The sequence below is a fragment of the Aurantimonas aggregata genome, from assembly GCF_010500835.1.
Lineage (GTDB): Bacteria > Pseudomonadota > Alphaproteobacteria > Rhizobiales > Rhizobiaceae > Aurantimonas > Aurantimonas aggregata.
In genome coordinates, this window is the sequence record NZ_JAAAMJ010000001.1 from 56,806 (window position 1) to 111,705 (window position 54,900).

General features: G+C 67.2%; 57 protein-coding genes (1 of these 57 only partly in view). 30 read left to right on the plus strand and 27 right to left on the minus strand.

Annotated features, from left to right (window positions below; genetic code table 11):
• The 6 genes from ilvD to GTW51_RS00295 form a co-directional block, all read right to left on the minus strand.
• Window positions 1-231 carry the start of a dihydroxy-acid dehydratase gene (ilvD, locus tag GTW51_RS00270; RefSeq protein WP_163041888.1) on the minus strand. It extends 1,494 nt beyond the left edge of the window, so 231 of the gene's 1,725 nt are visible here — the first part of the coding sequence; its start codon is at window positions 229-231; its stop codon lies beyond the left edge, outside the window.
• A gap of 245 nt (window positions 232-476) precedes the next feature.
• Window positions 477-1,892 carry a long-chain fatty acid transporter gene (locus GTW51_RS00275; protein WP_163041889.1) on the minus strand — a complete coding sequence of 472 codons (1,416 nt, stop codon included), beginning with the start codon at window positions 1,890-1,892 and terminating at the stop codon, window positions 477-479.
• A gap of 320 nt (window positions 1,893-2,212) precedes the next feature.
• Entirely contained in the window at window positions 2,213-5,053 is a 2,841-nt protein-coding gene (locus tag GTW51_RS00280; RefSeq protein ID WP_163041890.1) for a valine--tRNA ligase, read from the minus strand.
• Window positions 5,054-5,176: 123 nt separating this feature from the next.
• Entirely contained in the window at window positions 5,177-5,971 is a 795-nt protein-coding gene (locus tag GTW51_RS24265) for a PopZ family protein (protein ID WP_163041891.1), read from the minus strand.
• Between the two features lie 174 nt (window positions 5,972-6,145).
• Complete coding sequence (locus GTW51_RS00290) at window positions 6,146-7,651, minus strand: TolC family outer membrane protein (RefSeq protein ID WP_163041892.1); 1,506 nt, start codon at window positions 7,649-7,651, stop codon at window positions 6,146-6,148.
• Between the two features lie 105 nt (window positions 7,652-7,756).
• Window positions 7,757-8,410: a protein-L-isoaspartate O-methyltransferase family protein gene (locus GTW51_RS00295; RefSeq protein ID WP_163041893.1), complete on the minus strand. Its 654-nt coding sequence runs from the start codon at window positions 8,408-8,410 to the stop codon at window positions 7,757-7,759.
• A gap of 234 nt (window positions 8,411-8,644) precedes the next feature.
• Between GTW51_RS00295 and GTW51_RS00300 the strand changes: the two genes are divergently transcribed.
• The 8 genes from GTW51_RS00300 (at window position 8,645) to GTW51_RS00335 (ending at window position 15,870) form a co-directional block, all read left to right on the plus strand.
• Complete coding sequence (locus GTW51_RS00300) at window positions 8,645-9,820, plus strand: ABC transporter substrate-binding protein (RefSeq protein ID WP_163041894.1); 1,176 nt, start codon at window positions 8,645-8,647, stop codon at window positions 9,818-9,820.
• Between the two features lie 113 nt (window positions 9,821-9,933).
• A complete protein-coding gene (locus GTW51_RS00305; protein ID WP_163041895.1) occupies window positions 9,934-10,860 on the plus strand; it encodes a branched-chain amino acid ABC transporter permease in 927 nt (308 codons plus the stop codon).
• A complete protein-coding gene (locus tag GTW51_RS00310; RefSeq protein ID WP_163041896.1) occupies window positions 10,857-11,867 on the plus strand; it encodes a branched-chain amino acid ABC transporter permease in 1,011 nt (336 codons plus the stop codon). The genes GTW51_RS00305 and GTW51_RS00310 overlap by 4 nt, the downstream gene beginning before the upstream one ends.
• On the plus strand, window positions 11,864-12,616 hold the full coding sequence (locus GTW51_RS00315) for an ABC transporter ATP-binding protein (RefSeq protein ID WP_163041897.1): 753 nt from the start codon (window positions 11,864-11,866) through the stop codon (window positions 12,614-12,616). The genes GTW51_RS00310 and GTW51_RS00315 overlap by 4 nt, the downstream gene beginning before the upstream one ends.
• Entirely contained in the window at window positions 12,616-13,311 is a 696-nt protein-coding gene (locus tag GTW51_RS00320) for an ABC transporter ATP-binding protein (protein ID WP_163041898.1), read from the plus strand. The genes GTW51_RS00315 and GTW51_RS00320 overlap by 1 nt, the downstream gene beginning before the upstream one ends.
• A gap of 145 nt (window positions 13,312-13,456) precedes the next feature.
• On the plus strand, window positions 13,457-14,677 hold the full coding sequence (locus tag GTW51_RS00325; RefSeq protein ID WP_163041899.1) for an acyl-CoA dehydrogenase: 1,221 nt from the start codon (window positions 13,457-13,459) through the stop codon (window positions 14,675-14,677).
• 29 nt (window positions 14,678-14,706) lie between these two features.
• Entirely contained in the window at window positions 14,707-15,567 is an 861-nt protein-coding gene (locus tag GTW51_RS00330; protein WP_163041900.1) for an alpha/beta hydrolase, read from the plus strand.
• Between the two features lie 60 nt (window positions 15,568-15,627).
• On the plus strand, window positions 15,628-15,870 hold the full coding sequence (locus GTW51_RS00335) for an Lrp/AsnC family transcriptional regulator (protein ID WP_163041901.1): 243 nt from the start codon (window positions 15,628-15,630) through the stop codon (window positions 15,868-15,870).
• 42 nt (window positions 15,871-15,912) lie between these two features.
• Here the strand turns inward: GTW51_RS00335 and GTW51_RS00340 are convergent, their stop codons facing one another.
• Entirely contained in the window at window positions 15,913-16,179 is a 267-nt protein-coding gene (locus GTW51_RS00340) for a DUF2312 domain-containing protein (protein ID WP_163041902.1), read from the minus strand.
• A 184-nt stretch (window positions 16,180-16,363) separates the two neighbouring features.
• Between GTW51_RS00340 and GTW51_RS00345 the strand changes: the two genes are divergently transcribed.
• Entirely contained in the window at window positions 16,364-18,958 is a 2,595-nt protein-coding gene (locus GTW51_RS00345; RefSeq protein ID WP_163041903.1) for a cation:proton antiporter, read from the plus strand.
• On the opposite strand, the gene recJ is transcribed toward GTW51_RS00345, so the two are convergent.
• From recJ to GTW51_RS00370, 5 genes are all read right to left on the minus strand, one after another.
• The gene (recJ, locus tag GTW51_RS00350) at window positions 18,884-20,677 is read right to left on the minus strand and encodes a single-stranded-DNA-specific exonuclease RecJ (protein ID WP_163041904.1); all 1,794 of its coding nucleotides are present in this window, start codon (window positions 20,675-20,677) and stop codon (window positions 18,884-18,886) included. The genes GTW51_RS00345 and recJ overlap by 75 nt on opposite strands.
• A gap of 46 nt (window positions 20,678-20,723) precedes the next feature.
• Window positions 20,724-21,713 (minus strand): class II fructose-bisphosphatase, encoded by a 990-nt coding sequence (gene glpX / locus GTW51_RS00355; protein ID WP_163041905.1) that lies wholly within the window; start codon window positions 21,711-21,713, stop codon window positions 20,724-20,726.
• Between the two features lie 168 nt (window positions 21,714-21,881).
• Complete coding sequence (locus GTW51_RS00360; protein WP_163041906.1) at window positions 21,882-23,186, minus strand: homoserine dehydrogenase; 1,305 nt, start codon at window positions 23,184-23,186, stop codon at window positions 21,882-21,884.
• Between the two features lie 40 nt (window positions 23,187-23,226).
• Window positions 23,227-24,444: an LL-diaminopimelate aminotransferase gene (locus tag GTW51_RS00365; protein ID WP_163041907.1), complete on the minus strand. Its 1,218-nt coding sequence runs from the start codon at window positions 24,442-24,444 to the stop codon at window positions 23,227-23,229.
• Between the two features lie 52 nt (window positions 24,445-24,496).
• Window positions 24,497-24,940, minus strand: coding sequence for a hypothetical protein (locus tag GTW51_RS00370; RefSeq protein ID WP_163041908.1), 444 nt, complete (start codon window positions 24,938-24,940; stop codon window positions 24,497-24,499).
• Between the two features lie 179 nt (window positions 24,941-25,119).
• Here GTW51_RS00370 and phaC point away from each other — a divergent pair, with 179 nt between their 5' ends.
• From phaC to GTW51_RS00390, 4 genes are all read left to right on the plus strand, one after another.
• Window positions 25,120-26,949 (plus strand): class I poly(R)-hydroxyalkanoic acid synthase, encoded by a 1,830-nt coding sequence (gene phaC, locus GTW51_RS00375; RefSeq protein ID WP_163041909.1) that lies wholly within the window; start codon window positions 25,120-25,122, stop codon window positions 26,947-26,949.
• 113 nt (window positions 26,950-27,062) lie between these two features.
• Window positions 27,063-27,914, plus strand: a complete 852-nt coding sequence (gene map, locus GTW51_RS00380) for a type I methionyl aminopeptidase (protein ID WP_163041910.1) — start codon at window positions 27,063-27,065, stop codon at window positions 27,912-27,914.
• 5 nt (window positions 27,915-27,919) lie between these two features.
• Window positions 27,920-28,699 carry a RadC family protein gene (gene radC, locus GTW51_RS00385; protein ID WP_163041911.1) on the plus strand — a complete coding sequence of 260 codons (780 nt, stop codon included), beginning with the start codon at window positions 27,920-27,922 and terminating at the stop codon, window positions 28,697-28,699.
• Between the two features lie 110 nt (window positions 28,700-28,809).
• Window positions 28,810-29,856 carry an endonuclease/exonuclease/phosphatase family protein gene (locus GTW51_RS00390; RefSeq protein WP_163041912.1) on the plus strand — a complete coding sequence of 349 codons (1,047 nt, stop codon included), beginning with the start codon at window positions 28,810-28,812 and terminating at the stop codon, window positions 29,854-29,856.
• A 9-nt stretch (window positions 29,857-29,865) separates the two neighbouring features.
• On the opposite strand, the gene GTW51_RS00395 is transcribed toward GTW51_RS00390, so the two are convergent.
• The 8 genes from GTW51_RS00395 to GTW51_RS00430 form a co-directional block, all read right to left on the minus strand.
• Entirely contained in the window at window positions 29,866-30,144 is a 279-nt protein-coding gene (locus GTW51_RS00395) for an usg protein (RefSeq protein ID WP_163041913.1), read from the minus strand.
• A gap of 122 nt (window positions 30,145-30,266) precedes the next feature.
• Window positions 30,267-30,992 (minus strand): SDR family NAD(P)-dependent oxidoreductase, encoded by a 726-nt coding sequence (locus GTW51_RS00400; RefSeq protein ID WP_163041914.1) that lies wholly within the window; start codon window positions 30,990-30,992, stop codon window positions 30,267-30,269.
• A gap of 219 nt (window positions 30,993-31,211) precedes the next feature.
• The gene (locus tag GTW51_RS00405; RefSeq protein ID WP_163041915.1) at window positions 31,212-32,831 is read right to left on the minus strand and encodes an NTP transferase domain-containing protein; all 1,620 of its coding nucleotides are present in this window, start codon (window positions 32,829-32,831) and stop codon (window positions 31,212-31,214) included.
• Window positions 32,828-33,544, minus strand: coding sequence for an XdhC family protein (locus GTW51_RS00410; protein WP_163041916.1), 717 nt, complete (start codon window positions 33,542-33,544; stop codon window positions 32,828-32,830). Before GTW51_RS00410 ends, GTW51_RS00405 begins: the two co-directional genes overlap by 4 nt.
• Entirely contained in the window at window positions 33,544-33,870 is a 327-nt protein-coding gene (locus tag GTW51_RS00415) for an XdhC family protein (RefSeq protein ID WP_163041917.1), read from the minus strand. The genes GTW51_RS00410 and GTW51_RS00415 overlap by 1 nt, the downstream gene beginning before the upstream one ends.
• A gap of 41 nt (window positions 33,871-33,911) precedes the next feature.
• Window positions 33,912-35,159 (minus strand): vWA domain-containing protein, encoded by a 1,248-nt coding sequence (locus GTW51_RS00420; RefSeq protein ID WP_163041918.1) that lies wholly within the window; start codon window positions 35,157-35,159, stop codon window positions 33,912-33,914.
• Between the two features lie 4 nt (window positions 35,160-35,163).
• On the minus strand, window positions 35,164-36,078 hold the full coding sequence (locus GTW51_RS00425) for an AAA family ATPase (RefSeq protein ID WP_163041919.1): 915 nt from the start codon (window positions 36,076-36,078) through the stop codon (window positions 35,164-35,166).
• A 39-nt stretch (window positions 36,079-36,117) separates the two neighbouring features.
• Window positions 36,118-36,612: a flavin reductase gene (locus GTW51_RS00430; protein ID WP_343033848.1), complete on the minus strand. Its 495-nt coding sequence runs from the start codon at window positions 36,610-36,612 to the stop codon at window positions 36,118-36,120.
• A gap of 205 nt (window positions 36,613-36,817) precedes the next feature.
• Here GTW51_RS00430 and GTW51_RS00435 point away from each other — a divergent pair, with 205 nt between their 5' ends.
• The 6 genes from GTW51_RS00435 (at window position 36,818) to GTW51_RS00460 (ending at window position 41,684) form a co-directional block, all read left to right on the plus strand.
• Window positions 36,818-37,942, plus strand: a complete 1,125-nt coding sequence (locus tag GTW51_RS00435) for an ABC transporter substrate-binding protein (protein ID WP_163041921.1) — start codon at window positions 36,818-36,820, stop codon at window positions 37,940-37,942.
• Window positions 37,943-37,945: 3 nt separating this feature from the next.
• Window positions 37,946-38,950 carry a P1 family peptidase gene (locus tag GTW51_RS00440; RefSeq protein ID WP_163041922.1) on the plus strand — a complete coding sequence of 335 codons (1,005 nt, stop codon included), beginning with the start codon at window positions 37,946-37,948 and terminating at the stop codon, window positions 38,948-38,950.
• A 41-nt stretch (window positions 38,951-38,991) separates the two neighbouring features.
• Window positions 38,992-39,303 carry a hypothetical protein gene (locus GTW51_RS00445; protein ID WP_163041923.1) on the plus strand — a complete coding sequence of 104 codons (312 nt, stop codon included), beginning with the start codon at window positions 38,992-38,994 and terminating at the stop codon, window positions 39,301-39,303.
• A gap of 156 nt (window positions 39,304-39,459) precedes the next feature.
• A complete protein-coding gene (purB, locus tag GTW51_RS00450; RefSeq protein WP_163041924.1) occupies window positions 39,460-40,770 on the plus strand; it encodes an adenylosuccinate lyase in 1,311 nt (436 codons plus the stop codon).
• Between the two features lie 103 nt (window positions 40,771-40,873).
• Window positions 40,874-41,062: a hypothetical protein gene (locus GTW51_RS00455; protein ID WP_163041925.1), complete on the plus strand. Its 189-nt coding sequence runs from the start codon at window positions 40,874-40,876 to the stop codon at window positions 41,060-41,062.
• Window positions 41,063-41,123: 61 nt separating this feature from the next.
• Window positions 41,124-41,684, plus strand: coding sequence for an RBBP9/YdeN family alpha/beta hydrolase (locus tag GTW51_RS00460; protein ID WP_163041926.1), 561 nt, complete (start codon window positions 41,124-41,126; stop codon window positions 41,682-41,684).
• A 4-nt stretch (window positions 41,685-41,688) separates the two neighbouring features.
• On the opposite strand, the gene GTW51_RS00465 is transcribed toward GTW51_RS00460, so the two are convergent.
• Together GTW51_RS00465 and GTW51_RS00470 are read right to left on the minus strand one after the other, a co-directional pair.
• Window positions 41,689-42,459, minus strand: coding sequence for an HpcH/HpaI aldolase family protein (locus GTW51_RS00465; RefSeq protein ID WP_163041927.1), 771 nt, complete (start codon window positions 42,457-42,459; stop codon window positions 41,689-41,691).
• A 5-nt stretch (window positions 42,460-42,464) separates the two neighbouring features.
• Window positions 42,465-42,782 carry a DUF1476 domain-containing protein gene (locus GTW51_RS00470; RefSeq protein WP_163041928.1) on the minus strand — a complete coding sequence of 106 codons (318 nt, stop codon included), beginning with the start codon at window positions 42,780-42,782 and terminating at the stop codon, window positions 42,465-42,467.
• Window positions 42,783-43,051: 269 nt separating this feature from the next.
• Here GTW51_RS00470 and purC point away from each other — a divergent pair, with 269 nt between their 5' ends.
• From purC to GTW51_RS00500, 6 genes are all read left to right on the plus strand, one after another.
• Window positions 43,052-43,816: a phosphoribosylaminoimidazolesuccinocarboxamide synthase gene (gene purC / locus GTW51_RS00475; protein WP_163041929.1), complete on the plus strand. Its 765-nt coding sequence runs from the start codon at window positions 43,052-43,054 to the stop codon at window positions 43,814-43,816.
• A gap of 83 nt (window positions 43,817-43,899) precedes the next feature.
• The gene (gene purS / locus GTW51_RS00480) at window positions 43,900-44,142 is read left to right on the plus strand and encodes a phosphoribosylformylglycinamidine synthase subunit PurS (protein ID WP_163041930.1); all 243 of its coding nucleotides are present in this window, start codon (window positions 43,900-43,902) and stop codon (window positions 44,140-44,142) included.
• A gap of 14 nt (window positions 44,143-44,156) precedes the next feature.
• Window positions 44,157-44,414: a hypothetical protein gene (locus GTW51_RS00485; protein WP_163041931.1), complete on the plus strand. Its 258-nt coding sequence runs from the start codon at window positions 44,157-44,159 to the stop codon at window positions 44,412-44,414.
• 101 nt (window positions 44,415-44,515) lie between these two features.
• On the plus strand, window positions 44,516-45,199 hold the full coding sequence (gene purQ / locus GTW51_RS00490) for a phosphoribosylformylglycinamidine synthase subunit PurQ (RefSeq protein WP_163041932.1): 684 nt from the start codon (window positions 44,516-44,518) through the stop codon (window positions 45,197-45,199).
• Window positions 45,196-45,609, plus strand: a complete 414-nt coding sequence (locus tag GTW51_RS00495; protein ID WP_343033849.1) for a hypothetical protein — start codon at window positions 45,196-45,198, stop codon at window positions 45,607-45,609. Before purQ ends, GTW51_RS00495 begins: the two co-directional genes overlap by 4 nt.
• Before the next feature lie 115 nt (window positions 45,610-45,724).
• A complete protein-coding gene (locus GTW51_RS00500; protein ID WP_163041933.1) occupies window positions 45,725-46,075 on the plus strand; it encodes a hypothetical protein in 351 nt (116 codons plus the stop codon).
• Between the two features lie 22 nt (window positions 46,076-46,097).
• Here GTW51_RS00500 and GTW51_RS00505 read toward each other — a convergent pair whose 3' ends face one another.
• Window positions 46,098-46,661 (minus strand): tetratricopeptide repeat protein, encoded by a 564-nt coding sequence (locus tag GTW51_RS00505; RefSeq protein WP_163041934.1) that lies wholly within the window; start codon window positions 46,659-46,661, stop codon window positions 46,098-46,100.
• A 182-nt stretch (window positions 46,662-46,843) separates the two neighbouring features.
• Here GTW51_RS00505 and purL point away from each other — a divergent pair, with 182 nt between their 5' ends.
• The 4 genes from purL to GTW51_RS00525 all read left to right on the plus strand — a co-directional run bounded on the left by purL (window position 46,844) and on the right by GTW51_RS00525 (window position 51,397).
• Window positions 46,844-49,069 (plus strand): phosphoribosylformylglycinamidine synthase subunit PurL, encoded by a 2,226-nt coding sequence (gene purL, locus GTW51_RS00510; RefSeq protein WP_163041935.1) that lies wholly within the window; start codon window positions 46,844-46,846, stop codon window positions 49,067-49,069.
• 95 nt (window positions 49,070-49,164) lie between these two features.
• Window positions 49,165-49,398 carry a BolA/IbaG family iron-sulfur metabolism protein gene (locus tag GTW51_RS00515; RefSeq protein ID WP_163041936.1) on the plus strand — a complete coding sequence of 78 codons (234 nt, stop codon included), beginning with the start codon at window positions 49,165-49,167 and terminating at the stop codon, window positions 49,396-49,398.
• Between the two features lie 121 nt (window positions 49,399-49,519).
• Window positions 49,520-49,867 (plus strand): Grx4 family monothiol glutaredoxin, encoded by a 348-nt coding sequence (gene grxD, locus GTW51_RS00520; RefSeq protein ID WP_163041937.1) that lies wholly within the window; start codon window positions 49,520-49,522, stop codon window positions 49,865-49,867.
• A gap of 252 nt (window positions 49,868-50,119) precedes the next feature.
• A complete protein-coding gene (locus GTW51_RS00525) occupies window positions 50,120-51,397 on the plus strand; it encodes a multidrug effflux MFS transporter (RefSeq protein ID WP_163041938.1) in 1,278 nt (425 codons plus the stop codon).
• 10 nt (window positions 51,398-51,407) lie between these two features.
• Here GTW51_RS00525 and GTW51_RS00530 read toward each other — a convergent pair whose 3' ends face one another.
• From GTW51_RS00530 to GTW51_RS00545, 4 genes are all read right to left on the minus strand, one after another.
• Window positions 51,408-52,232: an inositol monophosphatase family protein gene (locus tag GTW51_RS00530; RefSeq protein ID WP_163041939.1), complete on the minus strand. Its 825-nt coding sequence runs from the start codon at window positions 52,230-52,232 to the stop codon at window positions 51,408-51,410.
• Entirely contained in the window at window positions 52,229-53,128 is a 900-nt protein-coding gene (gene ttcA, locus GTW51_RS00535) for a tRNA 2-thiocytidine(32) synthetase TtcA (RefSeq protein ID WP_163041940.1), read from the minus strand. Before ttcA ends, GTW51_RS00530 begins: the two co-directional genes overlap by 4 nt.
• A 103-nt stretch (window positions 53,129-53,231) precedes the next feature.
• Window positions 53,232-53,849 carry a 30S ribosomal protein S4 gene (gene rpsD / locus GTW51_RS00540; RefSeq protein ID WP_163041941.1) on the minus strand — a complete coding sequence of 206 codons (618 nt, stop codon included), beginning with the start codon at window positions 53,847-53,849 and terminating at the stop codon, window positions 53,232-53,234.
• A 217-nt stretch (window positions 53,850-54,066) separates the two neighbouring features.
• Window positions 54,067-54,225 (minus strand): YqaE/Pmp3 family membrane protein, encoded by a 159-nt coding sequence (locus tag GTW51_RS00545; RefSeq protein ID WP_163041942.1) that lies wholly within the window; start codon window positions 54,223-54,225, stop codon window positions 54,067-54,069.
• Window positions 54,226-54,382: 157 nt separating this feature from the next.
• On the opposite strand from GTW51_RS00545, the gene GTW51_RS00550 reads away from it, so the two are divergent.
• Window positions 54,383-54,892, plus strand: coding sequence for a hypothetical protein (locus GTW51_RS00550; protein WP_163041943.1), 510 nt, complete (start codon window positions 54,383-54,385; stop codon window positions 54,890-54,892).
• Window positions 54,893-54,900: the final 8 nt, after the last annotated feature.

Consider the following 54,900-nt stretch of genomic DNA (forward strand, 5'->3'; position numbering starts at 1 on the left):
CGTGCCGCGGGCGGCAGCGACGCCCTTCTTGACCACCTGGGCCTGGCGCATGAGCGAAATATTGCAGGGAGCGGCCTCGTTCCAGCAGGAAGCGACACCCACCAGCGGCTGGTGAATCTCTTCCTTGGTCAGACCCATTGCGTAAAGGTATGAGCGATGCGGCGCACGCGAAGGCCCTTCCGTCACGTGGCGGCTGGGCAGGTTCTTCTTGTCGAAAACGTGCGAGTCCATCGTCTCTCCCAACTCTTCACAAAGCACCGAGCCGCACCTCCGCGCTCCGTCCGGGGTGACGGCGTTTTGTGGCGGTAACGCGGCGGATTTTCCGTCACCGACTATAGGGGATGCAGCGTTGCAATAGTGTTGCGTCAATCACACATCCGGTCTTTCGTGGAACGAAGCCGGAACCTTCAACGCGAAAAGGGCGCGCCCATAGACGCGCCCTTCCACCAACGAGGCTTCGTGATTTCAGCGAATTTTCAGAAGGTGAACTTGAACGATGCGTTGCCGCCGATCACGAGGTCTTCGCCGACGCTGCCGTCGAAATATGCCCCGTCGCTGATCGACTGGTCGCCATCCGTCCAATAGCCGACGACACCGCCGAAGCGCAGTTCGCTCCACTTGTTCGCCTTGAACGAGACGCCACCCGCGACGGTGTAGAGATCCGTGTAGGTCGTTTCCGAACCGGTCGACACGCCGCGGTCGTAGCCGAGGGCGATCGCCCCCGAGATCTGTTCGTTGAAGGCCCGGCCGATGCCGATGGATGCGGTATAGCCGTCACGCCAGTTATAGGGCGAGTAGCTCGACGACTCGCCGGTCTGCGGGCTGTAGATCGTGCTGACGACAGACTTGTTGGTGCTCCAGTCGGTCCAGCGGAACGAACCGATGAGGAGCGTTCCCTCGGCGATGCCGGTCTGTGCGTTGATCGTCAGGCTCTGCGGGCTGATCGCGGTGTTGAGGCTCGACTCGACGTCGATGACACGGCCGGTGACGAGGCCAGCCTGGGCGCCGGCTGCGTTGATCCCCAGCTGCAGCGGGATCGGGACCGATATGGCCTGGCCATTCAGGGAGGCGTAGGCGGTATCGGTGATCGTCACCGTGCCGGTGCCGTTGACATTGTCGTGCTCGACTTCGGATCGGTAGAGGACCTGCGCGCGAAGGGCGATTTCAGGCTTTTCGTAGGCGAAACCGACGCGGTAGCCAGCCTTGTATCCGCCCTGTGAGTCGACCTCGACCAGCGACGGAACGGTGATCTGAGCGCCGGGTACGGCCCGGGTGAGCCCACCGACCAAGAGCTGACCCGACGGGCCGGTCTGCGCGACCTGACCATTGATGAACCGGTTGCCGTAGCTGGATCCCTCGAAGCTGAAATCCTCCGCGAACACGCCGCCCAGCAAGCTGAATCGGCCGATATCGGCCGTGTAGCTGACCCGGCACGTCAGGCCGAATTCATTGGAATCGAAGCCGATCGTCCGGGTGCGGGACGTCGAGGTCGCTCCCGCGAAGTTGAGCCGGTCGGCGTTCGAGGTGCTCTGCGTCGAGCTTACCTGCCGCGGCAGGGCGCCATCCAGCGTGTCCGTGTAGTCGGCTGTCGCCGCGAAGGATTCCGTGTAGGTGCCGGCGCAGCCGAACATGTCGCCGCCGAACCCGACGGAGTAGGAAGGGATGGTGTAGTTGCCGGTGAAATCGCCGAAATCGCCGCCAACCCCGTTGACCGATTCGTATCCACGCTGCGGCGAGATGTAGGTCACGCCGGTCCGCATGTTGAACGTTCCCGGCTCGTAGAGGATGTCGGTGTCGGCGGTACCGCGCTGGAAGCCCCCGGCCAGTGCCGTCGAGGACAGCGCGATCGTTGCGATCGTTGCGCCGGTCATGATCATGCGGAAATATGACATAGTTTCCCCCTCACACATTTTCTCTGCTGCGCGCCTCCGCCCATCAGCAGTTGACGCGAACGTAAACGAGAAAATGCCGGTCGGGAACACACTTCGTTACGTGAGGGCCACAATTGCGGCAATCCAGCAACAGCAGTCTGGACGAGTGGCCTGCGACCAAAAACACAGCATAACACGCTGTAATTTCTGGATAATGAATGCTCGAAAGCGGGCCGTTCGGCCCCCACCCGGGCGCCGAACGCATGAAGCCGGTTAGCGACTGAACCGATCCTGCCCCGACCGTGTCAGAACTGTGACACCTCCGAGGCAGGCGGGGCGCTTCAGCGAAGCCGTTCCAAAGCGGCCGAGAGCTTCTCTTCCTCGGCCCGGTAGGCCGCCTGCTTCTCGCGCTCCTGCGCGACCACTTCATCAGGCGCGTTGGCGACGAAGCGCTCGTTGGAGAGCTTGCCGTCGATGCGCTTGATCTCGGTGCTGGCCTTCACCCGCGCCTTCTCGAGACGCACGCGTTCCGCGGCAATGTCGATCATCCCCGCCAGCGGCAGCGCGAAGGTCAGGCCGCCGACGATGATCTGCGCCGCCTGCTCAGGCGCCTGCTCCGCCGCAGAAACCGACGTGACGCGCGCCAGCCGCTGCAGCGCCGCCCCGTGCCGTTCGAGCCGCTGCATCGCCAGCGCATCGGCGCCGATGGCGACCAGCGCCGCCTCGGCTGCCGCCGGCACGTTCATCTCGGAGCGGACCGAACGGATCTCGCTGACGAGGTCGACCAGCCAGTTGATGTCGTCGGCGGCCTCCGCATCGGCGAAGTCGAGTGCCGGCCATTCCGTATGGCACAGCAGCCGCGGGCGCTGTCCTTCGACCGTCGCCGCCCAGAGTTCCTCCGTGACGAACGGCATGAACGGATGGAGCAGCGCGAAGATACGGTCGAGCACCATGCCGGTAACCGCCCGGACCTCGTTGGCGGCGACATCGTCTCCCGCCAACGCGGGCTTGGCGAGCTCCACGTACCAATCGCAGAAGGTGTTCCAGACGAAGCGGTAGAGCGCCGCCGCGGCGTCGTTGAAGCGGTACGCCTCCAGCGCCGCCCGCGTCTCCTCGGCCGTCCGGGCGAGTTCCGTCACGATCCAGCGGTTGAGCGGCAGCGTCAGCGCTTCGGTATTAACCGCCGCGCCGTGAACCGCGCCGTTCATCTCGGCAAAGCGAGTGGCGTTCCACAGCTTGGTGCCGAAATTCCGATAACCGGCGATGCGCTGGGTATCGAGCTTCACGTCCCTGCCCTGCGCGGCCATGATCGCCAGCGTGAAGCGCAGCGCGTCGGCGCCGTATTCGTCGATCAGCTCCAGCGGGTCGACGACGTTGCCCTTCGACTTCGACATCTTGGCACCGGTCTTGTCGCGCACGAGAGCGTGGACATAGACGGTGTGGAACGGCTCCTCACCCATGAACTCGATTCCCATCATCATCATCCGCGCTACCCAGAAGAAGATGATGTCGAAGCCGGTGACGAGGACGCTGGTCGGATAATAGGTCGCCAGTTCCGGCGTCTTCTCCGGCCAGCCGAGCGTCGAGAACGGCCAGAGGCCCGACGAGAACCAGGTGTCGAGCACGTCCTCGTCGCGCCGCAGGAAACCGTCGCGGCGAGCGGGGTCGGCGGCCATGGCCCGGGCCTCGTCGTCGCTGATCGTCCCGTTGGTCACGTAATGCGACAAAGCAGAGGCGACGGCCTCTTCCTCGCTCTTCTCGACGAAGATCTCGCCGTCCGGCCCGTACCAGGCCGGGATTTGGTGCCCCCACCAGAGCTGGCGCGAGATGCACCAGGGCTGGATGTTCTCCATCCAGTCGAAATAGGTCTTCTCCCAGTTCTTCGGCACGAACTTGGTGCGGCCCTCGCGCACGCTGGAGATCGCCGGCTGCGCCAGCGTCTTGGCGTCGACATACCACTGGTCGGTCAGGTACGGCTCGATCGGCACGCCGCCGCGGTCGCCATGCGGCACCGTGTGCGGATGGTCCTCGACGCCGGCGAGGAGGCCAAGCGCGTCCATCATGACGACGATGCGTTCGCGGGCGACGAAGCGGTCCTGGCCTTCCAGCTCGACGATCGTCTCGGCCAGCGCCTCGCTGCGCTCCAGCCCGTCGAGGAAGTCCTCGTTCTCCTCGAGCGTGATGGCGGCGGCCACCGTGAAGACGTTGATCATCGCCAGGTCGTGGCGCTTGCCGACCTCGAAATCGTTGAAATCATGTGCCGGCGTCATCTTGACCGCACCTGTCCCGGCTTCCGGGTCCGGGTATTCGTCGCCAACGATCGGGATGCGGCGGCCGACCAGCGGCAGGATGACGTGCTTGCCGACGAGATCCCCGTAGCGCGGATCTTCGGGGTGAACCGCGACGCCGCTGTCGCCCAGCATGGTCTCCGGCCGCGTTGTCGCCACGACGAGATAGTCGCGCGTCTCGTAGCCCGCCGGTTCTCCGTCCGAAGGCTTCCAGGCGGTGCGGTTGCCCTCTTCGTCCAGATTGTACGGATGCTCGTAGGTAACGCCGTCGGCAAGCGGATAGCGGAAGTGCCAGAGATGGCCCTTCACTTCCCTCTGTTCGACCTCGAGGTCGGAGATCGCGGTCAGCAGCTTCGGGTCCCAGTTGACCAGCCGCTTGTCCTTGTAGATCAGCCCCTTGCGGTAGAGCTCGACAAAGACGTGCAGGACGGCCTTCGACAGGCCATCGTCCATGGTGAAGCGCTCGCGCGACCAGTCGCAGGACGCGCCGAGCCGGCGCAGCTGGCCGAGGATGGCCCCGCCGGACTCGCCCTTCCACTGCCAGACCCGCTCGACGAAGGCCTCGCGCCCCATGGCGCGGCGCCCTGGCTCCTGTCGCTCCGCCAGCTGGCGCTCGACGACCATCTGCGTCGCGATGCCAGCATGGTCGAGGCCGGGCTGCCACAGGACGTTCTTGCCGCGCATCCGCTCGAACCGCACCAGGATGTCCTGCAGCGTGTCGTTCAGCGCGTGGCCCATGTGCAGCGAGCCAGTGACGTTGGGCGGCGGGATGACGATCGAGAAGGGCTCTGCCCCCTCAGCCGCGCCGGCACCGGCGCGAAATGCCCCGGCGTCTTCCCAGCATTGGGCAATGCGCGGCTCGATGGCCGCGGCGTCGTAGGTTTTCTCGATCATGCTGTGTCCGGGGGAGCGTTGCGCGTCGCCACCGGTTACAGCCTCGCTTTCGGCACTGTCAACGCAGCGCCCGGTTGGCGGACGGTCCGGAGGCTTGATTCGCGCGTCCCGGAGCGTCTCTTCCTAGCGGCGACCGCCGGTCGCGACGCGCTCGATTTCCTCGCGCACCAGCCGCTCGACAAGGCGTGGCAGATTGTCGTCGAGCCATTCCTGCAGCATCGGACGCAGCATGTCCTGCACCGCATCCTCCACCGACCGCATCTGGTCCTCCCGCATCGCCCGAGCCAGATCCTCGAACGAGGCGGCGACGCGCGCGCCGGCTTCCTGGGAGATGATCCGGTGAGTCTCGGCGGGGTCGGCTAGCGCCCCCGCAGGCCCGAACGGGGGCTCGTCCTGATCCTCTTGGGGGGATCGACGACGGCCTGCCTCGTCGCTGTTGGCGGCCTCGAAGCGGGCCAGTCCGTCCCAGTCGTCCGCCTGATCTGCGTCAGCGAAACCTTCGTCGGCACCCTCGTCGCCGTCGCCGATCAGCTGGACCAGTTCGGATTCGAAGGCGTCGTCGTCGAACCGGTTGCTGCCGAATGCGGCCCGGCTGATCGCCGATTCCTCGTCCGGCGTCAGGAAAGCCTCGCTGGTATCGGGGAGACGCTGCGCGAAATCTTCATCGCGGTCCCGCAGTTCGGACCGGGCATGGGAATGGCCTGCGCCCTGATCATCGAGCGTCTCGTCGCGATGCTCGTCGGCCATGGGTCGCAGCGCCGCGGCATAGCTGGCGGGGAACGACGAAACAACAGCCCGGCTTCCGGCATCCGTCGGAGAACGCCTGGCGACCTTCTCGTCCCCGCTCTCAATGATGCGCTTTATCGACGCGAGGATTTCGTCCATCGACGGATCGGGGGCCGGAAGGGCATTGCTCATGGGAAGCTCCCGCAGGTTGCACGACAGGGCGGCACCCTATCGAGCGAATCGTGCGTGGAGCCTAAGCTTCGGTGGCCTCAAGGTGAATCCCGGAATGTCGTCCGACGGGACTATCACCAACTTACTGCAGGCCGTGTGGCCAGCCGGACTCATGCCCGGCGAAGACGCCCGATATCAGCGGCCGTCCGGCGTGCGCAGGCCGAACCATTTGTCCTCGACCTGGATGTAGTGATCCTGCGGATCATACTTGCGGCCGGCGAGCGACAGGCGTTCGGCCGAAAGCCAGCCGGTCGCCGACAGCAGGCCGTAGGCTGCAACCACCTCGTCGCGCTGCGAGCCGACCAGGAGGATCTGTGCCGAAATCACGTCGGCCTGGGCGTTCAGGACGTCGAGCGTCGTGCGCTGGCCGACATTGCGCTCTTCAATCACGCCGTTGAGCGCCAATCTTGCCGCCTGCACCTGCGCCTGAAAGCCCGTGATGTTGGCGCGGGCGGCCTGCAGTTCGGCCCAGGACGTCGCCACCGCGGCGCGAACCTGGTCGCGTGCGTTGTCAACCTCGATCCGGCGCTGGCCCAGCACTTCCTTGGACTGGCGGACGACCGAGCTGGCGCGGCCACCCTGATAGATCGGGATCGTCAGCTGCGCCCCGATGGTCGCGGAAACCTCGTTCTGCGTGTTGACGCTCGGCCGTCCCGCCGACGTGTCCACGCCCGGAAGATCGCCGCCCTCAGACTTGCTGAGAGAATAGGTGTCGTTGACCTGGCCTACCACGCTCAGCTGCGGCAGCAGTGCACCTTCAGCAGATTTCACCTGGAAGGCGGAGGCGTCCACCGCTGCCAGCGTGGCGAGGATCGCAGGATGTTCCTGCTGCGAGATCGCGAAGGCGGAATCGACGGACTTCGGCAGGACATCCATCGGCGCCCGGCCGGGCTCGAGATCGGTCGGCGGGTCACCGATCACATCGAAATAGGTCGCCTCGCTCGCCGCGACCTGCGAGAGGGCGCTGTTCAGCAAAGCTGTGGCCAGAGCCTGCTGCGATTCAGCCTGGGCGACGTCCGTCCGTGTGCCTTCGCCGACCTCGAAGCGGGCGCCCGCCGCGCGGACCTGCTCCTGGAGAAAGCCGAGATTCTGGCGCCGCAGCGTGGCAATCTGCCGATCGCGCAGCACGTCCATGTAGGCGGCGACGGCGTCGAACAGCGTGTTCTGCTCGGTATTGGCCAGGTTCTTCTGGGAGGCGCGCACCTGCGCCTGAGCCGCTGCGACGTTGTTGGGTGTCTGGAACCCGTCGAAAATAGTCTGGCTTATCTCGACGCCGAAGCCGATCGAACCGGTCCGCCCCCTGGCGGTGGAGATGTCGTCGCCGAACGTGGTTCTGTTCCGGCTGGCATTGGCCGTTCCGATACCACTGACAAAGGGCCGCATGCCGGCCCGAGCCTGTGGAACGTTCTCGTCGGTGGCACGCAACTGCGCGCGGGCAACATTCAGGCCTTGACTGTTGGCATAGGCTTTGGCCAGCGCACCGGTGAGCGTCTCGGCATCCACCGCATGGCCGGTCGACAACAGCGTCCCCGCCGAGAGAGCAAGAGCGATCCAGAGCTTCTTTTGCAAAACGTTTACCCCGAGCCCTCGATACACCGCGACCGCTTCAAGCCGTACGCAAGGTACGAATCCGTCAACCATGTCTGTGGCACATTGATCAGTTTCACCTGCTGAAGATCAAGCCGCTAGCCACGATGAGCAGCAGTTTCTCGGCATGGCGGGGCAAATGTGCAACGACTACATGGATTAGAACTGGAATGTTGCCGCCTTGCCAAAGCCAGGAAGCGGCCGGATGCTGCAATTGAACCCGAAACGGTGGGAAACGGTCCCCTCGTCGTCCTTGATGTAGAGCCGCGCCGCCGCCGCGTTGCCGAGCCCCTCGACGACGACCATCCGGCCCCCCTCGCGCAGCTGCTCGAAAAAGGTCTCCGGCAGCGTCTCGACCGATCCCTCGAAGAAGATCACGTCGTAGGGCGCCTCCGAGGCGTAACCCTCCGCCAGGGGCCCCTCCACCACGACGCAGGTGACATAATCGAGCCGGCCGAGATTGTCGGTCGCCTGGGCGGCGAGTTCTGGATCTTCCTCCAGCGATACCACCGAACCGGCAAGATGGGAGAGGATCGCCGAGCCGTAACCGGTGCCGCAACCGACATCGAGAACGACGTCGTCGGGCCGGACCGCGGCCAATTGGAGCAGCTTGGCGAAGGGCGACGGCTCCATGATGTAGCGCCCTCCGCCGAGCGGCACGTCCTCGTCGATATAGGCGAGCGGCTTGCGGGAGGCCGGAACGAATTCCTCGCGCGGCACCTGCAGGAAGGCCTTGAGGATCGCATGACTGGACACGTCCGTCGTGCGGATCTGGTTGTCCACCATCTTCGTGCGGGCGGATTCGAAATCCATCGACGACATCCCGTGTTGCATCGCATCTAGGCCGTTGGTCGTCCGGTTCCTTAGTCGCGGCTCCGGTGCGGCGCAAGCGCCCGATATTGCCTCGGACGGGCTGCCGCCCCGGAAAGCACCGGCCGTCTCCCCGGCCGCTATTGTTTTGGCGGCGACAATTCTGCACGATCCGCGCCGGCCGGTGGCGCACCGGAAATTCAGCAGGAAAATGCGCCGTTGTCGGGAGATACAGGCATGAAGTTCGTTCGATCCGCCACACTCGGCCTCCTCGCGACCACGGCGCTGATGGGCGCGGCCGTGGCGCAGCAAGCCGAGACGCTGACCGTCGGCGTGATGGTCAATCTCAGCGGTCCGGCAGCCGTACTCGGCGAGCAGGCGCGAGACGGCTTCCTGCTGGCGGTCGAGGAGATGGGCGGAACGCTTGGAGGGGTGGCGACGGACGTGAAGATCGTCGACGACGAACTCAAGCCCGACGTGGCGGTCAACAAGGCCAAGGAACTGGTCGAGCGCGACGGCGCCGATTTCGTCGTCGGCCCGATCTTCTCCAACATCGCCGGCGCGATCGCCAAGCCGGTCACCGACGCCGGCGCCTTCCTGATCAGCCCGAACGCCGGTCCCTCGAACCTTGCCGGCGCCGAGTGCAACCCGAACTTCTTCGCCGTCTCCTACCAGAACGACCAGAATCACGAGGTGCTCGGCAAATATGCCCAGGATCAGGGCTTCGGCCGGGTCTTCCTTCTCGCCCCGAACTACCAGGCCGGCAAGGACGCGTTGGCCGGCTTCAAGAATTCCTACGAAGGCGAAGTGGTCAACGAGATCTACACCCCGCTCGGCCAGCTCGATTTCTCGGCCGAACTGGCGCAGATCGCCGCCGAGCAGCCGGACGCGGTCTATGCCTTCATGCCGGGCGGCATGGGCGTCAACCTCGTCAAGCAGTACCGCCAGGCGGGGCTCGAGACGATCCCGTTTCTCTCCGCCTTCACCGTCGACGAGACGACCCTGCCGGCGACGCAGGATGCCGCGGTTGGCTTCTTCGGTGGCTCCAACTGGGCCCCGAACATGGACAATCCGCAGTCCAAGGCATTCGTCGCGGCCTACGAGGCGAAATACGGCACCGTTCCCGGCAGCTACGCCATGCACGGCTACGACGCGGCGCTGCTGATCGACAGCGCGGTGAAGGCCGTCGGCGGCGATCTCGCCGACAAGGATGCGCTGCGCGCCGCGCTCGCGGCCGCCGACTTCACTTCCCTCCGCGGCGACTTCGCCTTCGGCCCGAACCACTTCCCGATCCAGGATTTCTACCTGGTGACAGCGGCCAAGCGCGAGGACGGCAAGTTCGAGACGCAGATCGCCGAGACGATCTTCGAGGACTATGCCGACAATTATGCCGCTTCCTGCCAGATGAACTGACGACTGGCCGCTCCACGTCGGACTTGCAGACCCTGCGCGCCGACCGCTAAGCGTCGGCGCGCCGCCGGCGGTCTTGACCGGGGGCGACCCGTGATCGTCCCCGAAGGAGCCGGATGTTCAATCTCTTTCTGCTTCAGACCCTCAACGGTCTCCAGTTCGGGATCCTGCTGTTCCTGGTGGCGGCGGGCCTGACGCTGATCTTCGGCATCATGGATCTGATCAACCTCGCCCACGGCGTCCTCTACATGGTCGGCGCCTATCTCGCGGCGACCTTCACCGCCTATACCGGCGACTTCTTCCTCGGCCTGGCGCTGGCCCTGCCCGTCGCCCTCGCCTTCGGCATCCTGCTCGAACGTCTGATCTTCCAGCGGCTCTACGAGCGCGACCATCTCGACCAGGTGCTGGCGACCTTCGGCCTGATCCTGATCCTCAACGAGGGCGTGAAGATCCTCTGGGGCGCCGCGCCGCTGAGCGTGCCGATCCCCGATATCCTCTCCGGCTCGATCCCGCTGATCGGCAACATGCGCTACCCGCTCTTCCGGCTGGTCATCATCGGCGCGGGCCTTGCGACTGCGCTCGGGCTCTACCTTCTCGTCCACCACACGCGGATCGGCATGCTGCTGCGGGCCGGCGCCAGCAATGCACCGATCGTCTCGGCGCTCGGCGTCGACATCAAGCGGCTGTTCATGCTGGTCTTCGGCCTCGGCGCCATGCTGGCGGCGCTGGCCGGCGCACTGGTCGCGCCGATCCTCTCCGTCGAGCCCGGCATGGGCGACAGCATCCTGATCCTGACCTTCGTGGTCATCGTCATCGGCGGCGTCGGCTCGATCCGCGGCGCCTTCGTCGCGGCGATCATCGTCGGTCTCGTCGACACGCTGGGCCGGACCTTCGGGCCGATCCTGCTGCGCACGCTGATGGATCCGGCGGCCGCCTCCCAGACGGGCCGGACGCTGGCACCGATGCTGATCTACATCCTGATGGCGGCGGTGCTGTTCCTGCGCCCAACCGGCCTGTTCCCAGTCAAGGTCGCGGCGCGATGAGGGCCGACGCGCGGCCTCTCGCTTCCCCGCAGCACCAGCCAGCGCGGCGCCCCTATGTCGGGCGACCCGGCGCGGCGACGGCCGCGGGACTGCTGTTTTCGGGGCTCGCGCTGTTCCCGCTGCTCGCGCACATGCTGGACGACCCGTTCCTGCTGGTCATCGCGACGCGGGTGATGATCTTCGGCCTCGCCGCCATGTCGCTCGACCTCATCCTCGGCTACGGCGCGCTGGTGTCGTTCGGCCACGCCGCCTTTCTCGGGATCGGCGCCTATGCCGTGGCGATCCTCGCCGTCCATGGCATCGACGACGTCCTCATCCAGGCGGTCGTGGCGATTGCCGCATCAAGCCTCTTCGCCCTCGCCACCGGGGCGATCTCGCTGCGGACGCGCGGCGTCTACTTCATCATGATCACCCTGGCCTTCGGCCAGATGGCATATTTCTTCATGGTCTCGCTCTCGGCCTATGGCGGCGACGACGGCATCTCACTGCCGTCGCGTTCGACCCTCTTCGGCACCGACCTGCTGGAGAGCGACCTGATGCTCTTCTACGCTGTGTTCCTCTGCCTCGCCGTGGCGTTTCTCGCACTTCGCGCCATCGTCGCATCGCGCTTCGGCCGGGTGCTGCGCGGCACGCGCGACAACCGGACCCGCATGGAAGCCATCGGCTTCGCGCCCTTCGCCTATCAGCTCATTGCCTACGTCATCGCCGGGGCCCTTGCCGGGCTTGCCGGCGTCTTCCTCGCCAACCAGGCCGAGTTCGTCGCGCCCGCCTTCATGAGCTGGCAGCGCTCCGGCGAGCTGATCGTCATGGTCGTGCTGGGCGGCATGGGCACGCTGGTCGGTCCCATCGTCGGCGCCGTCGCCTTCCTGCTGCTCGAGGACTGGCTGGCGCGCTTCTCGGAGCACTGGCGGCTCGGTCTTGGCATCGTCCTTGTCCTGCTGGCGCTGTTCAGCCGCGGCGGCATTGCCGGATTCGCGGCGCGTGTCACCGGCGGAGCCCGGCGTTGAGCGGCCCACTCCTTTCCGTTCGCGGCCTCAGCAAGCGTTTCGGCGCGCTCCCCGTCAGCGACGACATCAGCTTCGAGGTCGCGTACGGCGAACTCCACGCGATCATCGGCCCGAACGGCGCCGGCAAGACGACGCTGATCAACCAGCTGTCGGGAAGCCTTTCGAGCGATGCCGGCAGCGTGCATTTCGCCGGCGAGGACATCACCCGACTCGGCGTGCCCGAGCGCGTCCATCAGGGCATGGCGCGCTCTTTCCAGATCACCTCGATCCTCGACGGGTTCAGCGTCCTCGAGAACGCCGCCGCTGCCGTCCAGGCGCGCTCCGGCTCGAGCTTTCGGTTCTTCACGCCGGCCGCCCGCGAGGCCGACCTCAACGAAGCTGCCATTGCGGCGCTCGCCCGCGTCGGGCTGGCCGATCGCGCCGATCGCCGCGCCGGCAGCCTATCGCATGGCGAAAAGCGCCAGCTGGAGATCGCCATCGCGCTCGCCACCGGCGCCCGGCTGCTGCTGCTCGACGAGCCGCTTGCCGGCACTGGCCACGAGGAATCGGCCGTGCTCGTCGCGCTGATGCGGGAGTTGAAGGCGACGCACACGATTGTTCTCGTCGAACACGACATGGAGGCGGTCTTCGCCCTCGCCGACCGGGTCAGCGTGCTGGTCTACGGAAGGCTGATCGCCACCGATGCGCCGTCGGCGATCCGCAGCAACCCCGAGGTGCGCGCCGCCTATCTCGGCGAGGAGGTCGGCTGATGCTGCGGATCGAGGGCCTCGAAGCCGCCTACGGCGAATCGCGCATCCTGTTCGGCATCGACTTCGACGTCGAAGCCGGCGAGGTCGTGACGCTGCTGGGGCGCAACGGCATGGGCAAGACGACGACGGTCCGGTCAATCTTCGGCCTGCTCAAGCCGACCGGAGGTCGGGTTATGGTCGACGGCGAGGACGTCACCGGCAAGGAACCGCATCTGATTGCCCGCGGTGGTCTCGGCCTCGTCCCGGAGGGACGACAGATCTTCCCGACCCTCACCGTTGAGGAAAATCTCGTGGCCACACACCGCGCCAGCGCCACTTCCCACTGGGACCTCCCGGCCGTTTACCGCCTGTTCCCCAGGCTCAAGGAGCGGCGGCGCAACCACGGCGACCAGATCTCCGGCGGCGAACAGCAGATGCTCGCCGTCGGCCGCGCACTGATGACCAATCCGCGACTGGTCGTGCTCGACGAGGCGACCGAGGGGCTTGCACCGCTGATCCGCGAGGAGATCTGGACCTGTCTCGCCGCGATCAAGAACGAGGGAGCGGCCATCCTCGTCATCGACAAGAATGTCGAGGCGCTATCGCGCTTCGCCGACCGCCATGTCGTCATCGAGAAGGGCCGGGTTGCCTGGACCGGTACCACCGAAGAACTGCGCGCCAGCCCGGACGTGAAGGACCGCTTCCTCCACGTCTGACGGCCATTGCGCCGTGCCTGCGGCAGTGTTTGCTATTTCGCCGCGGCGTGAGGGGGACTATGGCTGACGGGACCCGCGCGGGGCGGCCGGCTGCTCGCAGCCAGAGCCTTTGCCCCGCCACAAGGACAGCAGGAAGGAAAACGCCATGTCGACCGCCCCCGCCGCAGCGCCCGCCCCCAGCCATTCGATGGCCGCGTTCGACTGGTCCGACCCGTTCCGCCTCACCGACCAGCTGACTGAAGACGAGCGGCTGATCTACGAGACCGCTCAATCCTTCGCCGAGGAATCGCTGCGCCCGCGCGTCGTGGCGGCCTACCAGAACGAGACCACCGACCGGCCGATCTTCGAGGAGATGGGCGCGCTCGGCCTGCTCGGCCTGACGCTGCCGGAAGATTACGGCTGCGCCGGCGCATCCTACGTTTCCTACGGCCTCGTTGCCCGCGCCGTCGAGGCGGTCGATTCCGGCTACCGCTCGATGATGAGCGTCCAGTCCTCGCTGGTCATGTATCCGATCCACGCCTATGGCGACGAGAACCAGCGCCGCAAATACCTGCCGAAGCTCGCCAGCGGCGAATGGGTCGGCTGCTTCGGCCTGACCGAGCCGGATGCCGGCTCCGACCCTTCCGGCATGAAGACCCGGGCCGAGAAGATCGACGGCGGCTATCGCCTGTCCGGCGCCAAGATGTGGATTTCCAACTCGCCGATCGCCGATGTCTTCGTCGTCTGGGCGAAATCCGCGGCGCATGACGGCGCCATTCGCGGCTTCATCCTCGACAAGGGCATGAAGGGCCTCACCGCCCCGAAGATCGAGGGCAAGCTGTCACTGCGCACCTCCGTCACCGGCGAGATCGTCATGGACGGTGTCGAGGTGCCTGAGGAGGCGCTGCTGCCGAATGTCAGCGGCCTCAAGGGACCGTTCGGCTGCCTCAACCGGGCCCGCTACGGCATTTCGTGGGGCGTCATGGGTGCTGCCGAGGACAGCTGGAAGCGCGCCCTCTCCTATACGATGGAGCGCACCCAGTTCGGCCGCCCGCTGGCGGCGACGCAGCTCGTCCAGAAGAAGCTTGCCGACATGCAGACCGAGATCGCCCTCGGGCTCCAGGCGAGCTTGCGGGTCGGGCGGCTGTTCGACGAAGGGAAGATGGCTCCGGAGATGATCAGTCTCGTCAAGCGCAACAACTGCGGCAAGGCGCTCGACATCGCCCGGACGGCTCGCGACATGCACGGCGGCAACGGCATCATGGGCGAGTATCACGTCATGCGCCACGCCCAAAACCTCGAGACCGTCAACACCTACGAGGGCACCCACGACGTCCACGCGCTGATCCTCGGCAAGGCGCAGACGGGCCTCCAGGCGTTCTTCTGAACGAGCGGATACGCGTAGGCGAGCCAGCCATGCAGCACGACACGATCTGGACCGGCGGCGAGCCGATCGGCGATTTCGACGCCGCCTATGCCAACGGCGCCGCGATCCTCGACTCTGCCACTTACGGTCCACGCTGGCTCGCCGACGCCGCCACGTTCCGCGATCGCCTGACGCTGGCCGGCCGGGCCCGGCTGGCAGTCCCCTACGGCGCCCAGCCGCGCCAGCATTACGACCTGTTCCTGCCCGAAGGCGCGCCGGCGGGGCTCGTCGTCTTCGTCCATGGCGGTTACTGGAAGGGCCAGGCCATTGCCGCCTGGTCGCATTTCGCCGGCGGCGCGCTCGCCCGCGGTTTCGCGGTCGCCCTGCCGGAATACACGCTGTGCCCGGAGACGACGATTCCGGCCATCACGCGCGAGATCGGTGCCTTCCTCGACACGGTGGCCGGCGAGATCGATGGCCCGATCAGCCTCGCCGGTCATTCTGCCGGCGGCCACCTAGTATCGTGCATGCTCTGCACGGATGCGCCGATCAATTCAGCCACCGCGGAACGAATCGACCGCGTCGTCTCGATCAGCGGCGTCCATGATCTCCGCCCGCTGCTGCGCACCGCGATGAACGACGTGCTCCGCCTCGACCTCGCAACGGCCCGCGCGGAAAGCCCAGCGCTGCTGGAGCCGCGTGACGGTGTCCGGCTGCTGTGCCTCGCCGGCGGCGCCGAGCTGCCGGAGTTCCGCCGCCAGAACGCGCTGCTTGCCAACGTCTGGCACGGGCTCGGCGCGCGGGTCCGCGCGGTCGAGGCGCCGGGCCGGCATCATTTCGACGTCGTCGACGAACTGCTCGATCCCGCAAGCGATCTCGTCGCGACCTTGACGGGCACCGGCACCGGCTGAAACGGTCGCCCCCACCACAACCGACATCAGGCGCCGCGCGAGGCGTCGAAGCGAGCGCTCATGAAGACCATCTTCGTCCAGTTCAAGTGCCGCCCCGGCAAGGCCTACGGCGTCGCCGACGCGCTCGTGCAGGACGTCGCCGAGATCTCCGAGGTCTATTCCACCTCCGGCAATTACGACCTGATCGCCAAGTTCTACCTCGAGGACGATCAGGACATCGGACACTTCGTCACCGAGCGGCTGCAGACGGTGGACGGTGTCGCCGACACGTTCACGCTGGTCGCGTTCAAGGCGTTCGGCTGAGCGAGTCGCGGGGCGGACGAGAGCCCGCCCCGACGTCGAGGATCAGGCGGCGTTGGCGGCCGCGGGCGCCTGTTCCATCGCCCGCAGATAGACGTCGAGCAGTGTCTCGTGCTCTTCGCGCTCTTCCTTGTCAAGCTTCCGCAACTTTATGATTTCCTTGAGAATCTTGACGTCGAATCCCTCGCCTTTGGCTTCTGCGAAGACTTCCTTCTTGCCCTCGTTCAGCTCCTGGATCTCCGCCTCGATATGCTCGACGCGCTCCACGAAGGCGCGCACCTGGCCGCCTGCGATTCCTGCCGTATCGTCCATGGTTTCTCCTTTGTGAACCGGAAGCCGCACTATCCCGTCGGCGGGTAACCGCTTCCTTAACCGCGGTGGTGGCCAGCGCCGCCCCGCTTGAGAAACCGCCGGTCCTGTACCAGAGTGTCGCATGCGATGGGCCGCTCGCCCGGTTCGACGCGAGCGGGATCGCATCAGGAAGTCGGCCGGCCGGATGAACGTCTCCAGCGTTGTTGTTCTGATCGCATCGCTCGTCGCCCTCGGAGCGCTGGCCCGCCCACTCGCGACACGGCTGCGGCTTCCAGTCTCGATCGTCTGGGCCGTCGGCGGCGCGACGCTCGGCTTTGCCTGCCATTATTCGCTGCAGAATCCGGGCGGCCTGCTGCCGGTCGAGCTCGCCGCCGCGATCGTCGACCTGCCGATCGGCTCCAGCCTGTTCCTCTACGTCTTCTTGCCGACCCTGATCTTCCAGAGCGCCCTCGAGGTCGATCTGCACCGGGTGCGCGAGGATCTTTTGCCGATCCTGCTGCTGGCGCTGGTGGCGGTCGTGGTGGCGACGTTCGGCGTCGCGCTGTTCCTGTGGCCAGTCGCCGGCATGCCGCTGCTCGCCTGCCTGCTGCTTGCATCGCTGGTCGCAACGACCGACCCCGTCGCGGTGATCGCGATCTTCCGCGATGTCGGCGCGCCCGAGCGGCTGACCCGGCTCGTCGAGGGCGAGAGCCTGTTCAACGATGCCGCCGCCATCTCGCTCGCACTGATCTTCTCGGCCGCGATCATCGCACCCGGCTCGGTCGGAACGATGGGCGCGATCAAGGATCTCATCCTCCTGCCGATCGGCGGCGTGCTGCTCGGCTTCGTCGCCGCCTGGCTGTTCATCCAGCTGCTGAAGCTGATCGGCGAGGACCGGGTGACCACGGCGTCGCTCAGCCTCGCGCTTCCCTATCTTTCCTTCTGGGTGGCGGAGCGGGTGGTCGGCGTCTCCGGCGTCGTGGCCGTGGCCACCGCCGGCGTCGCCCTTGCCTCGCTGGCGCCCGGACGGGTGACGGGCGTCCTGTGGCGGCATCTGTCGGATACCTGGGAACAGCTCGCCTCGTGGTCGTCGATCCTGATCTTCGTCCTTACCGCGCTGCTTCTGCCGCGGCTCCTGTCCGACCTGCGGCCCTTCGACGTCGTGCTGCTGCTCGTCGTCTTCGTCGCCGCGCTCCTGACCCGGGCGCTGGTGCTGTTCGACATGCTGCCGCTGCTGACGCGCTTCGGCCTGTCCTCGCCGATTTCGGTGCCCTACCGGGTGGTCGTCCTGTGGGGCGGCCTGCGTGGCTCGATGACCCTCGCTCTGGCACTAGCGGTGCTGGAGAACCCCGCCATTCCGCGTCCGATCGCGACCTTCGTGGTAACGCTTGCCACCGGCTTCACGCTGATGACGCTGCTCGTCCAGGGCACCACGCTGCGGCCGCTCATCCAGCGGCTCGGCCTCGACCGATTGAACGACGTCGACCGCTCGGTCCGCGATCTGGCGCTCGATGTCGCCGGCGGCCGGGTCCAACAGTTTGCCAACGACATGGGCCGCCGCTTCGGCCACGCGCCAGACGATCAGCCGAGCCTCGCCCAGCCGAGCGACACGGCAGGCATTCCGCCGCCCGGGTCGACCGTCGGCGACCTGCCGCAGCCCGCCCGGACGGCGATCGCGCTGGTCGCGCTGACGGCGCGCGAGCGCGAGATGATCCTCGAGCATTTCGCCGACGGCACGGTGGCGCCCCCCATCGCGCGGCGGCTGGCCGCAGATGCGCGGCGCCGGCTCGACTTGGCGCGAAGCGGCGGCATCGAGGGCTACCGTTCCGCCAACGCCGCCGAGATCGATTTTGCCCCGGTCGACCGGATCGCCTTCGCCCTGCAGCGCCGCCTCGGCTACAGCCGGCTCCTGTCGCGACGCCTCGCAATCCGGTTCGAAATGCTGATCGAGGCCTCGCTCGTCGTCGGCTCGCTGCCGCAAGTCGCCGAACGCGAGCTGCGGCCCGTGCTCGGGTCGGCAACCATCGCGGAGGCCGCCGAGGTGCTCGTCGAGCGGCTGGGCCTGCTCGAACGAGAGATTGCCGCCGTCCGGCTGCAATACCCGGCCTACGTCACCGAACTGGAGCGCAGCTTCGTGGTTCGTGCGGCGCAGGCGGTCGAACTCGTCGAGATCGAGCGGCTTCGTCGTTCCGGCGTGATCAGCAGCGAAGTCGAGCGCGACGTGCTGGCGGGCCGGACCGCCCGCGGCAACGCCCGTTTCCGCCGTCCGGCCCTCGATCTCGGGCTCGACACCGCGACGCTGATCGAGCGGAGCGAGCTTTTCGTCGAACTGTCGGGGCGCGAACGGCAAGATCTGGCGCCGCTGATGCGGCCCTTCTTCGCCGAGCCGGGCATGCGGATCATCAGGCGCGGCGAAGTCGGCGACGCCGCCTATTTCATCTCGTCCGGTGCCGTCGAGATCGACACCGGCGCCAGCCTGATCCGGCTCGGTCGCGGCGAGATCTTCGGCGAGATGGCCTTGCTCTTCGACCAGCGCCGGCAGGCCGACGTCACCGCCATCGCCTACTGCGCCCTGCTCCGCCTGTCGGCCGCGGATTTCCGGCGTTTCCTGGCGATGCACCCGGCGCTCAGGAAGCGCATCGAGGCGATCGCCCGGCAGCGGCGCGACCAGAATGCCGCCGGGCCGATTGCCGTCCCCGCGGCGGGCGGCAGCCGGCAATCCGGTTCAGTCGAAGGCTTCGGCCAGATCGAGGATCCGGAAGCGCACCTCCTCGCGGCCGCGGAACCGGTCGAGCGATAGCGTCCCCGCCGCATGCACCGGCCGGTCGCGGGCTTCCAGCAGCCGACGACCCACCGCGGTTTCCGCCGCCTTGAAGGCGATCGCCGAGACGCTGCTGCCGTCGGCGCCCGACAGCGTCGCGCGGACGTGTCCCTTACCGACGATCGAGGAGGAGCCGATGCGGTGCCGCGGCAGCGCGAAGACAGGCTCGCCATGGCCGGCGCCGAACGGCCCGGCCCGTGCGATCGTGGCGTAGAGGGCCGGCGTCAGGCCGGCCGCGCTGACCGAGCCATCGAGCTTCAGCGTGTCGCCCTCGCGCAGCGCGCCGACCGAGGCGGCAGCGCCCGCCTCGAGGAAGGCGCGCAGATCGCCAAGCCGTTCCTTCTGTATCGTCACCCCGGCCGCCATGGCATGGCCGCCGCCCTTGACCAGGATGCCCGCCGCCACCGCCTCGCGCACCAGCCGGCCAAGGTCGAAGCCCGGGATCGACCGTCCCGAACCCGTACCACGGCCCGACGCATCGAAGGCGATGGCGAAAGCCGGCCGGCGATGGCGCTCCTTCAGCCGCGCGGCCAAGAGGCCGACGATGCCCGGATGCCAGCCGGCCGATGCCGCGACCAGCACGGCCGGCCCCTCACCGGTGCCGATCTCCGCCGCCACTTCGGCCTCGGCCTCCTGGAGCATCACCTGCTCCATTGCCTGCCGTTCCTCGTTCAGCCCGTGCAGGCGCGCCGCCAGCTCGTCGGCTTCGGAGGCCTCCTCGAGGCACAGCAGCCGGCTGCCGAGCCAGGCATCGCCGATCCGCCCGCCGGCGTTGATCCGCGGCCCGATGAGGAAGCCGAGGTGATGGCACTCGACCGGCCCGGACAGCCGCGCCACCCGCGCCAGCGCGGCCAGCCCGACATTGCGCTGCGCGTGCATGACCCGGAGGCCCTGAACGACGAAGGCGCGGTTCAGCCCGATCAGCGGGACGACGTCGCAGACCGTCGCCAGCGCGACGAGGTCCAGCATGGCGAAGATGTCGGGCAGCGAGGCCGCTGGCCGGCCGCGTCGCCGCAGTTCCCGCGACAGGGCGACGAGGCTCATGAACACGACGCCAGCGGCGCAGAGATGGCCAAGGCCGGAGAGGTCGTCCTGGCGGTTGGGGTTCACCACCGCCCTCGCCGCCGGCAGCTCCGGGCCGGTCTGGTGATGGTCGAGCACCACCACGTCGACGCCGAGGTCGCGGGCAGCGTCGATCGATTCGAAGCTGCCGGTTCCGCAGTCGACGGTGACGATCAGCGTCGCGCCGTCGGCGGCGAGTTCTCGCATCGCCTCCGGGTTCGGCCCGTAGCCTTCGGTGATGCGATCGGGAATGCGGATCGTGGCGGTGACGCCGAAATGGTTGAGGTACCGCCAGAGCAGCGCCGCCGAAGCCGCGCCGTCGACGTCGTAGTCGCCGAAGATCGCGACGGTCTCGCCTGCGTCGATCGCGTCGGCGAGGCGCGCCGCGGCCGCATCCATGTCGGTCAGCGTTGCCGGGTCCGGCATCAGGTCGCGCAGCCGCGGCTCGAGGAATGCCAGCGCTTGGCGGTCGTCGATGCCGCGGCCGGCGAGGACCCGGCTGACGATGTCCGGGAGGCCGTGAAGCTGCGCGATACGCAGCGCCGCCCCCTCGGCGCGCGTATCGAGAGCGTTCAGCCAGCGCCGTCCGCCGAGGGACGAATCGACGCCGAGGAAAGTGCGGTGGGTTTCAGGCATTGCCCCCGTTCTGGCGGCGACGGTCGGCGGGTGCAAGAGCCGGCGATCAGGCGGTGAACTTCGCCCGGTCGTAATGCTGCGCCCGCATCTCGCGGATGGTGCGGGAGCGCGAGCGCATCACCAGCGTGTGGGTGGTCACCCGGTCGCGGTAGAAACGCACGCCGTCGAGCAGGTTGCCGTCGGTGACGCCGGTGGCGGCGAAGATCACGTCGCCGGAGGCCATCTCCTCGGCCGTGTAGATCCGGTAGGGATCGCTGATCCCCATCTTTTCCGCGCGGGCGCGCTTCTCGTTGGTGTTGAGCTGCAGCCGGCCCTGCATCTGGCCGCCAGTGCAGCGCAACGCCGCCGCCGCGAGCACGCCTTCCGGCGCGCCGCCGATGCCCATGTAGATGTCGATTCCGGTCTCTTCCGAATCGGTCGTGTGAATCACGCCGGCGACGTCGCCATCGCCGATCAGGCGGATCGCGGCGCCCGCCGCGCGCACCGTCTCGATGAGCTGCGCGTGACGCGGGCGATCGAGTATGCAGGCGGTGATCTCGGTAATGTTCACCCCCTTCGCCCTGGCCAGCGCCGTAAGATTCTCCTCCGGAGACAGCGCCAGATTGACGATGCCGTCCGGATAGCCGGGGCCGACGGCGATCTTCTCCATGTAGACGTCCGGGGCATTGAGCAGGCTGCCGCGCACCGCCATGGCGATCACGGCGAGCGAGTTCGGCAGGTTCTTGGCGCAGACCGTGGTGCCCTCGAGCGGATCCAGCGCGATATCGACCTTCGGCCCGGCCTTGGTGCCGACCGATTCGCCGATGTAGAGCATCGGCGCCTCGTCGCGCTCTCCCTCGCCGATGACGATGACGCCGTCGATGGCCAGCTGGTTGAGCTCCGAACGCATCGCGTCGACAGCGGCCTGGTCGGCGGCCTTCTCGTCGCCGCGCCCGCGCAGCCGGGCCGCCGCGACGGCCGCCTTCTCGGTGACCCGGGCAATCTCGAGCGTCAGGACCCGGTCCAGCATCTCGCCGCCTGTGTTGCCGTCGCTCATGTCCCCGTCTCCCTCGTGCGGCGTCCGGATGTTCGCCCCGGCTTCAGCCTGCGCCTGATATGTCCCGGCCGTGTGAAAGCGCAATGTCGCCGGCGCAACGCCGCATGCGCCGGCCGGTCTGTCGCGATGATCCAGCGGCATCTCTCAGCCACAGGATGCCGCCAGCTTCTAATTGAGCGACTCGATGCGGATCATCTTCGGCTCGCCCTTCAGGTGACCGTCCTTCGACACCGCCTCCAGCGCCTTGCGGACGGCGGCCTCGGTGGTCTCGTGAGTGACGAGAACGACCGGTGCGGTGGAGGGATCAACGGCACCCGGCAGCTTGCGCTGCACGATCGATTCCAGCGAGATCTGGTTCTCGGCCATGCGCCGGGCGATCGAGGCGAAGGCCCCGACGCGGTCGTAGACCGACAGGCGAATGTAGTAGCCGCCTTCATGCGCGCGCATCCGGGCTCGCTTGTAGGGCGCGAGCTTGGCCGGCGGCAGGCCGAGCGTCGGCGGCAGCACCCCACCGGCAACATCCATGATGTCCGACAGGACGGCCGAGGCGGTCGCATCGCCACCGGCGCCGGGACCGGCGAGCAAGATCGAGCCGAGTAGGTCGCTGTCGACGGCGACGGCGTTGGTCACGCCGTTCACCTGTGCCATGGCCGAGCTCGACGGGATCATCGTCGGGTGGACGCGCTGCTCGATGCCGGTATCGGTGCGGCAGGCGACGGCCAGCAGCTTGATCCGGTAGCCGAGTTCGGCCGCCGCCGCGATGTCGTCGTTGGTGACCGCGGAGATTCCCTCGATGAAGACGCTGTCGAGATCGATCTCGCAGCCGAAGGCGAGCGAGGTCAGGATCGCCAGCTTGTGCGCGGCATCGAATCCGCCGATGTCGAAGGTCGGGTCGGCCTCGGCGTAGCCGAGCCGCTGGGCGTCGGCCAGGCAGTCGTCGAAGGCGATCCCTTCCGCTTCCATACGAGTCAGCATGTAGTTGCAGGTGCCGTTGAGGATGCCGTAGACGCGGCTCACGCTGTTGCCGGAAAGGCCCTCGCGCATCGTCTTGATGATCGGGATTCCGCCGGCGACCGCCGCCTCGAATAGGATCTCGGTGCCCTTGCGCGCGGCGAGACGCGCAAGCGACACGCCGTGATGGGCGAGCAGCGCCTTGTTGGCGGTGACCACCGGGATGCCCCGGCCGAGCGCGGCCTTCACCGCTTCGTGCGCGGGCCCGTCAGCGCCGCCGACGAGTTCGACGAAGACGTCGATCTCGGCCTCGGACGCCAGCGCCACGGGATCGTCGAACCAGGCGAGGCCGGCAATGTCGATGCCGCGGTCCTTCGACCGGTCGCGCGCCGAGACGGCGACGACCTCGATCGACCGGCCGACGCGGTTGGCCAGCGTCTCGGCCTTGGCTTCGATCAGTCGGGCAAGACTGGCGCCAACGGTTCCAAGCCCGGCGAGGCCGAGCCGCAAGGGACTGTTCATGGGTACCTGATCGTTTCTGGCGTCGCGGCCGCGCACCCGCTCAGGGTTGCTCGGCCAGAGAAACGACCTTCTGCCCGGCTTCCGCGCCGGTGGCAAGGAAGCGGCGGATGTTGCGTGCCGCCTGCCGGATGCGATGCTCGTTCTCGACAAGGGCGATCCGGACATGGTCGTCGCCATGCTCGCCGAAGCCGATCCCCGGCGCCACGGCGACATCCGCCTTCTCGATCAACAGCTTGGAGAATTCCAGCGAACCCATGTCGCGATAGGCCGGCGGCAGCGGCGCCCAGGCGAACATGGTCGAGGACGGCGACGGGATCTGCCAGCCGGCGCGCCCGAACGAATCCACCAGCACGTCGCGGCGGCGGCGATAGACCGTCCGCACCTCCTCGATCACCTCGTCCCCGGCGTTGAGTGCGGCCGTGGCCGCCACCTGGATCGGCGTGAAGGCACCGTAGTCGAGATAGGACTTCACCCGCGCCAGCGCCGCCAGCAGGCGCTCGTTGCCGACGGCGAACCCCATGCGCCAGCCCGGCATCGAGAAGGTCTTCGACATCGAGGTGAATTCGACCGCGACATCAATCGCCCCGTCGACCTCGAGGATCGAGGGCGGCGGCGAGCCGTCAAAGAAGATCTCGGCATAGGCGAGGTCGGAGAGGACGACGATCGAATGCTTTCGGGCGAAGGCGACGATCTCGCGGTAGAAATCGAGATCTGCCTCGAAGGCGGTGGGATTGGCCGGATAGTTGAGGATGATCGCGATTGGCTTGGGGATCGAATAGCGGACTGCGCGGTCGATCGCGACCAGGAAGTCGGCGTCGGGCTTGGCCGGGATGGCGCGGATCGTGCCGCCGGCCATCAGGAAGCCGAAGGCGTGGATCGGATAGGTCGGGTTCGGGCAAAGCACCACGTCGCCCGGCGCGGTGATCGCCTGCGCCATGTTGGCGAAGCCTTCCTTGGAGCCGAGCGTCGCCACGACCTGCGTCGCCGGGTCGAGCTTCACCCCGAAGCGCCGCTGGTAGTAGGCGGCCTGCGCCTTGCGGAGGCCGGCAATGCCCTTCGACGCCGAATAGCGGTGCGAACGCGGGTCGCGGATCACCTCGCAGAGCTTGTCGACGATGAAGGCAGGCGTCGGCAGGTCCGGATTGCCCATGCCGAGATCGATGATGTCGGCCCCGCCGGCGCGCGCCGCCGCCTTCAGTCGATTGACCTCCTCGAACACGTAAGGCGGCAGTCTGCGGACTTTGTGAAATTCTTCCATGGTGCTCGTCTCCCGACTGGTTCGCGGGAATGGCGCAATTGACGACCTGCGTCTACTGCCCGGCCTCGATTTGGCGCAGCACGTCCTCGGGGCTCTGCCGGGGTGTCGTACTCGGCTGCTGGGCCTCGGGCCGTCGCGCCAAAGCCGCGTCGACCTCGGCCGCCTGTCGCTGGCGCAACGCCTGCAGCCGCGCGACCTGCGCCGCGCCAGTTGCCGGCGGTATCGCCGCGCGCCGCTGCGCCATGGCACCGAGTTGCGCCTGGCCGACCCGCGACTCGGCATCCGTCAGTTGGGGCGCCGCGGCCTTCGGCATGGCGCCCAGCAGCGGATAGCCGTCCTCGTCCCGACGCTGCGCCGACGCCACGGACGGTGCCGCGGCAAGACGCATGGCGCCGACCGAGGTGTCCTCGTCGTCGCCGAAGAACGATTGGCAACCGGCTGCGGGCACGATGGCGCAGCAGACGGCAAGGGTTCGCAGCAGGGAAAGCGGTATCATTGCCAGAAGGGCCTTCTTGAAACAGCGCTTTGTCTCATATCCTAGAGGGTGACCGTTTACAAAGCGACACGGCGCGATTGTCGAAGAGAGCGCTTCAGCCTGCCAGATGATCTTCCGGCCGGGTGATGGGGCGGACAGCGCGCGGGTTGCCGGGCACGGCCATGACGGGAGGCAGAACGATGACGGCGAAACAGCCGCACGACGGCAAGGGCTCCGGTCCGATCGGCGAAGACTACGTCGTTCGGGACCCGGAAGCCTTCGCACGCAACATGGCGCGGATGCTCGAGCAGATCGGCAAGGCGGCCGCCGCCTGGGTGGAGCCGCGGGAAAAGGGCGAGGTCGACAGCAGCCCGCTGCCGATGAGCGAGTTGATCACCACCCTGTCCAAGGTCTCGGAATACTGGCTGACCGACCCCGCTAGAGCCATCGAGGCACAGACGACGCTTTTCGCCGGCTACATGGCGGTTTGGAACAACTCGATCCGGCGCCTCGCCGGCGAGGCAGACGTCCCGCCGGTCGCGCCCGCGACAGGCGACAAGCGCTTCGTCGACGCCGAATGGCAGAACCACCCGTTCTTCGATTTCATCAAGCAGGCCTATCTGCTGACCGCCAGATGGGCCGACGACCTCGTCGACAAGGCCGAGGGGCTCGACCCCCACACCCGCCAGAAGGCGGCATTCTATGTCCGGCAGGTATCCAACGCGATCTCGCCCTCGAACTTCGTCGTCACCAATCCCGAACTGTTTCGCGAGACCGTCGCCAGCAATGGAGACAACCTCGTGCGCGGCATGAAGATGTTCGCCGAGGACATGGCCGCCGGCCACGGCACGCTGAAGCTGCGCCAGGCCGACTATTCGACGTTCAAGGTCGGCCGCGACATGGCCGTGACCCCCGGCAAGGTGGTCGCTCAGAACGATATTTGCCAGATCATCCAGTACGCGCCGCAGACCGAGACCGTCTTCAAGCGGCCGCTGCTCATCGTGCCGCCCTGGATCAACAAGTTCTACATTCTCGACCTCAACCCGGAGAAGTCGCTGATCGGCTGGCTGGTGAGCCAGGGACATACGGTTTTCGTCGTCTCATGGGTGAACCCGGCGGAAAAGCAGGCCGACAAGGACTGGCAGGCCTATATCGAGGAGGGCATCGTCTTCGCGCTCGACACGATCGAGGCGGCGACGGCCCAGCGCGAGGTCAACGCCGTGGGCTATTGCGTCGGCGGCACGCTGCTGGGTGCCTCGCTGGCCTATCTCAAGGCGGGCGGTGACGACCGCATCCGCTCCACCACCTTCCTGACGACCCAGATCGACTTCACCCATGCCGGCGACCTCAAGGTCTTCGTCGACGAGGCGCAGCTGAAGCTGATCGAGCGCTCCATGGAAGCCAAGGGCTATCTCGACGGCTCGCAGATGGCGACGGCCTTCAACATGCTGCGGTCCGGCGATCTCATCTGGCCGTATTTCGTCAACAACTATCTGAAGGGCAAGGAGCCCCTGCCCTTCGACCTGCTCTACTGGAACGCCGATTCCACCCGCATGCCGAAGGCCAACCACCTCTTCTATCTGCGCAACTGCTATCTCGAGAACCGGCTGTCGCAGGGCCGGATGGAGATCGGCGGCCGCCGGATCGACCTGTCGACCGTGGATATCCCGATCTACAACCTTGCCACCAAGGACGATCACATCGCGCCGGCGCGCAGCGTCTATGTCGGCAGCCTCGCCTTCGGGTCGGACGTCACCTTCGTCCTCACCGGCTCCGGCCATATCGCCGGGGTCGTCAATCCGCCGGCAAGGCACAAATACCAGTTCTGGACCGGCCCCTCGCCCGAGGCCCGTCTCGGCTACGAGGACTGGCTGCTCGCGGCCGGCGAGACGCCGGGCTCCTGGTGGCCGCATTGGCAGGCATGGCTGGCGCCGCAATCCGGCACCAGGGTCAAGGCGCGCAAGCCCGGCGGCCGCAAGCTCAAAGCGCTGGAAGACGCCCCCGGCTCGTACGTCAAGGTCATGGCCTGACCTCGCCTCCTAGGCGCCTCTACCTCGGGGGTTGAAGCAAGTCGGGTTCGATGCGACATCAGCTTGAGCAATTTCGTCCCGCCATCCCACTCTGATCGTCGACCGGCCCGCCCATGACCACCTATCTCGAAGCCGAAGCCAATCCGACGCGCAATACCGGCGCGATCCGGCTCTACGACGCGGCGGCCTTCGCGGGCATGCGCCGCGCCTGCCAACTGACGGCGCGCTGCCTGGACGAGCTGGCGGCGATCGTCGAGCCGGGGCTGCCGACGGAAGCGATCGACCGCTTCGTCTACGACTTCGCCGTCGCCAACGACGCCGTGCCGGCGACGCTGAACTATCGCGGCTACACCAAGAGCGTCTGCACCTCGATCAATCACGTCGTCTGCCACGGCATTCCCAACGACAAGCCACTCAAGGAAGGCGACATCGTCAACATCGACGTCACCTTCATCGTCGATGGCTGGCATGGCGACTCCTCCCGCATGTATCCGGTCGGCCGGCTCAAGCGGGCGGCCGAAAGGCTCTGCGACGTCACCTATCGGTCGCTGCTTCTCGGCATCGAGCAGGTGCGCCCGGGCGGCCATATCGGCGACATCGGCGAGGCGATCCAGACATTTGCCGAAGCAGAGCGCTGTTCCGTGGTGCGCGACTTCTGCGGCCATGGCGTCGGCCGCCTGTTCCACGACGCGCCCAACGTCCTCCATTACGGCCGGCGCGGCGAAGGCGCGGAGATGCGCCCCGGCATGATCTTCACCATCGAGCCGATGATCAATATCGGCCGGGCGCACGTGAAGATCCTCAACGACGGCTGGACCGCCGTCACCCGCGACCGCTCGCTGTCGGCGCAGTACGAGCACACGGTCGGCGTCACCGAGACGGGCTGTGAGGTCTTCACGCTGTCGCCGGGCGGGCTCGACACGCCGGGTATCGCCCTCGGCGAGCCGGCCGGCGCGGCCGACTAGCAGCCATGTCGCCCGCCGGCTCCGAGGAAGAAACCGAACCTTCCGGTCTCTCGGAAGCCGGGTCCGGTCGGCGTGGATCCGCGACCCCGACACATGAGCAGCCGGCTTCGCCGACCCCACATCACGACGGCCACCGCGACAGGCTCCGCGAGCGCTTTGTCGCCGCGGGGGCGGACGCCCTCGCCGACTACGAGCTGCTGGAACTCATCCTCTTCCGGACGATCCCGCGGCGGGACGTCAAGCCGATCGCCAAGGCGCTGATTGCCCGGTTCGGGTCGCTGGCCGAAGTGCTCAACGCCCCGCGCCGTCGCCTGACCGAGGTGGCCGGGGTCAAGGACGCGGTGGCGCTCGACCTCTCCATCGTTGCCGCGATCAACCAGCGGGCGATGCGCTCGGCGGTGCGGCGGCGCGAGGTGCTGTCGTCATGGGCGGCGGTTCTCGACTACTGCACCGCGGCGATGGCGCACGAGAGCCGCGAGCAGTTCCGCATCCTGTTCCTCGACAAGAAGAACGCCTTGATCGCCGACGAGGTGCAGGGCACCGGCACGGTCGACCACACGCCGGTCTATCCGCGCGAAGTGGTCCGCCGGGCGCTCGAACTCTCCGCGACGGCGATCATCCTCGTCCACAACCACCCGTCGGGCGACCCGACCCCGTCCCGCGCCGACATCGACATGACCCGGACCATCGCGGAGGTGGCGCGGCCGCTCGGCATCGAGGTCCACGACCACATCATCATCGGCAAGGCCGGCCATGCCAGCCTGAAAGGCCTCCGGCTGCTCTGAACCCCGCTCGGCGGGCCTCAAGCAAAGAAATAATACAAAAGTGCCGCTTGCCGCAGGGTGATGCTGCGCCTATCCTAAGCATATCGTCGTTTCGTTACACTGGAATCGACATGGCCAGGGCGCGGTTAAGCTTTACGACATTCAACCTCCTCAATCTCAACCGGCCCGGACTGCCGCTCTACAAGTCGAGCAAGCCGTGGACGCTGGAAGAGTACGACGCCAAGGTCGATTACACCGCGCGCCAGCTGCGGTCGCTCCGGTCCGACGTCTACGGCTTCCAGGAGCTCTGGCACGGCGATGCCCTCGTCGACGTGCTGAGCGCGGCAGGAATGGAGCAGACCTATACGGCCCTGGTTCCACCCGGCCATGACGGCAAGCGGATCGTCTGCGCCGGCGCGGTGAAAAGCGAGATCCTGACCGGCGATCCGGAATGGATCGAGAACTTTCCGGACGATTTCATCCTGAAGAGCGGCGGCGACGACGAGCAGACCAGCGACATCGCCGTCTCCGTCACCCGCTTCTCGCGGCCGGTCCTGCACGTCCGGATCAGGCCGGTGGCGAGTTCCCCGGCGATCCATGTCTTCGTCTGCCATTTCAAGTCGAAGGCGCCGACGCAGGTCTTCCGCGAGCCCTGGTACGACAAATCGGTGCATTCGCCCTACGCCGAGGCCATCGGCGCCGGACTGTCGACGATCCGGCGGACGGCGGAGGCGACGGCGCTGCGGATGATCCTGACGAAGCTGATGAAGGGCACCAACGACCCCGTGGTTGTCCTCGGCGACGTCAATGACGGGTTGCTGAGCAACACGCTGAACATCCTGACCGGCCAGCCGCGCTACCTCATGGGCTTCCAGACCGGCGGCGGCGACACCGACCTCTATACGGCGCAGACCCTGCAGCAGTACCGCAGCACCCGCGACGTCTATTACACCCACGTCTTCCAGAACGAGCGGGAGTCGCTCGACCAGATCCTCGTCAGCCAGGAATTCTACGACAACAGCCGCCGCCGCATCTGGAGCTTCAAGGATCTCGTCGTCCAGAACGATCACCTGAACTTCGACCACCACCGCGATCTCGGCACCAACGACCACGGCGTCATCCGCGCCACCTTCGAGTTCAATCCGCTGAAGACCGCCGCCGAGGACGCGACCCGGTGAACCACTGGCCTAGTGGAGCAGTCCGCCATCCTTGACCAGCCGCACCTCGCGCGGCTTGATCAGGCCGGCGTGCATCACCCGTACCGAGTGGATCGCGGCTTCCACTTCCCGTTCCCAATGGTCGAGAAACTGCTTCAGCCTTGGATAGTCCGGCGCGAGATCCTCGAACTGCCAGAAGAAGCTCTGCAGGAAGCTCGGGTGATCCGGCATCCGGTAGAGCACCTCGGCGCTCGTCAGGCCGTAGCCCCCGAGCATGCGGACAAATTGCGGGTCGGCGGTCCTGGTCATCGGCGCACTCCATCGCGGCGCCAGCCGGACAGGAGGCCGGCAGGCAAAGGCTGCGGCGCAAGCGGTTAACAATGGCTTAACGCGCCGGCTTCCCGCAAGCCGGATGCGGTGCGGCGAAACGCTCAGCCGCGCGGGGTGCGCAATCTCGAGCGGCCGCCATCAACGCCGATCACCTGTCCGGTAATCCATGAGCCGCCGGACAGCAGCAGCTCGCCCATCGCGGCAATGTCGTCGGACGTGCCGAGGCGCGGGATCGGGTGGAGCCCTGCCACTGCCTCCGCCATGCGGGGCGTACCCGCCACCGTCTTGCCGAGCGGCGTATCCAGCAGCGACGGCGCAATGGCATTGACCCGGATCTGCGGCGCGAATTCCGCCGCCAGCGAACGCACGAGGCCGACCACCGCACCCTTCGCCATGGCGATCGAGGCGTGAGCGGCAAAGCCCTGGTCGACGGCAATTGTGGAGAATAGCAGCACGCTCGCCCCCTCGGGCGCTGCCTTCAGGCCCGGCAGCAGGACTTGAATCACTTTCGCCGCGCCCAGCGCGTTGATTCTGAAATCGTTGAGGAAGTCAGCATCGCCCAGACGATCGAACGGCTTCAGCGTGATCGTCCCGGCAGCATAGACGAGCCCGTCGAGCGGATCGGCCGCCACGGCCGAGAGGTGCTGGATGCTGGTGTCGTCGAGGACGTCCAGCACGAGCGCTTCCGCGCCGAGTTCGGCAGCGAGCGCCTCGACACCTTCGGCCGACCGTCCGGTCAGCACGAGGTCATGCCCGGACGCCGCCAGCCGGCGCGCCATCGCCTCGCCGACCCCGCCCTGTCCGCCAACGATGAGATATCTTGCCATGCCGTGCTCCGTTTCAGCCCGCAGATGCGAGCCTTCCCGTCGCCGGCAAGTGCGACACAGCGCGCCGATCAGGAAGAGGGAAACGAATGTCGGCCGCAGCTTCGTTGGACGACGGGGATATCAGCCCACGGTGATGGCAGCCATGCCAGAGCGCATCCCAGACAAGAGTGTGTGACTTCACGACGCACATTTATCAGTAGCTTGCGTCCGTCTTCTGACTCAGTTTGCGAGCACTTCGGCGACAATGCCGCCCGCCGCCGCCAGCGCTTCGGGCGTGTCGACATCCGTGCCGGCCGCCGCGCCGATCTCGATTTCGGTCAACGCCCCGGGGTGCGATGCGATGACCGGCGCGGCGCCGACATCGCCCGTAAGCCCGGCGATGGCGTCGGCAAAGCCGATCGACAGGATGACCGGGTTGCGGCGACGGCCGCGATCGGTGGCGGCGACGATGGCGCCCTTGCCCTCCCCGGTAAATGCCGCGATCAGCCGGTCGAGGTCGGCGCCCCCGAGCAGCGGCTGGTCGGCCAGCATGACGAGCACGCCGTCGGCATCGGTCGAGGCCTGGAACCCGGCCTTCAGCGAGGTCGACAGCCCGGCCGCGAAGGCCGGATTAGGCACGATGTCGACATCGAGCCCTGCCAGCGCCGCCTCGATCTCCTCGCGCATGTGCCCGACCACCACCCGCACCCGCCCGGCGTTGCGGGCGGCGAGCGCCGTCTCCACCGACCGGCGGATTAGCGGGATGCCGCCGAATGTCGCCAGCAGCTTGTTCGGTCCACCCATGCGGCTGGATTTGCCGGCCGCCAGGACGATAATGTCGACGACCGGATCCGCCTCGGCGCTTTCCGCCTCGCGCGGCCGCGGCCGCGAGGCGATCTCCATCAGCAGCCCGCCGACGCCCATGCCGCGGATATCGGCGCCGGTCACCGGCACATCTGCCAGGAGACGGCGCAGCACCCAGTCAAAGCCGTTCTCCTTCGGGCTGCGGGCACAGCCCGGCGCGCCAAGCACCGGCCGCCCGTCGAGACGGCCGAGCAGCAGCAGGTTGCCCGGGTCGACCGGCATGCCGAGATGTTCGACGGCCCCGCCGGCAGCCTCGATCGCCGCCGGGATGACGTCACCCTGGTCGATCACCGCCGAGGCGCCGAAGATCAGCGTGAGGTCGGCGTCGCCTGGGGTTGCAAGCAAGGCTGCGAGCGCGGCCGTTTCATGCGGGCAGCGCTGTTCGTTGACGATGTGGCTGCCGGTCGGTGCGAGCCGCGCCTCGGTCGCGCGGCGGGTCTTGTCGAGCACGCTCGGCTTCACCCCCGGCAGCTCGGTCTGGATCAGCGCCACGCGCTGCGGCCGCCAGGGCGCGAGCCGCAGGGCGGGCTTCTCGCGCAGCAGAGCAAGGACGGCATCGACGGCCGCGCCGGAGACGGCAAGCGGGATGATCTTGACGGTCGCCACCATCCGGCCGGCTTCCACTGGCTCATATTCGGCCAACGTCGCCAGCGTGATTCCGGGATCGACGGCATTCAGCGCATCGACGACGGCACGGTCAGGCAGGAACAGCCCGGCCGACCCGGCGTAGAGGTTGCTCCGCCCGGTCGCCGCTTCCGCCACTCGAATCCCGGACCCGCCGAGTGCATCGCCGATCGCCGCTGCCGCTGTATCCTCGTCCAGATCGCCCGGCTCGAGCCGTGCGGCGACGATTTCCGTCACGCCCGCCGCATGCAGGGCGGCCAGATCATCGGCGCCGAGACGCGTGCCCTTCTTCAGGCGGCGGTCCGGCAGGGTGCGCGAATGCGCCAGGATCGCGCCCTCGGCTTCGACGAGCGGGACACGGCCGAAGATCATGCTGCCGCCGTCTCGCCGCGACGCTCGGCGAACATCTTGCGCTTGCGAAAGCCTGCGATCACCGAGGCGAGGATGGCGACGGCGATTTCGCCGGGCGCCGAGGCGCCGATATCGGCGCCGATCGGCGCCTCGATCCGTTCGATGGCCTGCGGCGAAAGCCCAGCTTCCATCAGGCGCTCGACGCGCCGGGCATGGGTCTTCCGGCTGCCGAGCGCGCCGACATAGAAGCACCCGACGTTCAGCGCCTCGATGAGCGGATAGTCGTCGATCTTCGGGTCGTGGGTGATCGCGCAGACCGCCGTGTAAGGATCGAGCGGCCGTGCCGCCAGCACGTCCTGCGGCCATTCGGCATGCAGCGCCACGCCTGGAAAACGGTCGGCCGTGGCAAAGGCCGTGCGCGGGTCGATGATCTCGACGTCGTAGCCGGCGAGCTTCGCCATCGGCGCCAGCGCCTGGCTGATATGCACGGCGCCGATCACCACGAGCCGGGCCGGCGGCAGATGCGCGTTGAGGAAGACCTCGCCGCCATCCGTCGCGACGATGCCAGACTTGCCGGCGCGGATGGCGCGGCCGATCGCCTCGCCGAGCGGATCGTCGGCGAGCTCCGCCTCGCGCACCAGCCGTTGCCGGCCGCTGGCCAGATCGGTGACCGTCACCGCGGCGCGGCGCGCACCGCGCTCCACATTGAGGTCGGCGAGCAGCGCGCGGTCCATCAGTTCACCCGCTCGACATAGACCCGGATGCGCCCGCCGCAGGACAGGCCGACCCGCCAGGCCGTCTCGTCAGCGACGCCGAATTCCAGCATCCGCGGCTCGCCGGCCTCGATGATGTCGGCGGCCTCGGCGACCACCGCGCCCTCGACGCAACCGCCGGACACCGATCCCTCGAAATTGCCGTCGGAATCGATCACCAGATGGCTGCCTGTCGGCCGCGGCGCCGAGCCCCAGGTCTCGACCACGGTGGCGAGCGCCACGCGCCGCCCATCCGCCGCCCAGGCTTCCGCCGTCTTCAGGACGTCGAATTCGATCGTTTCAGACATTGCGTGTCTCCTTCAGCCAGCGACAACTTTCGACACGCCAATCAGGCGGCGATCGAACGCTCGGCCACCTCGAGCCAGAGCTTCGGGTCGGCGTTGCTGCCGCCGGTGCCCGACAGCGCGTCGCAGAGCGCGCTCATCGCCTCCAGCGAATGCACCGACCGGAACTCGTCGACATGCGGCAGGATGGCCCGCACGCCCTTCGCCCGCGCGGCAAAGCCGTCAAAGCGCAGAAGCGGGTTGAGCCAGATCAGCCGCCGACAGGATTTATGCAGCCGTTCCATCTCGTGCGAGAGGTCCTCGACCGAATCTCGTTCGAGGCCATCGGTGATCAGCAGCACGACGGCACCCTGGTTGAGCACCCGCCGCGACCAGTCGCGGTTGAATGCCCCGAGCGCCGCGCCGATGCGGGTGCCGCCGGACCAGTCGCGCACCGCGTCGGCGCAGTCGGCCAGTGCCTCGTCGGGGTCCTTGCGGCGCATCTGCCGCGTGACGTTGGTGAGCCGCGTCCCGAAAAGGAACGTGTGCACCCGCCGCCGCTTCTCGGTCAGCGCGTGGAGAAAATGCAGGAAGATCCGCGTGTACTGGCTCATCGAGCCGGAAATGTCGGCGATGACGACCAGCGGCGGATGGATCTCGCGGCGGGAGCGGAACTTCGGCAGCACCAGATCGCCGCCGGTCCGCATCGACGCCCGCATCATCGCTCGCGGGTCGATCCGCGCGCCGCGCGGGTCCGGCCGATATCGTCGGGTCGTCACCTTGTCCGCCGGCAGGCGTAGCACCGAGATGGCGCGCTTGGCCTCCGCCACCTCGGCCAGCGTCATCTGCGCGAAGTCTTTCCGCCGAAGCACCTCGTCGCCGGAGACGGTGAGGCTGGCGTCGATCTCCAGCTGCGGCTTCTCCTGACGCGTCAGGCGCTGCTCGGCGTCCTCGAACATTGCCTCGGCCGCCCGCGCCTCGCCGGCCCGCTTCTTCTCGGTCGACGGCCGGGCCGGCGCCGTGGGCGAGAACATCGCGATCATCTTCTCGATCAGCTCGCGCGAGCGCCAGAACAGCCGGAACGCCTCGTCGAAGACCGCGTCGTCCTCGTGGCGGGTGACGAGCACGGCGTGAAGGGTCCAGTAGAAATCGTCGCGCGAAGAAAGCCCGGCGACCTTCACCGCCTCGATCGCGTCGATCGTCGCGGAGGGGCCGAGCCTCAGCCCAGCCTTGCGGAGCGCCCGGGCGAAATAGACGACGTTGTCGGCCAGCCGGCCTTCAGGATCGGCGCGCGTCGGCAAGAGGTCGCTCATAGGGTCACGAGGCCGCCAGCTCGCGCTTAACCTCGGTGAGGATCTCGCGGCTTTCGCCCCGCTCCATGCGCTGGATGTCGTCCTGGTACTTCAGCAGCACGCCGAGCGTGTCCGAGACGTGGGCGGGATCGAGCGCCACCGCGTTGAGTTCGGTCAGGGCGTTGGCCCAGTCGATGGTCTCGGCGACGCCCGGCGCCTTGAACAGGTCGATCGTCCGCAGACGCTGGACGAAGGCGACGAGTTCGGCCGCGAGATCAGCATTGGCGCGTGGCGCCTTGCGATGGACGATCTCCAGCTCGCGGGCGGCATCGGGATAGTCCACCCAGTGGTAGAAGCAGCGCCGCTTCAGCGCGTCGTGGATCTCGCGGGTGCGGTTGGTGGTGATGATGACAATCGGCGGCTCGGCGGCGCGGATCGTGCCGAGCTCGGGGATCGTCACCTGGTTGTCGGACAGGATTTCCAGCAGGAACGCCTCGAATGCCTCGTCGGTGCGGTCGAGCTCGTCGATCAGCAGCACCGGCGCGCGGCCCGGCTCTCCCTCCAGCGCCTGCAGGATCGGCCGGCGGATCAGGAAGCGTTCGGAGAAGATCTCCGATCGCGTCGCATCCCGGGACGTGTCGCCCGAGGCCTCGCGCAGACGGATCTCGATCATCTGCGCGGCGTAGTTCCATTCGTAAAGCGCCGAGGAGACGTCGAGCCCCTCGTAGCACTGCAGCCGGATCAGCGGCCGGCCCAAGGCCTGCGCCAGGACCTTGGCGATCTCGGTCTTGCCGACGCCCGCCTCGCCTTCGAGGAACAGCGGCCGTCCCATCTTCAGCGACAGGAACAGCACCGTGGCGAGCGCCCGGTCGGCGACGTAGTCGGCGCCATCCAGCAGGCGTTCCGTTTCGTCGATTGATGCCGGCAGTGGGATTGTCACGATGAGGGCTTCCTGTGGATCCGGGGCAGATGCGTCAGGCTAGAGCGTGCGAAAGCGCCGGTCGAGATAGACGAGCGAGGGCCCGGGTGGCCCGGTGCGCAGCGCCACGACCTCCCCGATCATCACCCGGTGGGTTGCGACGAGCCGGGTGTCGCGCATCCGGCAGTCGAAGCCGGCCAGCGCCGAGCGGAGCACCGGGGCGCCCGTCTGCAGGATATCCCATTCGCCCAGCGCGAACCGTTCGTCCGGCTCGAGACCGCCCTCGCCGGCAAAGGCCCGCGCCAGCCTCTCGTCGGCGCCCGACATCAGGTTGAGCGCGAAATTGCCGTTCTCCGCAAAGCGGTCGTTGGCCGGGCTCGAGGTGTTGAGACAGACGAGCAGCGTCGCCGGGTCGTCCGACACCGAGCAGGCGGACGACACGGTCACGCCGCGGCGTCCCGCCGGCCCATCCGTCGTCACCAGGTGCACTGCCGAGGCAAAGCGACTCATCGCCTGGCGAAAGCTGTCGCGGTCGATCGTCGATGTGGTCAGCAAACCGTCTTCCATGCATTGCGGCCGGATCCCGTACCGTTCACGCCCAAGATAGTGCGGTCGGCGGGGATTCGCACGGGGGGCTTCAGCCGGAGCACGGATACGGCACGTTCAGCGCGCGGCAAGGGAGCAGAACGCGGTATGCCACAGCCATGAACGACGGCTCGACGGCCTCGTCATGGCAGCCACGCCGCGATAAGGTCGCCGCATGTCCGACTTACCCAAGCCAAGCCGCTTGCTCCGCCCTGCGCTCCTCCTTGCCGCTGCCTGCCTTGCGGTTCCCGCCTCGGCGCAGCAGCAGCAGCCGGCGGGATCGATCGTCATCGGCGTCGCCGCACCGTTATCTGATAGCGAGGCCATTCTCGGCGAGCAGCTGACCGGCGGCGTCGAGACTGCCGTGGCGCGCCTCTCCGGCGCCGATGGCCGGGTGGAGACGGTCACCGCCGACACGACCTGCTCGGCGGAAGGCGGCCGCCAGGCGGCCGAGACTTTCGTGGCGACGAATGTCGCGATCGTCGTCGGCTTCCTCTGCGCCGAAGCGCTCGAGGCGGCGTTGCCGGTCCTGCGGCAAGCCGCCATCCCGACGCTGGCGGTGGGCGTCAGGGCGAACCGGCTGACCGACCGCCGCGAGCGCACCGGCGATCTCGTCTGGCGGATCGCCCCGCGCTCCGATGCGGAGGCCATGAAGGTCGCCGAAACCCTCGCCGCCCGCTGGCGGGATCAGCCCTTCGGCCTCATCGAGGATGGCTCGATCACCGCGCGGGGCCTGACCGATTCCGTGCGGCGCCTGCTCGAGGAGCGGGGCATGGTGCCGCAGACTATCGACAATTACCGCCCTGCCGAGGAAAAGCAGTTCGCCCTCGCCCGCCGCCTGGAGCGGACCGGCGTCACGCGCTACTTCATCGCCGGCGACCGACCGGACGTTGCGACCATCGCCCGCGACGCGGCGGAACTCGGCCTGGATCTGGAAATCGTCGGCGGCGAGTCACTGCTCGACGAGGCCAGCATCGACGTGCCGCTGCCGGACGGCATCGTCGCCGTCGCACCACGCCCGCGCTTTCCTGAACTGGGTGGCAGCGCCGACGCGCCGCCACCCGACGATACGGCACCGAAGGGCTATTTCGGTCCCGCCTTCGCGGCGACCCAGATCGCCGTCGCCGCCGTCAGGACGGCCCGCGCGAGCGGTCGGACCATTCCCGTCGTGCTCCAGTCCGAAGCCTTCGCCACAGAGCTTGGCACCATCCGCTTCGACGCGAAGGGCGATTCCGATCTCGACCTCACCCGCGTCCTGGTCTGGCGCGGCGATCGCTTCATCGACGAAGCCGGCGGCTGAGCCATGGCCGCGTGGCGGGCGGGGTCCCGCAACCTGATCACCGACGTTGCGGGCATACGGGTCGGCCATGCGGACGACGGGGGCCTGAAGAGCGGCACCACGGCGGTGATCTTCGATCCGCCGGCCGTCGCCTCTGTATCGATCCTCGGCGGAGCGCCCGGCACCCGCGAGATCGCGCTGCTGGAGCCGGAAAGCACGGTTCAGGCGATCGATGCACTGGTGCTTTCCGGCGGCTCGGCCTTCGGCCTCGACGCCGCAGCAGGCGTGATGGCGTTCCTCGCCGAGGCCGGGCGTGGCTTCGAGGTGGCGGGTACGCGCATCCCGATCGTCCCGGGCGCGATCCTCTTCGATCTCGCCAATGGCGGCGACAAGGCCTGGGGCCGCTATCCGCCCTATCGCGATTTCGGCTATGCAGCAGCCGCCAACGCCGCCGAGGACTTTGCGATCGGCAATGTCGGCGCCGGTGCCGGATGCACCACGGCGACCGTCAAGGGCGGGCTCGGCTCGGCTTCTACCTTGCTGGAAAGCGGCGTCACCGTTGCAGCTCTCGTCGCGGTCAACGCCGTCGGATCGCCGCTGATCGGCTCGAGCCGGCATTTCTGGGCCGCGCCCTTCGAGGTCGATGGCGAGTTCGGCGGTCTCGGCCAACCCGCCAAATGGCCGGCAGACGGGGTCGGCGTCCGCACCAAGCTCGATGCAAGACCCGGCGGCAACACCACGATCGGCATCGTCGCGACCGACGCCGTGCTGGACAAGGCCGGCGCCCGTCGCCTCGCCATCGCCGGACAGGACGGCTACGCCCGCGCGCTCTGGCCGGCTCATACCGATCTCGATGGTGACCTCGTCTTCGGCGTAGCGACCGGCGGAAGCGCCGCCGTGCTCGATCCGCGCCAGCGTGCCGAACTCGGCGCCGCGGCAGCCGCCACCATGGCCCGCGCCATTGCGCGGGGGATTTTTGCCGCGACATCCACCCGCAACGACACCTTGCGGACCTGGTCAGAACTTTGAGTTCACCCTCCGCGCCCCCGGCGCCATCAGAAAGCCGACCGATGATTTACCGCCGCTTCCTCCTTGCCGCCGCCCTGCTCGCCTTTGTGCCGGCAACAGCCAGCGCTTCAGACGACCTGCCATTCCTCGGCACGTGGGATTGCGAAGTCGAGATCTTTACCTTCACGCCGACCACCTACGACACCGGCTCGGAGGCGTTGGCGATCGAGGAGGTGCAGGAGGGCAGCGACGGCTCCTACACACTGCTCTTCGCCGACGACTATCTCATCACGCTGTCGGGTTTCACCGGGGACACGATGGGCTGGTTCTCACCCGCAAGTGGCGACAGCTTCGCCTGCACGCGCCTCGACTGAACGTCCGATCGCGCGGCGCCAGCAGGCGGGATCGGCTGCTTTGATCCGGCCTGGCGGCGGCGTCCCTTCCAGGCCGGAGCCCTGCGCCGTTGAGGTGCCCTTCCCGGTCTGTTAGAGGGCGCGATATCCTTGTATCGCGCCGAAAGTGACCCGCCGATGATCCCCCGCTATTCCCGCCCCGACATGGTCGCCGTCTGGTCGCAGGAGACGAAGTACCGGATCTGGTTCGAGATCGAGGCGCATGCCTGCGACGCGCTGGCCGAACTCGGCGTCATCCCCGAAAGTGCCGCGCGGACGATCTGGGAAAAGGGCAACGCCGCCACCTTCGACGTCGACCGCATCGACGAGATCGAGCGCGAGACCAAGCACGACGTCATCGCCTTCCTCACCCATCTGTCGGAGATCGTCGGGCCGGACGCGCGCTTCGTCCATCAGGGCATGACCTCCTCGGACGTCCTCGACACCTGTCTCAGCGTCCAGCTGGCGCGGGCGTCCGACATCCTTCTCGCCGATCTCGACGGCCTGCTGGCGGCGCTGGAGCGCCGCGCCTTCGAGCATCGCGACACAGTCACCATCGGCCGCTCGCACGGCATCCATGCCGAGCCGACGACCTTCGGCGTCAAGCTCGCCCTCGCCCATGCGGAATTCAGCCGCTGCCGCGAGCGCCTGGTCGCGGCCCGGGCCGAGATCGCCACCTGCGCCATTTCCGGTGCGGTCGGCACCTTCGCCAACATCGACCCGCGCGTGGAGCTGCATGTCGCCAAGGCCATGGGCCTGACGCCCGAGCCGGTCTCTACGCAGATCATCCCGCGCGACCGGCACGCGATGTTCTTCGCCACGCTCGGCGTCATCGCCTCCTCGATGGAGCGCCTCGCAACGGAAATCCGCCATCTCCAGCGCACCGAGGTGCTGGAGGTGGAGGAGTATTTCGCGCCGGGCCAGAAGGGCTCGTCGGCGATGCCGCACAAGCGCAACCCGGTGCTGACCGAGAACCTCACGGGCCTCGCCCGCATGGTGCGCTCCTACGCGATGCCGGCGATGGAGAACGTCGCGCTCTGGCACGAGCGTGACATCTCCCACTCCTCGGTCGAGCGCTATATCGGGCCCGACGCGACCGTGACGCTCGATTTCGGTCTCGCCCGCCTCACGAGCGTCATCGACAAGCTGCTAGTCTATCCCGATCGGATGCTCGCCAATCTCAACAAGTTCAAGGGTCTCGTCCACTCGCAGCGGGTACTGCTGGCACTGACCCAGGCGGGCGCCTCGCGCGAGGATTCCTACCGGCTGGTGCAGCGTAACGCGATGAAGGTCTGGGAGGAGGACAAGGACTTCCTGACCGAGCTGCTCGTCGATCCGGAGGTCATGGCAGCGCTGCCGGAAGCCGAGCTGCGCGAGAAGTTCGATCTCGGCTACCATACGAAGCATGTCGGCACGATCTTCCAGCGGGTCTTCGGCCGCGCCGGCTGAGGCGAAAACAGGCGGACCTCGCGAGGGAACCGGGGCTCGCCCGGCTCCTTTTCTCAGAAGGGTCGTCGCGAAGCGATCCTTCGCAGAAACGAGGAGAACGCCGTTGTCCGATCCATCCAAGCCGCCCCGCCGCAACCACACGATCTGGATCGCTGCCGCGAGCATCGTGCTCGCGCTCGTCGTGTACTTCGTCTTCTTCACCACGACTCCAGAGGACGCGACGCGCCTCGGCGATGAAATCTCGCCGTCAGCCGTCAGCGAAGAGCCGGTCGATCCCGCTGGGGCCAACTGATCCGTCGCGTCAGCGCCGAGTCGCGGTTGACTTCACGCGTCGCAATTTGCATTTCCCCGCCATGCGCGTTGCCGAAGCCGACATCCTCATCATCCCCGGATACAAGGGGTCCCCCGAAGATCACTGGCAGACCCGTTGGGAGAATCGGCTCTCGACGGCCCGCCGTGTGCCGCAGGCGGAGTGGAGCAAGCCGGTTCGCGAGGACTGGACGCGCGTCGTCGCCGATGCGGTGAACGAGTCCACCCGGCCGGTGGTGCTGGTCGCCCATTCGCTGGGAGTCGCCACAGCGATCCAGGCGATCCCGCAGTTTCAAAAGCGCGTCGCCGGCGCCTTTCTCGTGGCGCCCCCGGATGTCGAGAACGACGCGATCCGGCCGCGCCACCTGATGACCTTCGGTCCCTATCCGCGCGATCCGCTGCCGTTTCCGAGCGTCGTCATCGCCAGCCGCAACGATGTCTTCTCCTCATTCGATGCAGCGGAAGATATCGCCGGCGCCTGGGGCTCGCTGTTCGTCGACGCCGGCGAGGCCGGCCACATCAACGCCGACAGCGGCCATGGCCCCTGGCCCGAAGGCCTGCTGACCTTCGGCCAGTTCATGTCGCGGCTGACCGTATCGAGTTGAGCGGCTAGCCGCGTGAGGCGTCGGCGAGATCCCGTGCCCCGGCAATGATGACGCCAGAGTCCGACCCGACGCAGATCAGCCGGTAGCCGAGCGCGCGGTAGCGCTTCGCGTCATCGGGCGTCGCTGCGTAGATGCCGGCGATCTTGCCGTGGGCTACGGCCGAGGCGGCAACCTGACGGATGGCCGCTTCATTCGCGTCGCCGCGCGGGTCGAGCGTACCGTTGCCGGACAGCGCGATCGACAGATCCGACGGGCCGACGAAGACCCCGTCCAGCCCGTTGATCGCCATAATCTCCTCTAGCGACGCGAGCGCCCTGCCAGTCTCGATCATCGCGAAGGCCATCGTCTGGTTCCGCGCATCGCCGACATAGTCGGCGCGATCGGTGTAGCCGTGCAGTTCCGCGGCCCGGGTCGGCCCATAGGAGCGCTGGCCGAGTGGCGGATACTTGGCCACCGCGACGAAGGCGCGGGCATCCTCGACCGTCTCGATCATCGGCATGATCACCGCCGAAGCGCCGAAATCGAGGGCTCGCGCGGCGAGCGCGCGATCCTCGACCGGCAGCCTGACCAGCGCGGGCCTGCCGAGATGGACGGCCAGCGCGATCCCGTCGCGCAAGGACGCGGTGTCCTGCAGGCCATGCTGCATGTCGAAGGTGACGGCATCGAACCCGGCACGCAGGAACGCTTCCTGCACCACCGGGTCGGTCAGGCCCAGCCAGGCGGACAGGACGCCTGGACCTTCCGTCAGAGCGCCACGAAGATCGAACAGTGCCATGGCGATCAGGCGGCCCGGACCTGCTTCTCCGCCTCGATCAGATACTCGCTCATGCAGCGGCGAATCTGATGGTCGGATTCCTGGACGCCGGCCGCGTCGAAATCCTTGCGGATCTTGTCGAACACGTCGTCGTCGCCGGGCTGCAGGAAATCGGCCTTGATGACTTCCTGCGCATAGGCATCGGCGTCGGCGCCGCTCTTGCCGAGCTTTTCGGCGGCCCAGAGACCGAGCAGCTTGTTGCGCCGCGCCTCGATGCGGAAGCGCAGTTCCTGATCATGGGCGTAGCGACTCTCGAAATCGCGCTCGCGGTCGGTCATCGACATGGCGTTGCTCCTCACAAGGGAATCGGCCCGATCAAGCATGAGCCTTGCGACTGACATACGGAGTGTGGCGGCGCTTTTGAAGCGGGAATCAGTGCCCGCGTCGCGAAAGAACACTTGATAAACCCCATGAAGGGCACGACTTCCCTCGGGTCGGCTGCCGCGGTGATTGTGATGAAGTCCCGTTTGGTCTATTCACCCGCACGATCGTCAGCCGTTTCTTGCGCCGGATTTTCCGGGGTCGGCGCGCCCATCACGATAGAGTTCCATAAATGACACGTCGCCGCCGTATCTACGAAGGCAAGGGCAAGATCCTTTATGAGGGCCCGGAGCCTGGCACGCTGGTGCAGTTCTTCAAGGACGACGCCACCGCCTTCAACAAGAAGAAGCATGAGGTTGTCGACGGCAAGGGCGTCCTCAACAACCGCATCTCCGAATATATTTTCTCGCATCTGAACAAGATGGGGATCCCGACGCACTTCATTAAGCGGCTCAACATGCGCGAGCAGCTGATCAAGGAAGTCGAGATCATTCCGCTCGAGGTGGTGGTCCGCAACATCGCGGCCGGCTCCCTCGCCAAGCGGCTCGGCATGGAAGAGGGCACGGTGCTGCCCCGCTCCATCATCGAATTCTACTACAAGGCCGACCATCTCGACGATCCGATGGTCTCCGAAGAGCACATCACGGCCTTCGGCTGGGCGAGCCCGCAGGAGATCGACGACATCATGGCCCTGGCGATCAGGGTCAACGACTTCCTGTCCGGCCTCTTCCTCGGCGTCGGCATCCAGCTCGTCGACTTCAAGATCGAGACCGGCCGCCTGTTCGAGGGCGACATGATGCGGATCATCGTCGCCGACGAGATCTCGCCGGATTCCTGCCGGCTCTGGGACGTCGTGACCCAGGACAAGCTGGACAAGGACCGTTTCCGCCGGGACATGGGCGGCCTCGTCGAGGCCTACCAGGAAGTCGCCCGCCGGCTCGGGATCATGAACGAAAACGAGCCGCCCCGCCCCTCGGGGCCGGTACTGGTCAAGTAAGGCGGCGACGTCCCGCCAAGCAGCCGGTACCGGCATTGAAGCTGGTGTATTCAAGAGACAGACGTATATCGTGAGCAGAGCAATTGATTAAGGCCCGCATCGTCGTCACGCTGAAGAACGGCGTCCTCGACCCGCAAGGCAAGGCCATCGAGGGCGCCCTCGGCGCCCTCGGATTCTCCGGCGTCGGCGCCGTGCGCCAAGGCAAGGTGTTCGACGTCGAGATCGACGGCGAGGACCGCGCCGCCGCCGAGGCTTCGCTCAGGGACATGTGCGCCAAGCTCTTGGCGAACACAGTCATCGAGAACTACACTGTGGAGATCGCGTAGGGCCGGAGGGTGTGATGGCCGAGGTCACGAACGAGCTGCTCTTCGAGGTCCTGAAGCGCCTGCAGCAGGAGATGGCCGACATTCGGCTCGACATAGGCGAGATCAAATCGGAGCTTGTCTCGATCCGCGGCACGTTGGTCTCTGTTCAGCACGACATCCACAACAACTACATGGTGCTCGGGCGCCAGGACGTGCGGCTCGACCGCATAGACCGCCGCCTGGATCTCCGAGCACTGGCGGAGCCCCTGGCGCCTTACGATCCGCAAACCTGAGCCGCGCTTCGCCTCGGCGGCACCATCTTCGCCAGGGATGATGCCGCTGTCTCCCATTCCAGGCCGAGCCGGCCTGCCTCACCAACGGTTGCCGTGAAGCCATGAACACCGCCGTCGTCCTCCTTCCCGGACTCAACCGCGACCGCGACATGATCGCGGCGCTGACCGCCATCACAGGGCGCACGCCGCTCACCGTGTGGCAGACCGAGACGACCATCCCGGACGTCGACCTGATCGTCGTGCCGGGCGGCTTCTCCTTCGGCGACTATCTGCGCTGCGGGGCGATCGCCGCCCGCTCGCCGGTCATGCGCGCTGTCGCCGACGCCGCCGCGAAAGGCGTGCCGGTGCTCGGCGTCTGCAACGGCTTCCAGATCCTCTGCGAGGCGGGGCTCCTGCCCGGCGCGCTGATGCGCAACAACACGCTGCGTTTCGTCTGCCGCGAGGTGAAGCTCGAAGTGGTGAATGCCGCGACCCGCTTTACGCGGCTTTACGACAAGGGCCAGATCATCCGCTGCCCGGTCGCCCATCACGACGGCAACTACTACGCCGATGCGGACACGCTCTCGGCGCTGGAAGACCAGGATCGCATCGTCTTCCGCTACGCGGCGGGCACCAATCCCAACGGCGCGATGCGCGACATCGCCGGCATCGTCAACGAAGCCGGCAACGTGCTCGGCATGATGCCGCATCCGGAAAATCTCGTCGAGCCGGAGCATGGCGGCACAGATGGCCGGGCGTTGTTCGAGAGCGCCTTGGGCATGACCGCCTCGAGTCTGGCCGCGTGAAGCAGCCTTCCGGCCTGACCATCGCCGCCCTTGCGATCCTCGGCCTTGCGCTGGGTGCGTGTGCGAGCGCACCGGAACCGGCCGATGCTCCGGCAGCGGCCAAGGCGGACGCCGGACTCGACCGCCTGGAGCGGCTGACGCTGAACGCCAACCGCTGCTGGTTCAAGTCGAAGGATCCGGCCTTCGCCGCCTACAGCCTGGCGCCGGAACTCTCCTCCTTCTCCGGCCGGCCAAGGTTCCTGCTGGTCCCGCGCGGGCAGATCGAGGCGCGGCCGCTGCTGGTGGTCGAAGGGCGCAGCGGCTCTGGCGCCATCGACACCTACGGCCCCCTGATGAACGAGCCGGTCTCCGCCCGGATCACCGCCGATCTCGCCCGCTGGCGCAGCGGTGCCAATGGCTGCGAAGCCTAAGGCGATGACCCGTAGCTTTCCTCGCAGAATGGCTGCCGTGATGCTCGCCGCCTGCGGCTTGTCGGCCTGCGCGGCGAGCGGAGCCTCGCCTATCGTCGACGTGCTTCCGCAAGCCATGCAGGTTTCTACGCTGCCTGCCTCCGATCCAGCCGACGCCGTCGGCGCGCCACTCCGGTCGGCCGAGATCGCCTACGTGACCTCGGCCGCCGCCGGGATCTACCGCCGCCGTCCATCGGAGCGCTCGGCGACGCTGGTACCGACGCCGGGTCATGACGGCTACGGGGTCTGCCTGCGCTCGCCGGCCGCTTCCGGCAGCCACGACCACGCGCTGATCATCTTCACGCGCCGGCTCGACGGCGAACCGATCTCGCAGGTTGACGACGACACGCTGGTGCTGCGCCGTGCCGCCGACACCGGAATTTGCCGCAGCGACCAGGTCGCTTACGTGACGGCGCGGGCTGCCTGAGCCGCTTTGCGCTTCTCCCTAATTACCAGCGCTGCGCCACCGGCTCCACTCGCGCTTCGGGATCGATTTCGTAGGATTCGATCGACTGCTTGAGGGTGGCATACTCGCCGCAGCCGTTCTGGAAGTTGCCATCGGAAAAGGTCAGCGCGATGCGGCGGCATTCGCCGGCGAGGCGGATCAGCAGGATCTTCGCGTCCCGGACACGGCCGAGATCGAGATAGGCTTCGCCCAGATAGGCCATGGCGCCACGATGATGCGGGTTGATCGACAGGGCTCTTCCATAAGCGTCCAGCGCCCGCTCGTGGTTGCCGGACTTACGCAACGAATAGCCCAGCAGCGACCAGGCATTGTCGTGGTGCGGGCGCCGTTCGACCACCTTGGCGAGGGCGGTGATCGCCGCCGGCCAGTCCTTGGCCTCGAACGCCTCGACGCCGTCGGCGTAGTCGCTGTCCCCGGAGCGTACGGTCGGGCTCATCTCGCCGGAGAACACTGCCGCGGCCCAGTCGGCCGGCACGAAGAGCCCCGCGGCGACCAGCAGGGCGAGGGTCGCCAAGGGAAAGCGGCGCTGCCGAGGATGCATACCCATCAGGTCCTCCCGTGTGCCCATGCGGAAGGAGACCACCGATCGAACGACGCGCCTACGGGCGATGGGTGCGACAGACCGTCTCGGCCGGCATGCCCGCCCTGCCCACGCGGGACTTTGTCCCAGCCGCGCCAGATGCTAACAGGCCCGGTAACGGCCCGCCTTTCGATGCTGCAGGACACGCCATGACCACCGAGACAGAGATCACCCCGGAGCTGATCGCCGCGCACGGGCTGAAGCCCGGCGAGTACCAGCGCGTGCTCGACCTCATCGGCCGGGAGCCGAGCCTGACCGAGCTCGGCATCTTCTCGGCGATGTGGAACGAGCACTGCTCGTACAAATCCTCCAAGCGCTGGCTGCGCACGCTGCCGACCAAGGGCCCGCGGGTCATCCAGGGTCCGGGCGAGAATGCCGGCGTCGTCGATATCGGCGACGGGCTCTGCGTCGTCTTCAAGATGGAGAGCCACAACCATCCGTCCTTCATCGAGCCCTACCAGGGCGCGGCGACGGGCGTCGGCGGCATCCTGCGCGACGTCTTCACCATGGGCGCCCGCCCGATCGCGGCGATGAACGCGCTGCGTTTCGGCGCGCCGGATCATCCGAAGACCCGCCACCTCGTCGCCGGCGTCGTCGCCGGTGTCGGCGGCTACGGCAATTCCTTCGGCGTGCCGACCGTCGGCGGCGAGGTGAACTTCCACCCGCGCTACAACGGCAACTGCCTGGTCAACGCGTTCGCCGCGGGCCTCGCCCGGACGGACGCGATTTTCTACTCCGAAGCCAAGGGCGTCGGCCTGCCGGTCGTCTATCTCGGCGCCAAGACCGGCCGCGACGGCGTCGGCGGCGCCACCATGGCCTCGGCCGAGTTCGATGCCGACATCGAGGAGAAGCGCCCGACCGTGCAGGTCGGCGATCCCTTCACCGAGAAGTGCCTGCTGGAGGCCTGCCTCGAGCTGATGCAGACCGGCGCCGTCATCGCCATCCAGGACATGGGCGCCGCGGGCCTCACCTGCTCGGCCGTCGAGATGGGCGCCAAGGGCGATCTCGGCATCGAGCTGAATCTCGACCAGGTGCCGGTCCGCGAGGCGCGGATGACCGCCTACGAGATGATGCTGTCGGAAAGCCAGGAGCGGATGCTGATGGTGCTCGACCCGGCGCGCCGGATCGAGGCCGAGGCGATCTTCGTCAAATGGGGCCTCGACTTCGCCGTCGTCGGCCGCACCACCGACGATCTGCGCTTCCGGGTCCTCTGGGAGGGCAAGGAAGTCGCTAACCTGCCGATCAAGCAGCTCGGCGACGACGCGCCGGAATACGACCGGCCGTGGATCGAACCAAAGCCTGCGCGGGTGATCCACGCGAGCGACCTGGCGGAGCCGGCCGATCTCGGCGCGACGTTGTTGACGCTGCTCGGCTCGCCCGACCTCTGTTCGCGGCGCTGGGTGTTCGAGCAGTACGACACGCTGATCCAGGGCAACTCGCTGCAGCGGCCGGGCGGCGATGCCGGCGTCGTGCGGGTCGATGGCCACGCCACCAAGGCGCTCGCCTTCTCCTCTGACGTGACGCCGCGCTACTGCGAGGCCGATCCGCTGCAGGGCGGCATGCAGGCCGTCGCCGAGTGCTGGCGCAACCTGACCGCCGTCGGCGCCGAACCGCTGGCCGCCACCGACAACCTCAATTTCGGCAATCCCGAAAAGCCCGAGCTGATGGGCCAGTTCGTCAAGGCCGTCGAGGGCATCGGCGCCGCCTGCACCGCCCTCGCCTTCCCGATCGTCTCCGGCAACGTCTCGCTCTACAACGAGACCCAGGGCACCGCGATCCTGCCGACGCCCACCATCGGCGGCGTCGGCCTGATAGAGGACCGCACCAAGACCGCGACGATCGGCGGCCTGCGCGATGGCGACGTGCTCTTCCTCGTCGGCCATGACGGGACGCATCTCGGCGCGTCGATCTATCTGCGGGAGATCGACGGCCGCGAGGAAGGCGCACCACCGCCGGTCGACCTCGTCGCCGAGAAGCGCCACGGCGATTTCGTCCGCGGCCTGATCCAGGCCGGGCGCGTCGCCACCTGCCATGATCTGTCGGATGGCGGCCTCGCAATCGCGCTGGCCGAGATGTGCATGGCCTCGGGGCTTGGCGCACGCGTCGGCGCCGGCGAGGGTCACGGCCATGCGCTGCTGTTCGGCGAGGACCAGGCCCGCTACGTCATCGCGGTGACCGAAGCCGACGCGGAGGGCATCAAGCTGATGGCGGCGGAAGCGGACGTGCCGCTTCGCCATCTGGGCACCGCCGGCGGCTCCGAACTCGTCATCGAGGGCAGGCTCTCGGTGCCGGTCGGCGACCTGGTCGTCGCGCACGAATCCTGGTTCCCGGCCTACATGTCGGGCGAGATCGTCGAGCCCGCGGCGGCGGCCTGAGTCGATTTGCCGGATGCGCTTCGCATTGATCGCGGCGTGACCGGACCCTATCATCGACGGGAACGGCGAGTCCGGTCGCCCACGGAGAACACTTCATGCCCATGAACGCCCGCGACATCGAGACGATGATCAAGGACGCGATCCCCGATGCCGTCGTCAGCATCCGGGATCTGGCCGGCGACGGCGACCATTATGCCGCCGAGGTCGTCTCGGAGAGCTTCCGCGGCAAGTCGCGGGTCCAGCAGCACCAGATGGTCTACCAGGCCCTGCAGGGGAACATGGGCGGCGAGTTGCACGCCCTGGCCCTTCAAACCAGCGCCCCGAAATAGTATGTTGGGAACGACGCGAGCGATGAGTTCGTCGCCGACAGCCATATCTTGACGGGTTGGGCGGGCTGCTGACGCACGGAGCCGGCCCCGCCGCCCGGACATTCACGAGACAGGAAACGCCATGACCGCCATCAACGAATGGATCGACAACGAGGTGAAGACCAACGACGTCGTGGTCTTCATGAAGGGCACGCCGGCCTTCCCGCAGTGCGGCTTTTCCGGCCAGGTCGTTCAGATCCTCGATTACCTCGGTGTCGAGTACAAGGGCGTGAACGTCCTCTCGGCCGACGATCTGCGCCAGGGCATCAAGGACTACAGCCAGTGGCCGACGATCCCGCAGCTCTACGTCAAGGGCGAGTTCGTCGGCGGTAGCGACATCATCCGCGAGATGTTCCAGGCCGGCGAGCTGCAGTCCTTCTTCGGCGAGAAGGGTGTCGCCACGACGGCGCCTGCCGCCGCCAACGGCTGACGGCCGCCGGTTCACCGCGAGGTAATTCAAAAGGCCCGCGCGGACAGCGCGGGCTTTTCCCGTTCGGGAAACGGCGACAGTCCGTCATCCGGCAGATACGTAAGGCACACTTGCAAATTTTGCGGTGCACCATAAACCTGTAGAAGCGCGCCCCGCTGAAGGCGACAGGTGCGCGCTCCAAAAAACATCCTGCGACAGCCAGTGATCGTTCCGATCAGCATGCCGCGACGATCGAGCGCTGCGAGGCCGAGAATGTCTGACCTGTCCAAGAATGCCCAGACGCGTGGGATGCCCTATTGGGAGCTCGTGACGCTGATCGCCTGTCTGATGGCGCTGAACGCAGCGGCCATCGACATCTTCATTCCCTCGCTGCAGGATATCGGGGCGGCGCTCGGCGTCGATGATCCGAACCAGCGGCAGTTCGTCATCACCGCCTACATCCTCGGTTTCGGCGGCGCGCAGATCGTCTACGGCACGCTGTCGGACCGTTTCGGCCGTCGGCCGATCCTGTTCTTCGGCCTCGCCATCTACATCCTCGCCTCTGTCGCGGCAGTCTTCTCGCCGACCTTTGGCGTTCTCCTCGCCCTGCGCGCGGTCCAGGGGATCGGCGCAGCGGCCACCCGCGTCATCGCCATCTCGGTCGTGCGCGACTGCTTCGGGGGGCGGCGCATGGCCAGCGTCATGTCGCTGGTCATGATGGTGTTCATGGCGATCCCGGTCATCGCGCCGAATATCGGCCAGGCAATCATGCTGTTCGGGTCCTGGCGCGAGGTCTTTGTCGCGATCGCCGTCTTCGGCCTTGCCGTGACCATCTGGTCGGCGCTTCGGCTGCCGGAGACCCTCGCCCCCGAGGACCGGCGTGAACTGACCTTCAAGCGTACCGCCGAGGCGTTCCGCATCGTCCTCACCAACCGCGTCGCCTTCGGCTACACGGTCTCGACGGCGCTGATCTTCGGCGTCCTGTTCGGCTTCATCAACCAGGCGGAGCAGATCTACACCGGCGTCTACGGCCTCGGGCCGATCTTCACCGTCGCCTTCTCTACCACGGCGATCTTCATGGCGGTGGCGTCCTTCGCGAATTCCCGGCTCGTCGAGCGGCTCGGCATGCGCCGGCTGTCGCATGGCGCGCTGATCGGTTTCATGTTCGTCGCGGTACTGCATTTCGCCGTCGCGTTCGCGATGGGCGGTGCGGCGCCGTTCTGGTTCTTCCTGATCGCGATGACGATCAATTTCGGCCTGTTCGGCTTCATCGGCACGAATTTCAACGCGCTCGCCATGGACCCGCTCGGCCATGTCGCCGGAACGGCGTCCTCGGTGCTCGGCTTCATGCAGACCTTCGGCGGCGGCCTGTTCGGCGCGGTGATCGGCTATTTCTACGACGGCACGGTGCTGCCGATGCTGTTCGGCTTCATCATCCTGTCGACCGGCTCGCTGATCTGCGTCTATCTGGCCGAGGGCCGGCTGTTCGACGCGAAATACGACCCGGCGCCGGAAACGAGCGTCGATCTCGAGCGCGAGCCGGCCGAGTGACTCGCGAGGCCTAGGCCAGGAGCAGCCGCTCCTGCGCCTCGGCCCAGACGCCGGTGCTGCAGGCGGCGATGATGGCTCCATCGCGGTGGCGCGGCGTGTAGGGCGATCCGTCGGCCATCGCGAAATGGCCACCCGCCTCAGCGACCAGCAGGCACCCGGCCAGATGGTCCCAGGGCATCAGCTTCGAATAGATCGAGACATGCGAGCCGCCGGACGCGAGCAGGCGGTACTCGTGGCCGGCGCAGCGATAGTTGCCGACGATCTTCAGCGCGCCGAGACGCGGCAGCAGCGCCGTCCTCTCGTCGGGCGGGAAATAGGTCGCGCTGACGCAGCCGATCGCTTCGGCGAGCGGCAGCGGAGCCGCGGTACCGAGCTTTCGCGCCGGACCGGTCGGCGTCCGCTGAAAGGCTCCGGCGCCCTTTTCGGCCAGCATGAAATCGTCGCCGACCGGATCGTAGATGATCCCGGCGATTGTCTCGCCCCTGGAAACGACCGCCGCCATGACGGCGAAGAGCGGCAGGCCGGCTGCGAAATTCGCCGTGCCGTCGACCGGGTCCACGACGATGGCAAGCTCGGCCGCGTCGAGGCGATCGAGCAGCGCCGGATCGGCGGCCACCGATTCCTCGCCGACGAACAGCGCGTCCGGGGCGATCTCCCGGCAGTGATGGGCGATGAAGCGTTCGGCGGCCTCGTCCGCCTCGGTGACGAGATCGGTCGCCGAGGTCTTCTCGCGGATGTCGCTCGCGCCGAGATTGCGGAAACGCGGCATGATCTCCGCGATGGCGGCCTCGCGCAGGATCTCGGCGAGGCGGTCGATGTCGATCGATGCGGTCACGGGCAGCTTTCCGTTTGGAGGTTCGGGTTGGGCGCGAGGCCGGCGAAGTCGAACAGCGCCGGGTCCAGCAGATGGCCCGGACGGATGTTCGCCAGCGCCCGCATCATCACCTGCTTGCGGCCCGGGAAGCGCCGCTCCATGCCGGCCAGCATCTCCTTGGTGACGTTGCGCTGCAGCCCGTCTTGGCTGCCGCAGAGGTCGCAGGGAATGATCGGGAAGGCCATCGCCGCCGAGAACTTCGCGATGTCCTCCTCGGCCGAAGCGATCAGCGGCCGCAGCACCAGGAGATCGCCCTCGTCGTTGAGGAGCTTTGCCGGCATCGCCGACAGCCGCCCGCCGTGGAAGAGGTTCATGAAGAAGGTCTCGAGGCAATCGTCGCGGTGATGGCCGAGCACCAGCGCCTCGCAGCCCTCCTCCCGCGCGATGCGGTAGAGATGGCCACGGCGCAGCCGCGAGCAGAGCGAGCAGTAGGTCGCCCCGGCCGGCACCTTCTCGGTGACCACCGAATAGGTGTCGCGATATTCGATGCGATGCGGGATGCCGAAGCGGTCGAGGAAATCCGGCAGGATATGCTTCGGAAAGTTCGGCTGGCCCTGGTCGAGATTGCAGGCGAGGAGATCGACCGGCAGCAGCCCGCGCCATTTCAGGTCGTGCAGCAGCGCCAGCAGCGCGTAGGAGTCCTTGCCGCCCGATATGCCGACGAGCCAGCGAGCGCCGGGCCGGACCATCGCGTGCCGCTCGATCGCCTCGCGCATCTCGCGCAGCAGGCGTTTGCGCAGCTTGCGGAACGTCACCGAGTCCGGCGCGTCGCGAAACAGGAGGTGGGCGCCGATGCCGATCTCGGCGTTCTCGCTATCGGCCGCCGCTGTCGTGTCGCCAAGATCGCTGTCGAGCATCACCGGTCCGTCCTCGTATCCGGGTCCCGTGTAGCCGCCGCTCGCCCAAAACAAAAGGCCGCCCCGAGGGACGGCCTTTGGCATTCGATAGAGAGCGTACCGATCAGCGCGAGTAGAACTCGACGACCAGGTTCGGCTCCATCTGCACCGGATACGGCACGTCGTGGAGGCCGGGAACGCGGGTGTAGGTGGCAACCATCTTCTGATGATCGACGTCGAGATAGTCCGGCACGTCGCGCTCTGCGAGCTGCGAGGCTTCCAGGACGATCGCCAGCTGCTTCGACTTCGGACGGATCTCGATCACATCGCCCGGCTTGCAGACATAGGACTGGATGTTGGTACGACGGCCGTTGACGTTGACGTGGCCGTGGTTGACGAACTGCCGGGCGGCGAAGACCGTCGCGACGAACTTCGACCGATAGACGACGGCATCCAGACGGCTTTCCAGCAGGCCGATCAGGTTCTCCGAGGTGTCACCACGACGACGCGCGGCCTCTTCGTAGATCTTGCGGAACTGCTTTTCGGTGACGTCGCCGTAATAGCCCTTGAGCTTCTGCTTCGCACGGAGCTGGACGCCGAAATCCGACACCTTGCCCTTGCGCCGCTGGCCATGCTGGCCCGGGCCATATTGGCGGCGGTTCACCGGGGACTTCGGACGTCCCCAGATGTTCTCGCCCATGCGGCGATCGATTTTGTACTTCGCTGATGCGCGCTTGCTCATCGCATTTCCTTCAAACAGAAAGAGGCCGAACGGACGATCCGTCGGCTCTCCGAGGAAACGCGCCCTCCTCTGCCCGCGGATGCGGACTGACAGGACAGCATGGGCACGATGCGATGCCGTCCACGGGACACGTCGAAAAAAACCGGCTGGAGCGAGTCCAACCGGTCGGGCAGTTCCTAAGAGCCTGCAGCGCTCAAGTCAACCGTGCCGTTACGGCTCAGTACTTCGCGATGACCCAGATAGCGTGAATGACGCCCGGGATGTAGCCGAGAAGCGTCAGGATGATGTTGATGAAGAAGTGCTTGCTGAAGCCCACCTGCATGAAGACGCCGACCGGCGGCAGGATGATGGCGAGGATAATGCGTAGGATGTCCATGAGATGCGGGCCCTTCCATTCAATGGTCCCTCAACGCCGGGAGAACCGGGCCGTTCCCCGCATCGCCGCATTTGCACAGTCGCCATGGCCATCATCGCGCCCTAACTGACGGCTAAGAAGAAGATATCAAATGACATTCCGAACGGGAAACCCTGCGATGAAGCCCATCCTCGTCACGACGCTCGCCGTCCTCGCCACCGCCGTTGCCGGCGGCGCCTTTGCGCAAGGTGCGAACTATCTTGCCCGTTACGATGGTGGCTGGAGCGGTGGCGGCTCGGTAAAGGTCGAGCAACTGCCGACCGCAACCAACGTCAACTGCAGCGTTCAGGGCACGCGTTCGGGCGAGACCGCCTTTGCGCTTCAGGGCACGTGCCGCTCGATGCTGATCATGAGCCGCGAGATCGGCGCGCAGCTCAAGATCGATCCAGCGAGCGGCAACTACACCGGCACCTATACGGGCTCCGCCAGCGGCCCGGCCAAGCTCGTCGGCTCGCGCCAGGGCGACACGCTGGATCTCCAGGTCACCTGGGGCCGCGTGATCTACGACGACAACAAGGCGCGCATGCTGATCCGCAACACCGGCAACGACACGTTCCGCATGCAGGTGATCGAGTCCATCGACGGCAGCGACGTCACCGTGTCGGACCTCTCCTTCCAACGCGGCTGATCATTCAG

Excerpts from the sequence above, each read along its gene's own strand:
- GTW51_RS00275 (WP_163041889.1), bottom strand. The coding sequence starts at position 1,892 with ATGTCATATTTCCGCATGATCATGACCGGCGCAACGATCGCAACGATC.
- GTW51_RS00280 (WP_163041890.1), bottom strand. The coding sequence starts at position 5,053 with ATGATCGAGAAAACCTACGACGCCGCGGCCATCGAGCCGCGCATTGCC.
- GTW51_RS24265 (WP_163041891.1), bottom strand. The coding sequence starts at position 5,971 with ATGAGCAATGCCCTTCCGGCCCCCGATCCGTCGATGGACGAAATCCTC.
- GTW51_RS00290 (WP_163041892.1), bottom strand. The coding sequence starts at position 7,651 with ATGGTTGACGGATTCGTACCTTGCGTACGGCTTGAAGCGGTCGCGGTG.
- GTW51_RS00295 (WP_163041893.1), bottom strand. The coding sequence starts at position 8,410 with ATGGATTTCGAATCCGCCCGCACGAAGATGGTGGACAACCAGATCCGC.
- GTW51_RS00300 (WP_163041894.1), top strand. The coding sequence starts at position 8,645 with ATGAAGTTCGTTCGATCCGCCACACTCGGCCTCCTCGCGACCACGGCG.
- GTW51_RS00305 (WP_163041895.1), top strand. The coding sequence starts at position 9,934 with ATGTTCAATCTCTTTCTGCTTCAGACCCTCAACGGTCTCCAGTTCGGG.
- GTW51_RS00310 (WP_163041896.1), top strand. The coding sequence starts at position 10,857 with ATGAGGGCCGACGCGCGGCCTCTCGCTTCCCCGCAGCACCAGCCAGCG.
- GTW51_RS00320 (WP_163041898.1), top strand. The coding sequence starts at position 12,616 with ATGCTGCGGATCGAGGGCCTCGAAGCCGCCTACGGCGAATCGCGCATC.
- GTW51_RS00325 (WP_163041899.1), top strand. The coding sequence starts at position 13,457 with ATGTCGACCGCCCCCGCCGCAGCGCCCGCCCCCAGCCATTCGATGGCC.
- GTW51_RS00330 (WP_163041900.1), top strand. The coding sequence starts at position 14,707 with ATGCAGCACGACACGATCTGGACCGGCGGCGAGCCGATCGGCGATTTC.
- GTW51_RS00335 (WP_163041901.1), top strand. The coding sequence starts at position 15,628 with ATGAAGACCATCTTCGTCCAGTTCAAGTGCCGCCCCGGCAAGGCCTAC.
- GTW51_RS00340 (WP_163041902.1), bottom strand. The coding sequence starts at position 16,179 with ATGGACGATACGGCAGGAATCGCAGGCGGCCAGGTGCGCGCCTTCGTG.
- GTW51_RS00345 (WP_163041903.1), top strand. The coding sequence starts at position 16,364 with ATGAACGTCTCCAGCGTTGTTGTTCTGATCGCATCGCTCGTCGCCCTC.
- recJ (WP_163041904.1), bottom strand. The coding sequence starts at position 20,677 with ATGCCTGAAACCCACCGCACTTTCCTCGGCGTCGATTCGTCCCTCGGC.
- glpX (WP_163041905.1), bottom strand. The coding sequence starts at position 21,713 with ATGAGCGACGGCAACACAGGCGGCGAGATGCTGGACCGGGTCCTGACG.
- GTW51_RS00360 (WP_163041906.1), bottom strand. The coding sequence starts at position 23,186 with ATGAACAGTCCCTTGCGGCTCGGCCTCGCCGGGCTTGGAACCGTTGGC.
- GTW51_RS00365 (WP_163041907.1), bottom strand. The coding sequence starts at position 24,444 with ATGGAAGAATTTCACAAAGTCCGCAGACTGCCGCCTTACGTGTTCGAG.
- GTW51_RS00370 (WP_163041908.1), bottom strand. The coding sequence starts at position 24,940 with ATGATACCGCTTTCCCTGCTGCGAACCCTTGCCGTCTGCTGCGCCATC.
- phaC (WP_163041909.1), top strand. The coding sequence starts at position 25,120 with ATGACGGCGAAACAGCCGCACGACGGCAAGGGCTCCGGTCCGATCGGC.
- map (WP_163041910.1), top strand. The coding sequence starts at position 27,063 with ATGACCACCTATCTCGAAGCCGAAGCCAATCCGACGCGCAATACCGGC.
- radC (WP_163041911.1), top strand. The coding sequence starts at position 27,920 with ATGTCGCCCGCCGGCTCCGAGGAAGAAACCGAACCTTCCGGTCTCTCG.
- GTW51_RS00390 (WP_163041912.1), top strand. The coding sequence starts at position 28,810 with ATGGCCAGGGCGCGGTTAAGCTTTACGACATTCAACCTCCTCAATCTC.
- GTW51_RS00395 (WP_163041913.1), bottom strand. The coding sequence starts at position 30,144 with ATGACCAGGACCGCCGACCCGCAATTTGTCCGCATGCTCGGGGGCTAC.
- GTW51_RS00400 (WP_163041914.1), bottom strand. The coding sequence starts at position 30,992 with ATGGCAAGATATCTCATCGTTGGCGGACAGGGCGGGGTCGGCGAGGCG.
- GTW51_RS00405 (WP_163041915.1), bottom strand. The coding sequence starts at position 32,831 with ATGATCTTCGGCCGTGTCCCGCTCGTCGAAGCCGAGGGCGCGATCCTG.
- GTW51_RS00410 (WP_163041916.1), bottom strand. The coding sequence starts at position 33,544 with ATGGACCGCGCGCTGCTCGCCGACCTCAATGTGGAGCGCGGTGCGCGC.
- GTW51_RS00415 (WP_163041917.1), bottom strand. The coding sequence starts at position 33,870 with ATGTCTGAAACGATCGAATTCGACGTCCTGAAGACGGCGGAAGCCTGG.
- GTW51_RS00420 (WP_163041918.1), bottom strand. The coding sequence starts at position 35,159 with ATGAGCGACCTCTTGCCGACGCGCGCCGATCCTGAAGGCCGGCTGGCC.
- GTW51_RS00435 (WP_163041921.1), top strand. The coding sequence starts at position 36,818 with ATGTCCGACTTACCCAAGCCAAGCCGCTTGCTCCGCCCTGCGCTCCTC.
- GTW51_RS00440 (WP_163041922.1), top strand. The coding sequence starts at position 37,946 with ATGGCCGCGTGGCGGGCGGGGTCCCGCAACCTGATCACCGACGTTGCG.
- GTW51_RS00445 (WP_163041923.1), top strand. The coding sequence starts at position 38,992 with ATGATTTACCGCCGCTTCCTCCTTGCCGCCGCCCTGCTCGCCTTTGTG.
- purB (WP_163041924.1), top strand. The coding sequence starts at position 39,460 with ATGATCCCCCGCTATTCCCGCCCCGACATGGTCGCCGTCTGGTCGCAG.
- GTW51_RS00460 (WP_163041926.1), top strand. The coding sequence starts at position 41,124 with ATGCGCGTTGCCGAAGCCGACATCCTCATCATCCCCGGATACAAGGGG.
- GTW51_RS00465 (WP_163041927.1), bottom strand. The coding sequence starts at position 42,459 with ATGGCACTGTTCGATCTTCGTGGCGCTCTGACGGAAGGTCCAGGCGTC.
- GTW51_RS00470 (WP_163041928.1), bottom strand. The coding sequence starts at position 42,782 with ATGTCGATGACCGACCGCGAGCGCGATTTCGAGAGTCGCTACGCCCAT.
- purC (WP_163041929.1), top strand. The coding sequence starts at position 43,052 with ATGACACGTCGCCGCCGTATCTACGAAGGCAAGGGCAAGATCCTTTAT.
- GTW51_RS00485 (WP_163041931.1), top strand. The coding sequence starts at position 44,157 with ATGGCCGAGGTCACGAACGAGCTGCTCTTCGAGGTCCTGAAGCGCCTG.
- purQ (WP_163041932.1), top strand. The coding sequence starts at position 44,516 with ATGAACACCGCCGTCGTCCTCCTTCCCGGACTCAACCGCGACCGCGAC.
- GTW51_RS00500 (WP_163041933.1), top strand. The coding sequence starts at position 45,725 with ATGCAGGTTTCTACGCTGCCTGCCTCCGATCCAGCCGACGCCGTCGGC.
- GTW51_RS00505 (WP_163041934.1), bottom strand. The coding sequence starts at position 46,661 with ATGGGTATGCATCCTCGGCAGCGCCGCTTTCCCTTGGCGACCCTCGCC.
- purL (WP_163041935.1), top strand. The coding sequence starts at position 46,844 with ATGACCACCGAGACAGAGATCACCCCGGAGCTGATCGCCGCGCACGGG.
- GTW51_RS00515 (WP_163041936.1), top strand. The coding sequence starts at position 49,165 with ATGCCCATGAACGCCCGCGACATCGAGACGATGATCAAGGACGCGATC.
- grxD (WP_163041937.1), top strand. The coding sequence starts at position 49,520 with ATGACCGCCATCAACGAATGGATCGACAACGAGGTGAAGACCAACGAC.
- GTW51_RS00525 (WP_163041938.1), top strand. The coding sequence starts at position 50,120 with ATGTCTGACCTGTCCAAGAATGCCCAGACGCGTGGGATGCCCTATTGG.
- ttcA (WP_163041940.1), bottom strand. The coding sequence starts at position 53,128 with ATGCTCGACAGCGATCTTGGCGACACGACAGCGGCGGCCGATAGCGAG.
- rpsD (WP_163041941.1), bottom strand. The coding sequence starts at position 53,849 with ATGAGCAAGCGCGCATCAGCGAAGTACAAAATCGATCGCCGCATGGGC.
- GTW51_RS00545 (WP_163041942.1), bottom strand. The coding sequence starts at position 54,225 with ATGGACATCCTACGCATTATCCTCGCCATCATCCTGCCGCCGGTCGGC.
- GTW51_RS00550 (WP_163041943.1), top strand. The coding sequence starts at position 54,383 with ATGAAGCCCATCCTCGTCACGACGCTCGCCGTCCTCGCCACCGCCGTT.